Raw genomic sequence first — 56797 nt, forward strand, 5'->3', positions numbered from 1 at the left:
GAGCCGTCGCACGAGGTTCCCTCAGCCGGCCGACGGCAGCTCGTTGATCGCGCGGATCAGCGCGTACAGCGAGCCCACGGCGCGCTGCTCCAGGTTCAGGACGAGACGGGGCAGCTCGACGGCATCGCCGTCGCTGCGCTCCACATCCAGCGGCTCCGTGCGCTCGATGCGTCCCTCGGCGCAGAGCGAGCCGAATCTGTCGTTGAGTTCGTCGATCTCGGCATCCGTCGGCTCGTGCACCAGCCGCAGCACCAGCCGATCACCGACCCAGCGCAGTGAGTCGTAGTTGTGCCAGAAGCTGGTGATGTTCGCCACCGCGGCCTCGCCCGAGTCGGTGATGAGCACGCGATCCAGGTCGTGGGGCGAGATGACCCCGGCCGGCACCAGGTGATCGTCGACGAAGTTCTTCAGGCCCGCCCAGAACGACCCTCCGGGCTCGTCCAGCAGCACGATCGGCATGGGCTCCGCCTTGCCGGTCTGCTGCAGCGTGAGCAGCTCGAACATCTCGTCCATGGTGCCGAAGCCGCCCGGCAGGCAGACGAACCCGCGGGACTCCTTCATGAGCATCAGCTTGCGGGTGAAGAAGTACTTCATCGACACCACATGGGCATCCTGCTCGACGATCGAGTTCGCCCGCTCTTCGAAGGGCAGGCGGATCGACACGCCCAACGACATCTGCGATCCGGCGCCTTCGGCCGCGGCCCGCATGATTCCGGGTCCCGCGCCGGTGACCACCATCCAACCGTCCGACGCCAGCTGTGCTGCGACCTCGCGCGCCTGCACGTACAGCGGGTCCTGCTCCAGAGTGCGCGCCGACCCGAAGACGGTGACCTTCGGCACCCGATGGAACGGCTGGAAGAGCCGGAACGCGTCGTGCATCTCGCTCAGGGCGGCCGTCGCGATCTTCAGATCGAGCCGGTCGGTGTGCTCGGTGCCGAGCATCAGCGCAGTCTGCAGCATCCTCGCGATCAGTCCCCGCTCGGCGCGGATGCCGGCCTGATCCAGGAGGGCTGCGAGCTGGTGCCGCAGGTCGTCGTTCAGCGTGCCATCGGTCATGCTCTCAGCCTGTCACAGCCTGTCGCGGGTGCCGGGCATGCCGACCTCAGCGGCTGAGGCGTGCGACGGCATCCGCCGCAGAAAGGGTCTCCCGCTCTCCGGTCGCACGGTCCCACAGCTCCACCTGCCCGTCCGCTGCACCGCGCCCGACGATCACGATCTTCGGCACGCCGACGAGCTCGGCATCGCCGAACTTCACGCCGGGCGACACCTTCAGGCGGTCGTCGTAGAGCACGTCCAGGCGCGCGGACTCGAGCTGGTTCGCGATGTCCTCGGCCACGTCGAAGGCGACCTGGTCACGTCCGGCGGCGACCACGTGCACGTCGAAGGGGGCGACGGATGCCGGCCAGATGAGGCCCTTGTCGTCGTTGTTCAGCTCGGCGATGATCGCCAGGATGCGGGTGACGCCGATGCCGTAGGAGCCCATCGTGACCGTGACGAGCTTGCCGTTCTGGTCGAGCACCTTCAGCCCGAGTGCCTCGGCGTACTTGCGACCGAGCTGGAAGACGTGGCCGATCTCCATGCCGCGCGCGAGCGTCACCGGGCCTGAGCCATCGGGTGCGGGGTCTCCTCGCGCACGTTCGCGATCTCCACCGTGCCATCGGCGGTGAAGTCGCGGCCCGCGACGACGGTGTGGACGTGCTTCTGATCGATGTTCGCCCCGGTGATCCAGCGGGTGCCGTCCACGACGCGGGGATCGACCAGGTAGCGGATGCCGGTGGCGGACTCCTCTCCGAGGTATTGACCCTCCGGCGTCCAAGGCCCGATGTAACCTCGGACCAGTCTTCCCGCCCGGTCGCTGAGCTTGTCGAAGTGCTCGAAGTCCGCATCCGTGGCGGGCTCCACCTCTGCGGGCGCGAACGCGACCTCGGCGCGCTTCATGTCCACCTCCCGGTCGCCGGGGATGCCGACGACCACGAGTTCGCGGGTGCCATCAAGGTGCTTCAGCGCCAGCACCACATTCTTCAGCGTGTCGGCGGCGGTGTACTCACCGGCCAGCACGGCGTTGCTGTGCGCGACGAGCGTCTCGATCGTGGGCGTGTTCGGCGAGTCGAAGACGGTCGCCTCGCCGACGCCCTCCCAGCCGACGGGCTCGGGTGCCGTGGTGGTGTACGCCTCGACGTTGGCGGCGTAGCCGCCCTCGCTGCGCACGAAGGTGTCCTCGCCGACGGGGGTCGGGTGCAGGAACTCCTCACTGCGCGAGCCGCCCATCGCCCCGGCATCGGCCTGGACGATCGCGTATTCGAGTCCCAGACGCTGGAAGATGCGCTCGTAGGCATCGCGCTGCGCCATGTAGCTCGCGTCCAGGCCCTCATCGGAGGCGTCGAAGGAGTAGGCATCCTTCATGGTGAACTCGCGCCCGCGCAGCAGTCCGGCACGGGGACGCGCCTCGTCGCGGTACTTGTCCTGGATCTGGAAGATCGTCAGCGGCAGGTCCTTGTACGAGGAGTACAGATCCTTGACCAGCAGCGTGAATGCCTCTTCATGGGTGGGCGCGAGCAGGTAGTCGCCACCTTTGCGATCCTGCAGGCGGAACAGCAGATCACCGTACTCGTCCCAGCGACCGGTCGCCTCATATGCCTCACGAGGCATCAGGGCCGGAAAGTGCACCTCCTGCGCTCCGGCCGCCGCCATCTCCTCGCGGATCACGGTCTCGATCTTCGACTTCACCCGCAAACCCAGCGGCAGCCAGGCGAAGATGCCCGCGGCCTGCGGCCTGATGTACCCGGCGCGGATCAGCAGCCTGTGGCTGGCGACCTCGGCACCTGCCGGGTCTTCGCGGAGCGTGCGGAGGAAGAAGTTCGAAAGACGAGTGACCACTCCTCGATTGTACTGACCGTGGTCACTCGCCATCGTCGCGGCGTCAGTTCAGCGCACGGGTGCCCTCGGGGATGACCCCGTTCGCGTACAGGTCGCCGGCCACGTCCTGCAGAGCGGTGAGCGCCACGCGCTGCGTCGTGGGACCGTACGAGATGCGTGCCACGCCGAGTGCCTCGTACTCGGCCGCAGTCAGCGCGCCGGGCAGGCCGATGACGCTGACTTTGCCGGCGCCGATGCCGTCGACGAGGGTGCGCGTGGCATCCGCGTCGAGAACTCCGGGGACGAACACGGCGGTGGCGCCGGCATCCAGATAGGCTCGGCCGCGCTGCACGGCATCCGCCAGCTTGTCGGCCAGAGGCTTGTCACCGCCGCGCACGATGGCGTCGGTGCGGGCGTTGAGCGCGAAGGGCACGCCCTCGGCCTCTCCGGCCTTGACGATCGCCGCGACCTGCGCGACCGACTCGTCGAGCGGCTTGAGCCGATCCTCGATGTTCGCGCCGACGATGCCGACGCCGATCGCGAGCCGGGTGGTCTCGCCCGCGTCGCCATAGCCGTCATCCAGATCGGCAGACACGGGGAGATCGACGGATGCCGCGATGCGGCCGACCATGTCGAGCATGAGCTCGCGGGGGATCTGCCCGTCGGGATACCCGAACGTCGCGGCGATGGAATGCCCTGCGGTGGCGAGTGCCTTCGTCTCGGGGAGGGCGGCGATCGCCTTGGCTGAGACGACGTCCCAGATGTTGACGACGCGGAGGATCTCGGGGGCTTCGTACAGGCGGATGAGGGTCTGGGCCCTGTCAGCGGTGGTCATGGCTCTCACGCTACTGCCGATGACGGACACCGGCTCGGGGATGCCGGAGTATGACGCGCTGCACGCCTCCACGGTCGAGCGGATGCGCCGGGAATAGGCTGACAGCATGCCTCAGCGTCGTTCTCATGTCGCCCCGTCCGCCGAGCAGAGTGAGCTGGCCGCCGCGTTGGCGGCGCTGAGAGCCACCATCGAGTCGCCCACGGAGTTCTCTCCCGAAGCGGTGACCGAGGCCGCGTCGGTGACACCGGATGTTCCCGACCTCGACCTGCGCGAGGTGCCGTTCGTCACGCTCGACCCGGCCGGGTCGAAGGATCTCGACCAGGCGCTGCACCTCTCACGCGCCGGTTCAGGGTTCCAGGTGCGGTACGCCATCGCCGATGTGCCGGCTTTCGTCCGCGCCGGAGGCGCGCTGGATTCCGAGGCGCGGCAGCGTGGCCAGACGCTGTATCTGGCCGACGGGAACATTCCGCTGCATCCGGAGGTGCTCTCCGAGGGTCGCGCCTCGCTGCTCGCCGATCAGGAGCGTCCTGCGCTGGTGTGGACGTTCGCCCTCGACGGCGCCGGCGCGGTGACGGACTTCCGCTTGGAGCGCGCGCTGGTGCGTTCGCGCGCGCAGTTGGACTACGTCTCGGCGCAGAAGACCCTGGATGCCGGCGACGACGGCCCGCTGTTGCTGCTGGGTGAGATCGGCGGTCTGCGCCAGCAGCAGGAGCAGCAGCGCGGCGGAGCCAGCCTGAACCTGCCCGACGAGGAGGTCGTGCAGCGCGAGGACGGCACCTACGACATCGAACGGTGCCATCCGCTGCCGATCGAGGAGTGGAACGCCCAGCTGTCGCTGATGACGGGCATGGCCGCGGCCGAGCTGATGGTCGATGCGAAGGTGGGGGTGCTGCGCACCATGCCGCAGCCCGATGAGCAGGCGTTCACGCGGTTCCGGCGGCAGACCGAGGCCCTGGGGCGGCCCTGGACGAAGGGCGAGTACGGGCAGTACCTGCGCGAGCTGGACAAGGCCGATCCGATGACCCTGCCCGTGCTGGAGGCTGCGGCCTCGCTGTTCCGGGGTGCGGGATACGTGACCTTCGATGGTGCGGTGCCGACGGGGACCTCGAGCAGGCCGCCATCGGCGCGCCCTACGCCCATGCGACCGCTCCCCTGCGCCGGCTGGTGGATCGCTGGTCGCTGGCGATCTGCCTGGCGGTGTCGCAGGGCGAGCCGGCACCCGAGTGGGCGCGGGAATCGCTCGACGAGCTTCCTGATTTGATGCAGCAGTCCGGCCAGCGTGCCTCTCAGCTCAACGCCGACACGCTGAACACCGTGGAGGCCGCCCTGCTGCATCCGCTGGTCGGCACGCGCGTCGACGCGACCGTGATCGAATTGCGCGGCGAGGATCGCGCAGCCGTGCAGATCGCCGAGCCGGCCGTGACGGCATCCGCTCCCGTGCCCGTCGGCACTGCACCGGGCGAGACCGTGGCGCTCACCCTGGAACGCGTCGATGTCGCGAAGCACGAGATCGAATTCGCCGCGTGAGCTGATCACCGAGCAGCACCGCCTCGCGGCATATCTGCGGAGAGTTGCGCGTCTTCGGATGCGATCGGCTCGAAGCACCCGAAGTTGTGCAGAAGTCCGCAGATGCGCGAATGGTGGTGCGGGGACTACTTGATTCCGTATCAGTCTGTTGATACATTATGTGCCAGTTCGATGACACATTCGGAGGCTGATGGCATGGAGTATCTACTGCTGGTGACGCTCGGCCCGCCGGTGGCGGCCACCCTGGTGGCGATCGGCATCCGCTTCCTGGTACTGCGCTCGACGCCGCGGCCGGGTCTGCGCGTCGCGCTCCTGACCGTGACGGCCGGCGCGATCCCCGCGGTGGTCGTGTCGGCTCCGAGGCTGTCGTATTGGATCCCTTCGCTGCGAGGAAGCGTCGCTCTGTCGTTCCAGACGATCGCCCCGCTGGTGCTCGGGATCGTCGCCGTATTGCTCCTGATGATTCCCCCGCCGGCGCACCGAACGGGCGCGACAGCGGAGTTGACACGCCGTAGCGTTCGCGCGTTCGTCTCGGCGCGCTGGGTCTGGATGCTCCTCGCCTCGACCGCGGCGATCGCCGCGGTATCGATCGCCGCAGGCACGGTCTCGGGCCCTGATTCCGAGGGCCGGTACACCGAATACTCGTTCGCCGTGGGCACCGGTTTCAGGGTCGGCACGACGATCTATGGCTGGCACTACTCGATTCCGGCGCTCGGTGTGCTGGCCGCGCTGCTGGTGGTGACCGTCATCGCATGGCTGAACGTTCCCCGGCCAGGCTGGCAGGATGACGCGCGGCAGGATGCGGCGGTGCGGCGTCTGCGCGCAGGCAACATCGGCCGTGTGGCGACCGGAGCGCTGCTGGTGCATCTGGCAGTGGTGCTGCGGTCCCTCGCCGGAACCGCATCCCTACGCGGCGAGACGCCGACGACAGAGCTCGGCACGATATCCGCAGGGCCGCCGTTCGCCGCTCTGGGCCCCGTGCTGGAGTGCATCGGATGGATCGCTCTGGCCGCCGGCCTGATGCTGTGGATCCTCACCGCCCTCACCGCCATCCCCTCGCGGCACCCGGCGACGCCGACGCCATGATCATCACCCTCTCCTCCACCGGCGGGACACCAGCAGAGCAGATCCACAGCCAGCTCCGCGGTCTGATCACGGCCGGTCGTCTGGCAGCCGACGAGCGTCTGCCGTCGGTGCGGCAGTTGGCATCCGATCTGGGAATCGCACCCGGCACCGTCGCCAAGGCGTACCGGCAGCTGGAGGCCGAGGGCCTGGTCGCCTCCCGCGTCGGCGCCGGCACCCGGGTGAGCCGCTCGGCGGCATCCGTATCCCGATCCGTCGCCGAAGCGGCGCGCACGCTGGCCGACGCGGCCCGCCGGGAGGGTCTCACTCGTGAGGATGCCGAGCGCGTGCTGCGCGCAATGTGGTGAGAGCGCAGCGACCAGGCCGGCGGCGAGGGTTCAGGCTGGCCCCGCGGTCGTCGTCATCACCAGCAGCTGAGGGTCGCTGAGATCCAGTGCGACGGTGATCGAGGAGAACTCGGTCAGCGAGCGCACGTGCGTGCCGCCGCAGAGGAATCCGACCTCGCCCTCGGGCAGGGTGCAGCGCCAGGTTCGACGGTCGACGATGCTCGGACCGTCGACCTCGATGCGGCTCTCGCCACCGGATGCCACCCAGCCCGCCAGCACCTCGTTGATCCGCGCCTCGCGCTCGGCAAAGGAGTCCGCGAAGCCCGCCGAATCGAACCCGGCCTTGCGCAGGCTCTTGCCGAGTCGGTACTCGTCGACGCTGCCGTCCGGATGGATGCGGCTGGTCTGGTTCGCGCGGCCCTCGAAATCGGGGTTTCCCAGCGGATCGACGCCGATCTCCTTGCGCCAGAGATCGGCAACGGCTGCATCCAGTGCCAGCGACGCGAGGTGACACGCGGTGTGTCCCCTGCTGAGTCCAGCACGACGATCGGCATCCACGGACAGCGTCACGGAGCCTCCCGCCGCCACGGATGCCGGGATGCCGCCATCCACGCGATGTCCGACCAGCCAGGTCCACCCCTCGGCTCCGCGCTTGACCGGGATCTCATCGGCGACGGCGAACTCGCCCTCGTCGCTGAGCGCGGCCATGACCGCCTCGGAGACGTCCAGCCTCGTATCGCCGAGCGTGATCGTCCCGGAGTCTCCGGGCTGATCCGGCCAGGTGTGATCGACCGGATGGAAGGGCGTGGCGTCGACGACGATCACCGAGGAGTCCTGATCGGCGATGAGCACCCTCCTCGCCGAGCAGCGCGCCGTCGGGGAAGGAGACCAGTGTGGAGTGCATATCGACCAGGTCAGCCGGTGACGACCTGCGCCGTGCCCACCGGGGCCTCCACGCCCATCTCGGCGGCGATGCGGTTGGCCTCCTCGATGAGCGTCGCGACGATGTCGGCCTCCGGCACGGTCTTGATGACCTCGCCCTTGACGAAGATCTGCCCCTTGCCGTTCCCGGATGCCACGCCCAGGTCGGCCTCACGCGCCTCTCCGGGCCCGTTGACGACGCAGCCCATCACGGCTACACGCAACGGCACGGTCATGTCCTTCAGTCCCTCGGTGACGGCATCCGCCAGCGAGTACACGTCCACCTGCGCGCGGCCGCATGACGGGCAGGAGACGATCTCGAGCTTGCGCTCACGCAGGTTCAGCGACTGCAGGATCTGGTGCCCGACCTTGACCTCCTCGGCGGGCGGCGCCGACAGCGAGACGCGGATCGTGTCGCCGATGCCCTCGCCGAGCAGGATGCCGAAGGCCGTGGCGCTCTTGATGGTGCCCTGGAACGCGGGACCGGCTTCGGTGACTCCGAGGTGCAGCGGCCAGTCGCCGCGCTCGGCGAGCTGCCGGTACGCCTTGACCATCACGACCGGGTCGTTGTGCTTGACCGAGATCTTGAAGTCGTGGAAGTCGTGCTCCTCGAACAGCGACGCCTCCCACACCGCGCTCTCCACGAGCGCCTCGGGCGTGGCCTTGCCGTACTTCTCCAGCAGGCGACGATCCAGCGACCCGGCGTTCACGCCGATGCGCAGCGACACCCCGGCGGCCTGAGCCGCTTTGGCGATCGCGCCGACCTGGTCGTCGAACTTGCGGATGTTGCCCGGGTTGACGCGCACGGCAGCGCAGCCGGCGTCGATGGCCTGGAACACGTATTTGGGCTGGAAGTGGATGTCGGCGATCACCGGGATCTGGCTCTTGGCAGCGATGATGTGCAAAACATCCGCGTCGTCCTGCGACGGCACGGCGACGCGCACGATCTCGCAGCCGGATGCCGTCAGCTCGGCGATCTGCTGCAGAGTGCCGTTGATGTCGGTGGTCTTCGTGGTGGTCATCGACTGCACGCTGACGGGCGCGTTGCCCCCGACGAGCACCTTGCCGACGCGGATCTGGCGGGACTTGCGACGGGGCGCGAGGACTTCGGGGACGCGCGGCATCCCAAGGTTCACTGCTGGCACCCCTCCAGGCTACCGCCGCTGGATCGATGCAGGCTGGATGCGCACCGTCGTCATGCGTCAGTGCGCGCCGGTCGCACTGTGGTACTTTCACGGTATGTCCGCGACCCGCACCTGGTGGCCCGCCTTCTAGGCGGTGATTCGCGTACCCACGAGATCACGACCGCCTTCCGGGGCGGTCTTTTCCTTCTCCGCGCCGGATCCGGAGAACCAGGAGACCCCGATGACCGCTCAGTCCGATCGCATCCGCGAGCTCGCCGCCGACACCACCGCATCTTTCGTGCTCATCGCCCGCGACGGCGGTGTGGAGCTGCTCACCGGTGAGGTCGTCGACGTCGACCTGCTCGCCGATATCCCGCTGGTCGGACCGGAGGGCGCACGCGAGGTGTTCGCGATGGTGCCGTACCGGCAGGTGCGCGAGCGCGGCTTCGAGGCGCAGGACGACGGCACTCCCCTGCGCTGTCTGCTGGTTGCGGAGCACGAGAGGCTGGATGCCGCTGAGCTGACCGCCGCGCTTCCCACAGCTCCGATCCCGTTGAGCGAGGGCGGCTTCGACATCAGCGACGAGGCGTACGCCGAGATCGTCGAACGCGTCATCGCCGACGAGATCGGCCGGGGCGAGGGGGCGAACTTCGTCATCCGCCGTGACTACCGCGCGTCGTACGGGGCCGACGACCGCACGGCAGCGCTCACCTGGTTCCGGGCGCTGCTGGAGCACGAGCGCGGCGCGTACTGGACCTTCGCGGTGATCACTCCCGGGCAGATCGCGGTGGGCGCCAGCCCCGAGGCGCATGTCGTCGCCCGCGACGGGGTGGTGACCATGAACCCGATCTCGGGGACGTTCCGTCACCCTGCCGGTGGTGCGACCCGCCAGTCGCTGACCGAGTTCCTCTCCTCCACGAAGGAGACCGAGGAGCTGTTCATGGTCGTCGACGAAGAGCTGAAGATGATGAGCCAGGTGTGCTCGGACGGTGGCCGCATCACCGGTCCGCATCTGAAGGAGATGTCACGGCTCACGCACACCGAGTACATGCTCCGCGGCCGCAGTCGCCTCGATCCGCGGGACATCCTGCGTGAGACGATGTTCGCGCCGACCGTCACCGGCTCTCCGATGCAGAACGCCTGCGCGGTGATCGCCCGTCACGAGGTCGAGCCGCGCGGCTACTACTCGGGTGTGGCCGCACTGTTCACCCCGAACGCCGAGGGTGGGCACGATCTGGACGCGCCGATCCTGATCCGCACGGTCTATCTCGAGAACGGTCGTCTGCGTGTGCCCGTGGGCGCCACCCTGGTGCGCCACTCCGACCCGCACGGCGAGGTCAGCGAGACCCACGGCAAGGCGGCCGGTGTGCTCGGCGCCATCGGTGCGATCGAACGCGACCATGTTGCCGAGGCGCGCGACGACGACGCCCCCGCTCCCGCGCGACTCGCCGACGATCCCGAGATCGCGGCTCTGCTGGCCTCCCGCAACTCCCGCCTCGCAGACTTCTGGATGCAGCCGCAGGATGCCGTCCCGGCCGAGCGCTTCACCGGCCTGCACGCGCTGGTGGTGGATGCCGAGGACCGGTTCACCACCATGCTCGCGCACCAGCTGCGCCACCTCGGCCTCGAGGTCGAGATCGCGGCGTGGGATGCCGTGACCGACGATGCGGTGGATGCCGCCGACCTGGTCGTATCGGGCCCGGGCCCCGGCGACCCGCGCGATCCCGTATCTCCTCGCATCGCGCGGATGCAGCAGGTCGTCGCCCGACGCCGCGCAGCGGGCACCCCGCTGCTGGCGGTGTGCCTGAGCCATCAGATCCTCGCCGACGCCCTCGGCATCGAGCTGGTGCCGCTGGACTCGCCGTATCAGGGAGTGCAGAAGGTGATTCCGGTGTTCGGGCAGGACGCCTCCGTCGGCTTCTACAACACGTTCACCGCCCGGGTCTCGCCCGGAACCGCACGCGTCGGCGAGGCGGAGGTCGCGGCGGACGCCGCCTCCGGAGACGTGTACGCTCTCCGCGGCGAGCGCTTCGCCTCGATCCAGGGCCATCTGGAGTCGATCCTGTCCCGTGACGGCATCGCCACGCTCGAGCGACTCATCGCCCACGCGCTGCTCTGACGGCGATCAGCCCAGCAGGTTCATCGGCTTGACGAGGTCGGCGATGATCAGCAGGGCGCCCATTGCGATCAGCAGCACGGCCACCACGACGGTGACCGGGACGAGCCTGGTGGCATCCACCGGCTTCGGCTGCGCGCGCCCGGTGAGCTTCGCCCAGGTGCGCTTGATGCCCTCCCACAGTGCGACGGCGACGTGGCCTCCGTCCAGCGGCAGCAGCGGGATGAGGTTGAACACGAACAGGGCGATGTTCAGCGCCGCGAGCAGGTTCAGCAGCACGGCGAGCCGGTTCAGCACCGGAGCGTCTGCGGCTGCGACCTCGCCGGCGATCCGTCCCACGCCGACCACGCTGAGCGGGCCGTTCGGGTCACGCTCCGAGCCGGTGATCAGCGAGACGCCGACGTCCCACAGCTTGACGGGAAGGTTGACGACCAGTGAGGTCACGCCGCCGACCTGCTGCATGGTGAGTTCCGCACCGGTGCCGATCGGCTGACGGGCGTACTCGTACTGCGCGGTGATGCCCGCGTAGCCGACGCTGTGTGTGACGGGGATCCCCCTTTGTCGAGCACGGGTCTGCCGTTCGTGTCGACCTCGCCGCGCTCCGCCGCCACCGGAGTGAGCGTGAGCGGGATCTCCTGGCCGTCTCGCCTGACCACCACATCGAGGGTGCGGCCCGGTGAGTCCTGGATGATCTGCGATGCCTCGGCGAAGGTGGTGATCGCCTTCCCGCCGAGGCTGACCAGGGTGTCGCCGGGTTGGAAGCCGGCCTGTGCGGCGGGTGCCACCGGATCATCGGCCGTACACGCGTCCTGGGTGACCTCTGCGGGCACCACGCACTCGCTGACCGCTGAGACCGTCGTGCTGGCCTGCTGGATGCCGATGCCCGACGCCATCAGTGTGAACAGCAGGATCGCGAGGATGAGGTTCATCACCGGTCCGCCGAGCATCACGATGATGCGCTTGTAGACCGGCAGGCGGTAGAAGACGCGATCCTCGGCACCTTCGGCGATGGTCTCGTCGTTCGCCACCCTGGCGTCCTGTACGAGCGTCGCGAACATCCCCGTCGCGGGGCCGGTGTGCGCCGACGGCGGGTACATGCCCGACATCGAGATGAATCCGCCCACCGGCAGTGCTTTGAAGCCGTACTCGGTCTCGCCGAAGCGCTTGGACCAGAGCCGCGGGCCGAAGCCGATCATGTACTGTCCGACGCGCACGCCGAACAGCTTGGCCGGCACCAGGTGCCCCACTTCGTGCAACCCGATCGACACGCCGAGTCCGACGAGCATGAACAGGATGCCGCCCAGATACAGCAGGATCTCCACCGGCTCACGCTATCGCGTCCGGTTAGGAATCCTCCGTGACCGGCGTGGGGCGTGGTCGCCATATGATGTCGGTGTGACTCCGAGACAGCTGCGCATCGTCCGCGGCTCCTCGGCATCCGTCACCGCCACGCTGATCGCGGCGCTGTCGCACACTCTCGGCGGCGGGCAGCTGCCGCATCCGCTGCTCATCCTCGCCGTGTCCGTGCTGCTGACGCCGATCGCGTCGCTGCTGGTCGGGCGCGCTACCCGGTTGCCGAGCATCGCGGCGGCCGTCGGCGTGACCCAGGCCGTGTTCCATCTTCTCTTCGACCTGACCGGGGCGACAGTCGGCTCCAGCCCGCACGTCAGCGGGCATCAGCACGGCGCGCTCGATCTCACCGCCCTCGCGCAGACGTCCTCGGCGTCCCCGGCCCACACCTCGCACGGCGACGCGGCCATGATCTTCGCGCACGCGTGCGCGGCGGCGGTGACGGCGGTGCTGCTGTGGCGCGGCGAGCTGATGCTGAGCATGATCGCCCGCTGGGTCCGTGCGGTGCTGCGCCGCCCGGAGCCGCTGCCCGAACCGCAGCTGCCTGCGGTCAGGCCGTTGCTCCGCGCTCGCCTCGCACCGACGATCGCACGAGTCTCCCTCGGCGATGTCTGCCGTCGCGGGCCTCCCGCGTTCTCCTGCGGCTGATCCTCGGATCGGCCATTGCACGCCGTCTCACCGAGCCGGCGATCTTCGCTGCGGTTCCGGCACGTGCCGACCGCTCACACGAACATCAGGAGAACCATCATGTCCCGTACCATCCGTCGCGGCGCTCTCGTCGCCGCCCTCGCCGCCGGCATCGTCGTCGCGACCCCGGCCGTCGCCAGCGCCCACGTCGGCGTCTCACCCGACAGCATCCCGCGTGGCGCCTCCACGCTGCTCACCTTCTCGTTCGGGCACGGCTGTGCCGGCTCGCCGACGAAGGCACTGCGGATCACGATCCCAGACGAGGCGCCGGTGGTCTCGCCGACCTTCGACGCCGCGTGGAGCACCGAGATCGAGAAGGGCGCCGACGGCTACGCGTCGGCCGTCACCTTCACCGCGATCCGACCCGTGCCCAACGAGCTGCGCGGCGCGGTGAGCTTCTCGTTCCGCCCCGCCGAGGACGCGCCCGACCAGCTGGCCTTCCCCGTGGAGCAGATCTGCGAAGAGGGCGCGAACGAGTGGGTTCAGATCGCCGACGCGGGACAGACCCACGACGATCTCGACTCACCCGCCCCCGTCGTCTCGCTCACCGCGGCACAGGCCGAAGGCGAACACGGCGACCAGAGCGGCGACCAGATGCACGGTGACGCCGAGGGCGCGGAATCGGCGGATGCCGAGCAGCCGGCCACCTCGCCCGTGCCGGTCGTGCTCGGCTCGGCGGGCCTGGCGGCGGGAATCGCCGCACTGATCGTGTCGATCGCCGCGTACCGGCGCCGGCGCGCCTGACCCCTGGGCGGGTGCGGCCGGCTCATCACCGCCGCACCCGTCCCACCCCGATGAGACCCGCCGGCACTCACGCACCGCCGGGGTCCCGGCTGCAGGGTCGGCGGCGTGCTGCGTGAGATCATGGAAGGGCTATGACGAACCAGTCCTCACTGCCTCCTGTGCTGCGCCCCGCCGCCCCACCACGTCGCGCTCTGGCGGAGCTCGCAGACCGTTTCGGGAGGGAGATGCGCGGTGATCTCGCGGACGTCCAGCTCAGCGGCATCACCCTCGCCACTGCCGACCTCCGCCCGGGTGAGGCCTTCGTCGCCATCCGCGGGGTGAACCGGCATGGCGCGGAGTTCTCGAAGACCGCCGCCGAGCAGGGCGCGGTCGCGATCATCACGGATGCCGAAGGCGCCGGCATCGCGGCATCCGCCGGTCTTCCCATCGTCATCGTCGACGACCCGCGTGCGGTGCTGGGCGAGCTGAGCGCCTGGGTGTACGGCACGGGAGCGTCCGACCCGCTTCCGCTGCTGCTGGGCACGACCGGCACCAACGGCAAGACCAGCGTCTCGCACCTGCTGCAGGGCATGCTCGACCAGCTCGGCGCCGTGTCGGGACTGTCGTCCACAGCAGAGCGTCACATCGCCGGTGAGGTGATCGTCTCGCGGCTGACCACGCCCGAGGCATCCGAGATGCACGCGCTGCTCGCCCTGATGCGCGAGCGGGGCGTCGAAGCCGTCGCCGTCGAGGTGAGCGCACAGGCGCTCTCCCGGCATCGCGTGGACGGCATCGTGTTCGACGTCGCCGGATTCACGAACCTCTCCCACGACCACCTCGACGACTACGCCGACATGGAGGAGTACTTCCAGGCGAAACTGCCGCTGTTCACCCCCGAGCGGGCACGCCGGGGCGTGGTGAGCCTGGACTCGGCATCCGGCGCTCGCGTGGTCGCGCTCAGCGGCATCCCGGTGGTCACCGTGGGCACGCCGTCCATCGCCGCCGATCCGGATGCTGCGGCCGCTGCCGACTGGGTCGTGACCATCGATGACGAGCGCCAGAGCGGCACCCTGTTCACCCTCACCGGTCCCGACGGACGGGCACTGACGACGCTGGTGCCCGTGATCGGCCAGCACATGGCGGCCAACGCGGGCCTCGCGATCGTGATGCTGCTCGAGGCCGGCTACGAGTGGGACCGCATCACCGCGGCCTTCGAGCGCGATGGGCAGATCCTCGCCTATCTGCCCGGCCGCACCCAGTTCATCTCCGGGGAGACCGGACCGGCTGTGTACGTGGACTTCGGGCACTCACCGGATGCGTTCGAGAAGACCCTCGCCGCCGTGCGGCGTGTGACGCCCGGGAAGGTGCTCATGCTGTTCGGCGCCGACGGCGACCGCGACGCCACCAAACGGTACGACATGGCGCGCACGGCCGTGAACGGCAGCGACATCCTGGTGATCACCGACCACCATCCGCGGTTCGAGGATCCCGCCTCCATCCGCGCGACGCTCATCGACGGGGCCCGCAGGGCGCGCCCGGATGCCGAGATCCACGAGTTCTCCCCGCCGGAGACGGCGATCGTCGCGGCCATCGGGATGGTGGGCGACGGGGATGCGATCCTGTGGGCCGGCCCCGGCCACCAGGACTATCGCGACATCCGCGGGCAGCGCACGCCCTATTCGGCGCGCGAACTCGCCCGTCGGGCGCTCATCGCCGCCGGCTGGCCGGCCCCCGACCCGCATTGGCCGGTCCCCTACGACGACCGCGCCTGACCAGAGCCCGTCTCTTTGTGCCGAATGCGGCGATTCTCGCCATGGTCCGGCGCATCTCGCACAAATAGACGGGCGGTGCAGAGGGGGATCAGCGCGCCGCGATCAGCGCATCGGCCTTCGTGCGCGCCCAGGCCTCGGCCTCGGCGAGTGCCTCGAGGGTGAGCTCCTCGGGGGCCTCGTGAACGTCGATCACGCGCTGAATCGTGTCGACGATTCCCAGGAACGGCAGCCGCCCGTCGTGGAAGGCGTTGACGGCCTGCTCGTTCGCGGCGTTGTATACGGCGGGGAACGTCTTTCCGGCGCGGCCGACGGTCTTCGCCAGCGTCACCGCGGGGAAGGCCTCATCGTCGAGGGGCTCGAAGGTCCAGCTCGTCGCCTGCCGCCAGTCCAGTGGGCGCCCCACTCCCCCGACCCGGTGCGGCCAGTCCAGCCCGAGTGAGATCGGCAGCCGCATGTCCGGCGGGGAGGCCTGGGCGATGGTCGACCCGTCGACGAACTCCACCATGGAGTGCACGATCGATTGCGGGTGCACCACCACCTCGATGTCGTCGAAGGGCACGTCGAAGAGCAGCTGCGCCTCGATGACCTCCAGCCCCTTGTTCACCAGGGTGGCGGAGTTGGTGGTCACCATCCGCCCCATGTCCCACGTCGGATGCGCGAGGGCCTGCGCGGGTGTCACCTCGGCGAGCTCGGCGCGAGAGCGACCGCGGAACGGTCCGCCGGATGCCGTGACCACGAGCCGCCGCACCTCGGCATCCGTTCCTGCGCGCAGCGCCTGCGCGATCGCGGAATGCTCCGAGTCGACGGGCACGATCTGATCCTCCGCCGCCGCAGCGCGCACGAGCGCGCCGCCGACGATCAGCGACTCCTTGTTGGCGAGGGCGAGGGTACGACCGGCCTGCAGCGCCGCCATGGTCGATCCGAGCCCGATGGACCCGGTGATCGCGTTGAGGACGACATCGGCCTCGACGTCGCGCACCAGCTGCTCGGATTCGGATGCTCCGATCGCCGTGTGCTCGAGGTGGAACTCCTGCGCCTGCTGCGCGACGAGTTCAGCATTGGAGCCCGCCGAGATCCCCACCAGTTCGAAACGCCGCGGATGGGAGCGGATCACATCCAGAGCCTGCGTGCCGATGGAACCTGTGGAGCCGAGGACAATGATCCGACGCATGCCGCCAGCCTAGCGAGCGTGCGACGGCCCTGCTCTCGCACGGGCCGCCGCACCAGGATGCCTACTGCTGGGCCGGTGCGTGCATGGTCGCGAGGATGTCGACGACGAAGACCAAGGTCTTCCCGCCCAGCTCGTGGGCATCCGGATCCTCGCCGTATCCGAGCGCCGGCGGGATGACGACCAGCACCTGCGAGCCGACCTTCTGCCCGGCCAGCGCCTGCACGAATCCGGGCACGTAGGTGTTCCCGGGCAGGGCGAGCGGCTCACCCTTGGACCAGGAGGAATCGAAGCTCTCACCGTCGGCCCAGTCCGCCCCGTAGTACTGCAACAGGGTGGTGTCGCCGTCGGCGACCTCGACGCCGTCGCCCTGCTTGAGCACGGAGATCTTCAGCCCCGTCGGCGCGTCGCCCTTCGGCATCGTGATGCTGGGCTCGCCGTCCTTGGCGAGCTCGACCGCCGGCATGCCGTCCACGGGTGCCTGAGGTTCGCCCCAGGCCGCTGTCGGAACCGCACGGAGCACATCGATGATGTAGACCTGCGCACCCTGCGCACCCTCCTGCGCCGGGAATGCTGCGGCGATGCGCGACCCGATCGGCACGCAGCCGATCACCTGTGCGAGAGTCTGGTTGGCCAGCACGTTCTGGGGCAGGACCTCGGCATCCGCGTAGCCGAGGTCGCCGAGGCGCTCTCCCGTTGCGGCGTCGAATGCGCTCATCGCGTAGGCGACGTACTCACCCTGCTCGATGTCGGCACCATCGCCCTCGGAGACGACGGTGCGCTGCAGATCCGACACCTCCTGCGTCTGGTCGAAGGTCGCCGTGGACGGTGTGCCGAACTCACCCTCGATCTTCACGCTGTCGGTGAGTGCACCGGACGCGACGGCCTGCGTGCAGGGATCGGCGTTCGCGGCGGCGTCGCTCGTCGACGGAGACGGCTCTGGCGACGAGTCGCCGGCACATCCGGTCAGCAGCAGGGCGGACACCGCGATGGTGGAAAGAAGGGCGAGGGGACGCGCGCGCAAGATGGAACCTCGGAATCGCTGAAGGGAAGAGTCCATCATCGCGCATCCGGCTTTGCCGAGGCTGAGCGTCGTTGCCGCCACGACATTCCACGACGGGAATGAATCGCTGGATAGGCTTCTCTGATGACCTCTGAGCAGTCGGACGAGTCCGAGCACGAACCGGAACCGCATACTCCCCGACACGCCGGCTTCAAGTATGCGGTGGGGCGCATGGTCGCCGGGCCACTGGCCCGGCTCGTGTACCGCCCTCGCATCGAGGGGCGTGAGAACGTGCCGAAGACCGGTGCGGTGATCCTCGCGAGCAATCATCTGTCGTTCATCGATTCGATGGCCATCCCGGTGGCAGCTCCGCGTCCGGTGCACTTCCTGGCGAAGGCGAGCTATTTCGAGGGCACCGGTCTGAGGGGCGCGCTCTCCCGCGAGTTCTTCACCTCGGTCGGTGCGATCCCGGTACGCCGGGGCGGCGGACAGGCGGCGCTGGACGCGCTGGACCAGCAACGGCAGCTGCTGGAGGAGGGGCTCGCCGTCGCCCTGTATCCCGAGGGCACCCGCTCCACCGATGGACGGCTGTACAAGGGCCGCACCGGCGTCGCTTTCCTCGCCCTGCAGACCGGGGCTCCCGTTGTGCCGGTCGGACTCATCGGCACGGATCGTGTGATGCCTGTTGGCGCGAAGACGCCTTCACTGAAGGAGCGCGTCACCGTGCGTTTCGGTGAGCCGATCGACGTCTCCACGCACGGCCCGGCGAGCAGCGGCAAAGCGCGCCGCCTGGCCACCGATGAGATCATGGCCGCGATCCACGAGCTGAGCGGGCAGGAGCTCGCCGGCGTCTACAACGAGCCGCCGGCGCAGAACCCGATCGACAAGATCAAGCGGGTGCTGCCGCACGAACGCCGCTGAGGTCTCGGTCCAGGCTCAGCGGCCCTGCACGGCGATGGTCGCCTCGTGCCGCACCGGGAAGTTCACCGAGTTGGCGATGAAGCACCATTCGTGCGCCTGATCGTGCGCGCTGCGCGCCGTCTCCACCATCGACTCCTCTGCCACCGTGACCTGCGGGTGCAGCACGACTTCGGCGAAGGCGCCGCCGCCGCGGCCGTCCTCCCGCATGATCCCGGTCGCCTGGTCCCGGTAGGAGGTGACCTGCACGCCGGCGGTGACGCAGGCGTGCAGGTAGGACAGCAGGTGGCATTCCGACAGCGCGGCGAGGAGCATGTCCTCGGGGTTCCAGCGGGCGGGGTCCCCGCGGAAGGGCCGGTCGGCGGATGCGAGCAGATCGGGCTTGCCGTCGATCGACACCGTCACATCGCGCGCGTAGTCTCGGTATCCGCTGGTGCCCGTTCCGCGGTTGCCGGTCCAGGTCGCGGTGAGCGTGTAGTGGTGTTCGCCGAGCGGATGCTGTGCCATGGCGACAGTCTTGCACCTCCTCGGACGATCGTGGCGAGCGCAGTAGGCTGGTCTGGTGCTGGAGACTCTGACCTTCCGTGATGCCGTCGAACTCGCCGTCGTGGAGCGCAGCGGCTTCGTGGAATCCCGCCACGCGGGCGCGGCGGTCGTTCTGTCTGCTGAGGGCGAGATCATCGCCCAACACGGCAACGCGGATGCGGTGATACTGCCGCGCTCCAGTCTCAAACCGCTTCAGGCGGTCGCGAGCCTGACCGCCGGCGCCGCGCTGGACGGCGAGCAGCTGGCTCTGGGCACGGCGAGCCACAGCGGCACCGACCGCCATGTCGAGGTGGTGCGGGAGATCCTCACCGCCGGTGGTCTGACCGAAGACGATCTGGCCTGCCCGCCGGCCTGGCCCACCGACGCGGACGCACGCCGCGAGATGATCGGCGATCACGCCGGTCAGGCCCGGATCCGGATGAACTGCTCCGGCAAGCACGCGCTCATGCTTCGAGCCTGCGTGGCGACCGGCTGGCCGACCGACGGCTATCTGGATCCGTCCCACCCGCTGCAGGTGCACATCCGCGAGGTCGTGGAGCGACTCACCGGAGAGAAGATCGCGCACACCTCCGTCGATGGCTGCGGCGCCCCGGTGCACGCGATCACGCTGACAGGATTGGCGCGCGGCATCCACCGGATCGGCACGGCATCGGAGCGCTCGCCCTTCGCACTGCATCGAGTGGCAGGCACGCTGGTGCGCGCAGTGCGGGAGAACCCGTGGACGATCGCGGGCCCGGGCGAGCCCGACACCATCGCCATCGAGACGCTCGGCGTGTTCGCGAAGGGCGGCGCCGAGGGGATCATGGTGATGGTCGCGCCGAACGGCACGACCGTGGCGCTGAAGATCCTCGACGGCAGCGGCCGTGCGGCCACCATTGTCGCGGCCACGCTGCTGGCTCGTGCCGGAGCCCTGAGCGATGCCGACGTGGCGACGCTGGCCGCCGCACTGCCTCTGGCCGTGCTCGGCGGCGGAGAGCCGGTCGGTGTCGTGCGCGCTGTGCCCGGCATCTGAGCAGTTCCCATCAGCTGAGCAGCACACGACGCGGCTTCCTCCAGCCTGCACGCTCCATGCGCGGTCGGCATGCAGCTGCGCGTAGGGCGGCAGCTCCCGCACGCCGGCGAGCTGACGAAGCTCGCTCGCGCACTCTGCTGCGACCACCAGCTCCCCCGCCGTGCGGATGCCCTGCAGCGCCGCCCACTGCGCGCGCCACTCCTCCGGGTCGCCGACGATGATGATCCTGTCTCCGGCATCTGCCACGTTCGACGCTGTGCTCGCCTCGGCGAGCGAGACGACCCTGTGGTCAGGATGCGCGCCGGCGAGCACCGCCCGCGTGGCCTGCACCGCCGGGGTGATGATGCCGGCTCTCGGGCGAGAGGGAGACCACACCGCTCCGCTCACGCTCGATGGCGCGCTGCCGGATGCTTCCGGCAGGCACAGCTGCACCTCGCGCCCGTCCAGCCAGGCTCGGCCTGCCGGACGGTTCCGGTCGAATGCGGCGGGCTCCCCGCCCGCTGCGATGTGCTCGACCTTGCTGGTCAGCCGGAGCAGAGCCCGTCTGGGCAGCGCGTCGATCAGCCTGCCCAGGGGGCCGGAGACGCGAGACAGCGTGATCGCGGTGATCGCAGGTGAGCGCACGATGCTCTCCCACCTGCTCAGGAACAGCTGCGCGTATTCGGGCGGGAATCGTGCGGTGAGCACGTCCAGGTCGTCGCACAGCACGGGACCGTGTGATCCGGTGGAGAGCTCGGCGACGGCGTCCCATGCCTGCTCCGGATCGGCAGGGATCATGACCGCATCGTCGAGTTGACCACGCAGCAGCTGCAGCGCCGAGGTCTTGCCGGCCCCCGGTCCGCCGATGATCGCGAGCCCCTCCCCATCTCCGAGCCGCACCCAGGGCTGTCGCTGCTGCTCCGGCTCATCCGCACGGCCGAGCAGCACTGAGGCATCCGTGCCGACGCGTTCCACCGACGCCACGTCGGGCAACGCAAGGCGTGTGGGCAGGGGTGGAAGCCACGGGCTGGGCTGGGAGCCGCTTCCGACCCACCTGCTCTGCACCTCGGCGAGGTCCGTCTCGGCGGTGAGCGCGACGCGCACCGCCGAGGCCGCGCCGTCCCGCGGCCGCCGCACGTAGGCGAGCCCACGAGACTCCGCCCCTCCCGGCAGCTCGGCCGCCGCATCCGAGCCGATCACGAAGCGGCTCTCGGCGGTCTCGGCCACACGCAGGCTGAGGCGCAGCGGGCAGTTGGCCGCAAGGGCGTCGCGGATGATGCCGCTCGCCCGCTGAGTGCCCAGCACGAGGTGCATGCCCAATGCCCGTCCCCGGGCTGCGACGTCGGTGAAGATCGCCCCCAGGTCAGGATGCTCCTGCAGCAGCGCGGCGAACTCGTCCACGACGATCACCAGCCTGGCCAGCGATGGGCACTCGCTGACATCGCGCACGCCGGTGCGGGCCAGCTCGGCCTCGCGACGGCGCAGCTCCGCGGTGAGGCTGCCGACTCCCCGACGTGCCCCATCGGCATCCAGGTCCGTGATCACCGCGACGACGTGCGGCAGCCGCCGGAGGGGTCGAAGGCCGTGCCGCCCTTGAAGTCGACCAGCACGAAGGCCAGCTCCTGCGGGGAGTGCACCGCTGCCAGACCGGCGACCCAGCTGGTGAGCAGCTCGCTCTTGCCCGTCCCCGTCATCCCGGTCACGATCGCGTGCGGCCCATCCTCCACCAGGTCCACGGTCATGTCGCCGCGTTCCCCGCGCCCCAGCGAAGCCGCCAGTCCGTCGGCACTCACGGGGCTCAGGTCATCGAACCCGATCCGGTCTGGGATGCTCGTCTCCGCATCCGATCGTCCGGAGAGGTCTGCGCCGACGATCCGCGCCTGCTGCGCGGAGAGCGCCTCCGCAACGATCTCCCGCTCTCCTTCCGGCGTGCGCACCCGTGCCCTGCCGGGATCGACACAGTCCACGACGGTCGTGATGCCGTCCGGCGGCTCCGTCCCCGGCCTGCGGACGCAGATGATCGCATCCGTGCGCAGCTCGCTCTCACCGATGCCGAGCCGGAAGGCCGCACGGCGACGTCCGGCATGCGGGAGCGCATCGAGCGCCCACTCCCCGATGCCGTCTCCGGCGAGGCCGAGCTGTGCCGGCGCGAAGCGCAGGCACAGCTGCACGACGATCGCCCGCGCCACCGCCCGGGCGACCGGGCTCGTCGCCCGGATGCAGATCCCCCGCCGATCGGCACCGCGACTGGCGCATCCTCCAACTGCTGAGCACGGGCCCTGAATGCTCGCGAGCGTTCGTCCTCACCCCCGCGCGCTTGAACCCGGCTGCCCCGCACACCCCGGCCGAGCACGACGGTCGTGTGCCGATCCGGCGCATCGCTCCCCCGCAGCGGCGGCTCGAGCAGGCACTCCGCGGCTCCGGGCTCTCGCCGCCACATCGCAGCGTGCTCCTCGGCGTGCAGCTGCTCCAGCTCGGCCTCGGCACGCTGCCAGGCGGCATCCGTCTCGGCCTCCGCCCTGCGGCGCTCCCGCCCCCGCGTGCGCAGTCCGTCCAGGTACGACGCCACCAGCATCAGCGGCCCGAGGGCCGCGAAGCACAGGGCGAACAGCGACCCGGTGACCAGCCACAGTACGACACCGGCGATGATGGGGACGACGGCGGCCAGCAGCGGCAGCGGGGGCCGCCTGGCCTCAGCGGGTGCGGAGGGGAGGACGATGGTGGTGGCATCCATGCGCACCATTCGATCGCATCGTCACACCGCAGAACGCCCTGTCCACAGGCGGATCGCGTTATTTGCGGGAATCGGCTTCTGTGGAGGGAGAGTCGCCGAGGATCACGCGCAGCACGATCAGGGTGACGTTGTCGCGTCCGCCGTTCTCGAGAGCGGCGTCGAGCATGGCGTCCGCCGCCGCACCCGGATCCTCGTTCTCGCGCAGGAAGTGCAGGATGCCGTAGTCGGTGAGCTCCTTGGTGAGCCCGTCGGAGCAGATCACCAGGCGGTCCTCGTCACGCAGATCGACCGTGACGTAGTCGGGCGCCACCAGTTCGCTCGCGCCGACCGCGCGCGTGATCACATTGCTGTACGGGTGCGCGTCGGCCTCTTCCGGGCTGATCTTTCCCGAGGCGATCAGCTCCTGGACCACGGAATGATCGGTGGTGACCTGCAGAAGACGGTCGTCGCGTGCCAGATACACGCGTGAGTCTCCGATGTTCAGCACGGTCCACTGCCAGGATCCGTCCTCGGCACGATCGAGGAAGGCGCCGGTGAGCGTGGTCCCGGTGCCCTCATCCGTGGCCTCGGGATGCTGATGGATGTCCTCCACGGCGCGCCGCAGCGCGGCCTGGATGGCCTCGTCGGTGATCGAGCCGTCGTCGACCATCTCGTCGAGACGCTCGATCGTGCTCTGACTGGCTATCTCGCCGCCGGCGTGACCGCCCATGCCGTCGGCGACGACGAACAGGGGGAAGCGCGCCAGGAACGCGTCCTGATTGTTCTCGCGGCGTCGCCCCTGATCGGTCACGCCCGCCCAGGCGAGCTGCAGCTCGTCGCCGACACGATGCGTCTGCGTTGTGGTCTCAGGCACGGGCCATCTCCGTCGAAGGGGCGGACGAGGAGGCGTCCGCAGGATACTGATCCATCGTAATGGAGCGGATGCTCACATCACCGACGCAGGATCGTCGGGGAGCGGGAACAGCCGGTCGATCTCGGCGAGGTCCCCGGCCGTCGGCGTCCAAGCCTCGGATGCAGCGGCATTCGCCTCGATCTGCGCGGGTGAGGTCGCACCGGCGATCACACTGGAGACCCCCGGCTGCGCGAGCAGCCAGCCAAAGGTGGCCTGCAGCATCGTGATGCCGCGCTCATCGCAGAACGACTGGTATGCCTCCAGCGCGTCCCACGGTGCGTCCGACCAGATGTGCCGGCGGGTGTCCATGATGCGGCTGCCCTGCGGGCCGCCTTCGCGGGTGAACTTGCCGGTGAGCAGTCCGTTCTTCAGCGGGAAGTAGGGGAAGAAACCGAGGCCGTAACGGTTGACGGCGGGGAGCACCTCACGCTCAGAACCGCGGGCCAGCAGCGAGTAGTGGTTCTGTGCTGACACGAACCGTCCGGTCGAACGTGCCCGGGCGGTGAACTCGGCCTCGGCGATCTGCCAGCCGTCGAAGTTCGAGTGGCCGTAGTAGCGGATCTTCCCCTCGTCGACGAGTTCGTCCAGTGCGTCGATCGTCTCGGCGATCGGCGTCTGCGGGTCGGGCAGATGCAGCTGGTACAGGTCGATCCAGTCGGTGCGCAGACGACGCAGCGAGTGCTCCACGGCCAGGCGCACGTAGCGTCGTGAACCGCGGCCGCCTGGGAAGTCGTATCCCATGTCGCGGTCGTGCCCGAACTTGGTCGCCAGCACCACCCGGTCGCGGCGTCCTTCGAGCACCTCGCCCATCAGCTCCTCGCTGCGGCCTGCGTCGGCACCGTACATGTCTGCGGTGTCGAAGAAGAACACCCCGTTCGCCAGCGCCGCATCGATCACGGCCCTGGTCCCGTCCAGCGTCTCGGTCACCGTTCCGGCACGACCGAAGTTATTGCTTCCCAGGCCCGTGGCCGAGACCACGAGACCGGATGCGCCGACGCGGCGCTGCGAAGTTCCCATGCCTCCACCGTATCGAACCCGCAGACAGCAGGATGCCCCCGACCGAAGTCGGGGGCATCCTGGAGATGTCACGCAGGCGGCTGCGTGGGATCGGCCGGCGGCTCGGCATCCGGAGCGGCCGGTGGTGCCGGCGGCGTGGCGGGCGGCGGAACCGGGGCACCAGGCTGCGCGGGAGGAGCCGCAGGAGGCGGGACAGGCGCGCCGGGCTGCGCGGGAGGCGGAACCGGAGCACCGGGAGCAGCGTAGCCGGGCTGCTGCGGCTGGCCGTATCCGGGCTGGGGCTGGCCGGGAGCGCCGTAACCCTGCGGCGGGTAGCCACCCGGAGCGGGCGGCTGATATCCCTGCGGAGCGCCGTAACCGGGTGCGGGGGCCGCATTGTTGGGCTGCACGGGGATGCCGTCCCAGACCGTGCGGTCGGCGAGGAAGCTGTTGCCCGCCCAAGCGGCCGCCGGGATGCTGACGTTCCAGCGCGACGAGTCGAAGGCGAGGATGCCGAGCCAGACCGGCGCGACGAGGATGTACAGCACGATCCAGGCACCGTCCTTCTGCAGCTTCTGACCGATGCGGTAGGCGGCGAGGATGCCCATCACGCCGACTCCGATGCTGACGAGCCACCCGAGGACCGGGATCCAGGTCAGCAGAACGCCGAAGACCAGCCAGGGGCTGACATCGCCGAGTTTGAAGAAGATCATGATGTTGTAGAAAGGCACCCAGGCCCGCCACTTGCCCTGCACGCCGGCCTTCTCGAAGATCTTCATCAAGAACCAGGCGGTGACGGCGTAGAGGATGGGACCGAGCAGGAGCAGGGGCAGCATCATAGCGAGGAGCCAGCCCGCGCCATACATGCCGTAGCCGTAGTCGTCGTACATAAGACCCACGTTTCTCCGGTATCGGGGACGTATCTCGTCCTCCGTCGCGAAGCCGTAGCTGTCGCACACGTCATGCTATCGGCGTCCTTCCTGCCACGGCAATGGCAACGCCGCACCCCACCTCACTCGGCGACGACGAGTTCGAGCTCCCCGCAGTCGCTGGAGCGATCACCGGAGCGCAGCCGCACCCCGCTGTCCTGCGCCCAGCGCAGCAGGCTCGCACGGCTTCCGATCCGCGGACGCGTTTCGGCCAGAGCTCGCACCAGCTCGCCCTTGGCCTTCTTGTTGAAGTGGTTCAGCGCACGCCCGGTCGCGGTGACGATGCGCACGTACGCCGAAGGCACGGATGCCGGGATCGGCCCCAGCGCCACATAGGCCTCGCTACGCAGATCCAGCAGAAAACCGCTCTGCGCCAGTGCGCCGCCGGTCGCCTCGGCCCAGTGCCGACGCAGCGACGGGAAGCCCGGCAGCGAGGTCCCTGCGGCCAGCCGATAGGCGGGGATGCGATCCAGCGCGCCGATCGGCCCGAAGGGCGCGGAGTGGATGAGTGCGTGAGCACCAAGCCACCGCCGAGCCGCCCGATCCAGGTTCAGGGCGTCGAGGGCGTCGTAGAGCACCCCGGTGTAGCGGTCGACGGCAGCCATCGTGGGCGCCGTCCTCAGCATCCGATTGTGCTCCACGTCCTGCGCCTGACGCTCGCTGAGCTTCAGGACCCGCCGCGCGAGAGCCCGATCCTCGGACAGCGCCACGAGCGCATCGACGAGAGCCTCACGCTGCGGTGCGAGTGAGGGCAGCGCCAGGGCCGCGATCTCCAGTGGACGATCGAGCCCGCCGGGGCGCTTGGTCTCGGAGGGAGGCAGCAGGATCTTCATGGGCTCCACATCGGCTTCATGCACAGACGAAAGCGCCCGCCCGGCCGGTGCTCGCGCACACGGCCGAAGCGGACGCCTCGATGAAACGGTGTCAGGCGACCAGTGCGGCGTTTCCGGCGACGATGGTCAGGTTGTCGCCCTCCATCGAGAGAAAGCCGTCCTGCGCGTTGGCCAGCACCTTGGTGCCGTCGGTCTGGGTGATCCGGACCTGTCCCTCGGCGAGGATGGCCAGCACCGGCTCGTGACCGGCCATGAAGCCGATCTCGCCCTCGACGGTCTTGGCGATGACGAGCGTCGCTTCTCCCGTCCAGACCTCCGCATCCGCGGAGACGAGGCTGACGTGCAGAGCCATGGTCAGCCGTTCTCCTTCTGGATCTTCGCCCACTGCTCCTCGACGTCGGAGATGCCGCCGACGTTGAAGAAGGCCTGCTCGGCGACGTGGTCGAAGTCGCCGCGGCAGATCGCATCGAAGGACTCGATGGTCTCCTTCAGCGGGACGGTCGAACCCTCGACACCGGTGAACTTCTTCGCCATGTAGGTGTTCTGCGAGAGGAACTGCTGGATGCGGCGTGCGCGCGACACGACGATCTTGTCCTCTTCCGAGAGCTCGTCGACACCGAGGATCGCGATGATCTCCTGCAGCTCCTTGTTCTTCTGCAGGATCTGCTTGACCGTGGTGGCCACGCGGTAGTGGTCCTCACCCAGGTAGCGGGGGTCCATGATGCGCGACGTCGAGGTCAGCGGGTCGATGGCCGGGTACAGACCCTTCGACGCGATCTCACGGCTGAGCTCGGTCGTCGCATCGAGGTGCGCGAACGTGGTGGCCGGAGCCGGGTCGGTGTAGTCGTCAGCCGGCACGTAGATCGCCTGCAGCGAGGTGATCGAGTGACCGCGCGTGGACGTGATGCGCTCCTGCAGCAGGCCCATCTCATCGGCGAGGTTCGGCTGGTAGCCCACCGCCGAGGGCATGCGGCCCAGTAGGGTCGACACCTCGGAACCGGCCTGCGTGAACCGGAAGATGTTGTCGATGAAGAGCAGCACGTCCTGCTTCTGCACATCGCGGAAGTACTCCGCCATGGTCAGCGCCGACAGTGCCACGCGCAGACGCGTCCCCGGGGGCTCGTCCATCTGGCCGAAGACGAGGGCGGTCTTGTCGAAGACGCCCGCCTCCTCCATCTCGTGGATCAGGTCGTTGCCCTCACGGGTGCGCTCACCGACACCGGCGAACACCGACACACCGCCGTGGTCCTGCGCGACGCGCTGGATCATCTCCTGGATGAGGACGGTCTTGCCGACGCCCGCGCCGCCGAACAGACCGATCTTCCCGCCCAGCACGTACGGCGTGAGCAGGTCGATCGACTTGATGCCGGTCTCGAACATCTGGGTCTTGGACTCGAGCTGGTCGAAGCTCGGCGCCTTGCGGTGGATCGGCCAGCGCTCGGTGATCTCGATCTGCTCGCCGGGCTCGGCGTTGAGGACCTCGCCGATCACGTTGAAGACCTTGCCCTTGGTGACGTCGCCGACGGGGACGGAGATCGCCTCGCCGGTGTTGCGCACCTCCTGACCGCGGACGATGCCGTCGGTGGGCTTCAGGGCGATGGCCCGGACCAGATCGTCGCCGAGGTGCTGAGCGACCTCGAGGGTGATCTCGGTGGAGTCCTCGCCGATGACGATCGTGGTCTTCAGCGCGTTGTAGATGTCGGGGATCGAGTCGTGCGGGAACTCGATGTCGACAACCGGACCGTTGACGCGTGCGACGCGCCCGACGACCGCGGTCGCGGGCTTGTCAGCCGTAGCGGTGGGGGTCATTTCTTCGTCTCTTTCCTGAGGGTCTGTCAGCTGGATGCGAGAGCGTCGGCGCCACCGACGATCTCGGCGATCTGCTGGGTGATCTCGGCCTGTCGCGCGTTGTTGCGCAGGCGGGTGTAGTCGGTGATCAGCTTGTCGGCGTTGTCGCTGGCCGACTTCATCGCCTTCTGCGTCGCGGCCTGCTTGGCGGCCGACGACTGCAGCAGGGCGTTGAACACACGGCTCTGGATGTACACCGGCAGGATCGCGTCCAGCACGGTCTCGGCGTCGGGCTCGAACTCGTACAGCGGGTAGACGGTGCTGCCCGCCTCTGAGTCGTCGGCCTCCGCGATCTCCAGCGGCAGCAGTCGCACGTTCTCCGGCGACTGCGTCATCATGCTGACGAAGCGGTTGTACACCAGGGTGATCTCATCGACGCCCCCGGCCTCCCCGCCGCGCGAGAAGGCATCCAGCAGCGTGTGCGAGATCTCCTCAGCGGTGTGGAACGCCGGCGTGTCGGTGTCGCCGGTCCACTCCGCGGCCGAGGCGATGCCCCGGAACTGGAAGTAGCCGACGGCCTTGCGGCCCACCAGGTAGAACACCGGCTCCTTGCCCTGCTCGCGCAGCAGTTCCGCCACCTCGAGACCCTCGCGGAGGATCTGCGAGTTGAAGGCGCCTGCCAGCCCCGGTCGGACGAGAAGATGACGACCGCGGAGCGGGTGATCTTCTCGGGCTCGCGGGTGAGCGGGTGGTCGACATTGGAGTGCGTCGCGACGGCGGACACAGCCCTCGTCACGGCCCGCGCGAAGGGAGTGGACGCCTTGACGCGTGCCATCGCCTTCTGGATGCGCGAAGCCGCGATGAGTTCCATCGCCTTCGTGATCTTCTTGGTCGTCTGAGCAGAAGAGATCTTCTGCTTGTAGACCCTGAGTTGAGCGCCCATGAATCAGTACCTCACGCGGTTACGCGCGACGACCCTTGACGATCTTCTCCTGGTTGACGTCTTCCGCCTCGGCGGCAGCGTGCTCCTCGTGACCCGGGGCGCCGATGCCGTGCCCCTTGCCACCCTGGAACTCCAGAAGGAAGGCATCCGTCTGCTTGTCGAGCTCGGCGACGGTGTCGTCGTCGAGAACGTTGGTCTCGCGCAGAGTGTCGAGAATGCTGGTGTTGCGACGCAGGTAGTCGAGCAGGTCGCGCTCGAACCGCAGCACGTCCTCGACCTCGATGGTGTCGAGCTTGCCGTTGGTGCCGGCCCAGATCGAGACGACCTGCTCCTCCACCGGGTACGGCGAGTACTGCGGCTGCTTGAGCAGCTCGGTCAGACGCGCGCCGCGGGCCAGCTGACGACGCGAGGCCGCGTCGAGGTCGGATGCGAACATCGCGAACGCCTCGAGCGAGCGGTACTGCGCAAGCTCGAGCTTCAGCGTTCCGGAGACCTTCTTGATCGACTTGACCTGCGCGTCACCACCCACGCGGGACACCGAGATGCCGACGTCGACAGCGGGACGCTGGTTGGCGTTGAACAGGTCGGACTGCAGGAAGATCTGGCCGTCGGTGATCGAGATCACGTTGGTCGGGATGTACGCCGAGACGTCGTTCGCCTTGGTCTCGATGATCGGCAGACCGGTCATCGATCCCGCACCGAGCTCGTCGGACAGCTTCGCGCAGCGCTCGAGCAGACGCGAGTGCAGGTAGAAGACGTCACCCGGGTAGGCCTCGCGCCCCGGCGGGCGACGCAGCAGCAGCGACACGGCGCGGTACGCCTCGGCCTGCTTGGACAGGTCGTCGAAGACGATCAGCACGTGCTTGCCGTCGTACATCCAGTGCTGGCCGATGGCCGAGCCGGTGTACGGGGCGAGGTACTTGAAGCCCGCGGGGTCGGAGGCGGGAGCGGCCACGATCGTGGTGTACTCCAGCGCACCGGCGTCCTCCAGCGCACCCTTCACCGAGGCGATGGTCGAGCCCTTCTGGCCGATCGCGACGTAGATGCAGCGCACCTGCTTGTTCACGTCGCCGGATTCCCAGTTGGCCTTCTGGTTGATGATCGTGTCGATCGCCAGCGCCGTCTTGCCGGTCTGACGGTCGCCGATGATCAGCTGACGCTGACCGCGGCCGACGGGGATCATCGCGTCGATCGCCTTGACACCGGTCTGCATCGGCTCGTGCACGCTCTTGCGCTGCATCACGCCGGGCGCCTGCAGCTCGAGGGCGCGCACGCCGTCGGTGGCGATGTTGCCGAGGCCGTCGATCGGGTTGCCGAGCGGGTCGACCACGCGGCCCAGGTAGCCGTCGCCGACCGGAACCGAGAGCACCTCACCGGTGCGGGTGACTTCCTGCCCGGCCTCGATGCCGGTGAAGTCGCCCAGGACGACGACGCCGATCTGGTGCTCGTCGAGGTTCAGCGCGAGGCCCTTGGTGCCGTCACCGAAGGTGACGAGCTCGTTGGCCATCACCCCAGGCAGCCCCTCGACGTGCGCGATGCCGTCGGCTGCGTCGATGACCGTGCCGACCTCGGTCGCGGCCGCGCCAGTGGGCTCGTAGGCGGCTGCGAAGTCCTTCAGCGCGTCACGGATGACGTCGGGGCTGATCGATAGTTCTGCCATTGTCTTCCCTTTGTGTGTCTGGGTGTGCGCGGTTCCCCGCGTCAGTCTGTGTCAGCTCGCGAGCTTCTGTCGAAGCTCGGCGAGACGGGCGGAGATGCTGCCGTCGATGACGTCGTCGGCGATCTGCACGCGCAGTCCACCGACGACCTCGGGGTCGATCACCTGGTTCACGGAGATCTCTCCCCCATAGCGGCGCGCCAGAGCATCACGAAGGCGTGCCTCCTGTGCAGCGGCGATCGGCGCGGCCGTGAACACGGTCGCGACCGTGCGCCCGTCCTGCGACGAGACGATGTCGATCGCACGGCCGAGCAGCTGGCGAACCCGGCGCTCACGCGGCAGGCTCACCAGGGAGGCGGCGATCAGCACGGTGGCGGGAGCCGCCGACGAGCCGAGCACCTTCTCGACCAGCTCAGCCTTTGCCGAGTCGCCGCCGAGGCGTCCGCCCAGGGCGAGCTCGAACTCGGGGTTGGCCGCGACGATACGGGAGAAGCCGAACAGCTCGCCTGCCACATCGTCCTTCGCTGAGGCGACGGCCGCCGCACGGATCGCGAGCTCTTCGACGCCGTCGACGAGATCGGACGCACGGGACCAGCGCTGTGCGGACACCGTGGTCAGCAGCGCGCGCACCGGGGCGGATGCTCCGGAGAACACGCTGGCGACCAGCGCTGCGCGTGCCTGAGCAGGCGCCGTGGGATCGGCGAGCGCGCCGCTCAGCTGGGCCGACTCCCCGAGCGTGCGGACGGCCGCGAACAGCTCGGCCGCACTGTCGAGGGTGAGGCCCGACGTCGCAGCCAGTGCCTCCGTCGATGCCGCGAGTGCCTGAGTGGTCGCGCTGCCCATTACTTGGCCTTCTCGAGGTCGGCCAGGAAGCGGTCCACGACGGCCGTCGCCCGCGCGTCATCGCTGAGGGTCTCCCCCACCACTCCGCCGGCGAGGTCGATCGCCAGCGTGCCGACCTCACTGCGCAGGGAGACGAGCGCGGCCTGGCGCTCGGCTTCGATCTGCGTGTGCGCCGCGCTGGTGATGCGGTTCGCCTCGGTGGTCGCAGCGGTCTTGGCCTCTGCGACGATCTTCTTGCCGTCCTCACGGGCGGCCTCGCGGATCTCACCGGCCTCGGTGCGTGCCTCGGCGAGCTGGCGGGTGTACTCCTCCAGCGCGGCCTCAGCCTGCTTCTGTGCTTCGTCGGCCTTGGCGATGTTGCCCTCGATGGCCGCAGCGCGCTCGTCGAGCATGGCTGTCAGCTTCGGGATGGCGACCTTCCACAGCACCACGAGGATGATGACGAAGCAGATCGCCGACCAGAAGATGTCGTACGGCTGCGGGATGAGCGGACTCTGAGCCTCTTCCGCAGCAGTGACAAGAGCGTTCAGCATCCTGTCTCCTTACCTGTCGGAAGACGGATCAGTTGTAACCGAAGATGAAGCCGGTGGCGATGCCGATGAAGGCGAGTGCCTCGGTGAAGGCGATACCGATCCACATCAGAACCTGCAGGCGGCCGGCGAGCTCGGGCTGGCGTGCCACGCCCTCGATCGTCTTTCCGACGACGATGCCGATGCCGATGGCCGGGCCGATGGCTGCGAGGCCGTAGCCGACGGTTGCGATCGAGCCGGTGACATCAGCGAGAACCGTAGTTGCGTCCACGGGATTTTTCCTTTCGATTGGTGGGCAGGCGGAGGCCTGTCCCCTTAGTGCTCATCAGCGACTGCGAGCTGGATGTAGACCGCAGTCAGGACGGCGAAGATGTAGGCCTGCAGGACGGCCACGAGGACCTCGAACAGGGTGAAGGCCAGACCGAAGGCGCCGGTGAAGACGCCGAGCGCCGACCACCAGCCGCTCAGGCCGAACACGAAGAACTGGGTGGCCGAGAAGAACAGCACCAGCATGAGGTGGCCGACGATCATGTTCATCAGCAGACGCAGGGTCAGCGTGACCGGACGGATGATGAACGTCGACAGGAACTCCAGGATGGCGACGAACCACTGCAGGAACACCGGGATGCCCGACGGGAACAGCGAGTTCTTCACGAAGCCCTTGGGGCTCTTCTTCACGCCGGCGTAGATGAACGTGCCGTAGGAGATGATCGCCAGCAGCAGCGGCACGGCGATGATCGAGGTGCCCGCGATGTTCACGCCGGGGATGATGCCGGTGAGGTTCATGAACAGGATCATGAAGAAGATCGTCATCAGGATCGGCAGGAAGCGTTCGCCGTCCTTCCGGCCGAGCAGATCGTGCGCGACGTTGCCTCGGACGAAGCCGAAGCCCATCTCGACGAGGCTCTGGAAGCGGCCGGGAACCAGACGCATCCGGCGGCTGCCCAGCCAGAACACCAGGATCAGGATCACCGTCGCGAGGATCTGTGCGAGGTGAATGCGCGTCAGCGCGAAGGGCGTGCCCTCGAAGGCGATGACAGGCGGGAAGAAGTCCCAGATCGTCGGCGGATGGAACGTCGGACCCTCAGTCGCGGCGGCAAGGAGAGACACGGCTTGAGTCAACGTTGCGGCTCCAGCTTCGTAGCGCCGGAGATCGACCGACGCGAAAGGGACAGATGACCGTCAACCGCGGCGACACCGTGACCTGCGAAGATCACCACACAACCGGCGGGGACGGAACCAGCTTAGCAAACCCTGAGCGTCGCTCAGGACGGATCCTCGTCCTCCACCTGGGTCGGCAGCTCGATGTCGCTGACGTTCGGCAGCCGCATCCGCATGATCACCAGCGCGTCCACGATGAGCGAGACGACCACGCCGGCGATGATCGAGACGAACAGCACCTTCGGCGCCACCCACGACTGGCCGCCGAGGATGAACATCAGCACGAAGAACACGCCGATCTTGACCAGCCAGCCGCCGAGCACGATCGCGAAGAAGAACTGCACGTACAGCGGATCGCCGAACCAGCGGTTGGCGAACAGGATGCTTCCCGCGGTGATGCCGAGGAAGACGAAGGACAGCAGCACGCCGATCAGGCCGCTCCACAGTCCCTCGACGCCGGCGACCGCGAAGCCGATGCCGGCCGCGATCAGGGCGAGGACGCCGGCGGCCACGGCCGACCAGATCAGCGTGCGTCGCAGGATGGGCGTGCTGGAGACGGGGCTCGGGGTCATCGGTGCTCCATGGTGCTCGAGTCTGCGGTCTTCGCAGGGGTGGTGGTCTCTACGGGGGTGGTGGTCGGTCCGGGAGCCGTGGTCGGGGCGGTTTCAACGGGAGGTCCGGGGCGGCGGTGCGAGGGCATCAGCGTGACCACCAGGCAGGCGGCGCTGCCGACCACGCCGAACACGACGCCCACCATGTAGCCGCCCGGCCAATCCTGACGCGTCGCGATGTACATCAACAGCACGGCCAGCGAGATCACGGCGGTCCAGGCGTAGAACACCAGCACGGCGTCACGGTCGCGATGGCCGAGATCCAGCATCCGATGATGCAGATGCTTGCGGTCCGGGGCGAACGGCGACTTGCCCGCCCGCATGCGGCGGAACACCGCCAGACCGAAGTCCAGCAGCGGCAGCATGACGATCACCAGCGGCAGCACGATCGGGATGAAGGCGCCCAGCAGCTGCGAGCGGCCGAACCGCTCAGGGTCGAAGGCGTTGACGTCGCCCTGCGTGGTCACCGCGATGGCCGAGGTGGCCATCAGCAGCCCGAGCACAAGCGCGCCGGAGTCGCCCATGAACAGCTTCGCGGGACTCCAGTTGAACGGCAGGAAGCCCACGCAGGCGCCGATCAGGACCGCGGCGAGGAAGGTCGCCAGATTGAAGTAGCTGGTGGCGCCGGAGTCGCGCGTGAGGATGTAGGAGTACACGAAGAAGATGCCGTTGGCGATCAGGCACACCCCGGCGACCAGCCCGTCGAGGCCGTCGATGAAGTTCACCGCGTTCATGACCACGACGATCGCGAGCATCGTGATCGAGATGCTCACCCAGGGCGAGACGAGGATCATGTCGCCGACCGGAAGGAGAGCACCTGCAGTCCCCCGCCGGCTGTGATGATCCCGGCGGCGAGGAACTGCGCAGCCAGCTTGATCATCCAGTCCAGATCGAACAGGTCGTCGATCATGCCGACGACGGCGATCAGCGCGGCGGCGGCCAGCAGCGACCACAGCGTCTGCGGGGGCGACCACATCCGCTCGAAGAACGGGTTCGCCGCCGAGACGAGGATGGCGCACGCGATCCCGATGAACATCGCCACGCCGCCCAGGCGCGGCTTCGGGGTCTTGTGCACGTCCCGTTCACGGATGCCCGGATAGAGCTTGAACCTCAGGCTCAGCTGCCAGACCGCCCACGTCAGCGCGAAGGTGATCGACGCGGTGAGGATGATCGTGAACAGATACTGCTTCACTCTTCGTCTACCGGACTTCCGCCGTCGGCGTCGGACGCGGCACCCTCCAGCACCGCACCCTCGAGGCTCTCGTCCGGCTCCAGCAGTTCTCCGAGCACGCCCTCGAGCTGCTCGCGGGTGATCGCGCCCTCCCGGAGGATGCGCACGGTCGGCGCCTGATCATCACCGGTGGTCACCAGCGAGGTCGCGTCGATGATGGTCGAGGGCACCCCGCTCTCGCAGTATCCCTCTTCCAGGTAGACCTCGACCGCGTCTCCGAGCATCTCCTGTGCGTCGGATGCGATGATCGCCGCCGAGCGACCGGTGAGGTTGGCGCTGGAGACCGCCAGCGGGCCGGTCTCTGCCAACAGCTCCAGCGTCACCCGGCGATCGGGCATGCGCACGGCGACCGTGCCCTTGGTCTCGCCGAGGTCCCAGGTCAGCGACGGCTGCGCGGGCAGCACGATGGTCAGCCCGCCCGGCCAGAAGGCATCGATGAGTTTCTGCACGGCATCCGGCACCGACTCCACCAGCGCCGCCATCATGTCCTGCCCGGCGACCAGCACCGGAGGCGGCATCTCGCGACCGCGCCCCTTCGCGTCGAGCAGGCGCTGCACGGCCGCCGGAGAGAACGCGTCTGCGGCGACGCCGTACACGGTGTCGGTGGGGAGGACGACGAGTTCGCCGCGGGCGATGGCCTGACGGGCGTGGCGCATGCCGGCGAGGATCTGTGCCTCGTCGCGGCAATCGAAGACAGTTGACATGGCCTGCTCATTCTACGGGTGCGCGATCACGGTGCACCGTGGAAGCATCCGGGCCTGGTCAGGATCCGACCGTGCCGGCGCAGGTCAGCGGCTGAGGGCGGTGGTCGCGCGGTCGCGCCGGGTGAGGTCCTCGTGGGTGGCGGTGGAGCGCCAGCCGTCCGCCTCGAGCAGCGCGCGGATCGACGCCCCCTGCAGCTCACCGTGCTCGAGCACCAGCAGACCCCCTGGATGCAGCAGCTCCTGCGCACGCCGGCTGATCACCCGCACCACGTCCAGCCCGTCCGGGCCGCCGTACAGGGCCTGGGCGGGATCGTGCAGCCGTACCTCGGGATCGCGCGGAATCGCATCGTCCGGTACGTACGGCGGGTTCGAGATGACCACGGATGCCGTACCCCGCAGCTCGTCGAAAGCCGTGGCGAGGTCGCCGAGCACGAGGGTGAGGTTCCCGGCATCCGCCGTGTTGCGTGCCGCCCACGCGTGCGCCTCGGGCGAGCGCTCGACGGCGAAGACGCGCGACTGCGGAACCTCGGTCGCCATCGCCAGTGCGATCGCACCGCTTCCGGTGCCCAGATCGATCGCGATCGGCGCCGGGGACGCACTCTCCTGCAGGGCGTCGATGGCGATCTGCACGACGGTCTCGGTCTCGGGCCTCGGCACGAACACGCCAGGCCCGACCGCCAGCTCCAGCTGCCGGAACGCAGCCGTGCCGGTCAGGTGCTGCAGCGGTTCACGCGCCGCACGCCGGGCGGCCAGAGTAGTGAGCCGTTCGGCATCCGCGTCGTCGATGTCCTCGCCGCGGATGAGCGCGGCCTGCACCTCTCCACGGCTCAGGCCGAGCACGTGGCCGATCAGCAGCTCGGCATCCACCACCGGATCAGGGACTTCGGCGTCGGTGAGCTGCTGCACCACCGAACGCAGGCGCACGGAGAGGGATTCGGGCATCCTCCCAGCGTAGGCGTCCGGACATATTCGCCTGGACACATTCGCCTGGACACATTCAGTCAGCGCCTCGCGCGCACGCCGTAGGCTGATCACGCTGATCCCCTCGACGAAAGGTGCGCCATGGCCGGCATCCACTCCGATATCACCACCGCGTTCGGCAACACCCCGCTGGTGCGGCTGAACCGTGTGACCGAGGGCCTGTCCGCGACTGTGCTCGCGAAGCTGGAGTTCTACAACCCGGCCTCGAGCGTGAAGGACCGCATCGGCATCGCGATGGTCGACGCGGCCGAGGCATCCGGGCAGCTCAAGCCCGGCGGCACGATCGTCGAGGCCACCAGCGGGAACACCGGCATCGCTCTGGCGATGGTCGGCGCGGCACGTGGCTACCGGGTGATCCTCACGATGCCCGGGTCGATGTCCAAGGAGCGGCGCGTGCTGCTGCGCGCGTTCGGCGCCGAGATCGTGCTCACCGACCCGCACAAGGGCATGACCGGCTCCATCGACGTGCTCAAGGAGATCATCGCCGAGAACCCGGATGCCGTGTGGGTGCGTCAGTTCGAGAACGAGGCCAACCCGAAGATCCACCGGGAGACCACCGGCCAGGAGATCCTGCGCGACACCGACGGTCAGGTCGACATCGTCGTCGCCGGGGTCGGCACAGGCGGCACCGTCACCGGCGTAGGCCAGGCGCTGAAGGCGGCCAAGCCCGAGGTGCAGGTGATCGCCGTCGAGCCGAAGGACTCCCCGTGCTCAGCGAGGGGCACCCCGGGCCGCATCGCATTCAGGGCATCGGACCGAACTTCGTGCCCGATGTGCTCGACCGTGAGCTGCTCGATGAGGTGTTCCCCGTCGAGTACGACGACTCGCTGCGCACCGCCCGCGATCTCGCCGCCAAGGAGGGCCTGCTCGTGGGCATGTCCGCCGGGGCGGCCGTGTGGGCGGCGCTGAAGGTTGCCGAGCGTCCTGAGAACGCAGGCAAGACCATCGTCGCGATCATCCCCGACACGGGTGAGCGCTACATCTCCACCGCGCTCTTCGAGGATCTGCGCGACAAGCCGAAGGCCTGACGGAACACGACATGAGCATCGTCTCCCGGGTGCGCGAAGATGTCGCTGCGGCTCGTCGGGGGACCCCGCGGCACGCCGTGGATTCGAGGTGGCCGCGCTGTACCCCGGCCTGCACGCGATCTGGGCGCACCGCCTGTGGCACGCACTGTGGCAGCGGGGTATCCGGTTCCCGGCGCGGATGGGATCGCAGATCACCCGGTGGCTGACCGGCATCGAGATCCATCCGGGTGCCGTCATCGGCCGGCGCTTCTTCATCGACCACGGCATGGGCGTCGTGATCGGCGAGACCGCCGAGATCGGCGACGACGTCATGCTGTACCACGGCGTCACGCTGGGCGGGCGCACCAGGAACTCCGGCAAACGGCATCCGACGCTCGAGGACGGCGTGGCCGTGGGTGCCGGGGCGAAGATCCTCGGGCCGGTGCGGATCGGCGCGCGCTCGGTCGTGGGAGCCAACGCCGTCGTGACGCGCGACGCGCCCGCCGACAGCGTGCTGGTGGGCGTGCCCGCCAAGGCGCGCCCCCGCGATGGCGCAACTGCCGCCCTGCTCGCCGCCCCCGACTACTCGATCTGACCCCGCCCCGCTGCCCCGCCTCCCAAGCCCGTCTATATGGCGCGCGTGCACGGGTTGCTCGGCGTGTCGCGGGCATCAGTGCCAAATAGACGGGAAGTCGGGACGGAAACCGTGTCGGCTGGCCATGGCCCGCGCCCGACGGACGCGGCGGACGGTCTCGGACGGATGCCGATACACATGCTCCGAGGTGAGCCGCACCGGATACCAGCCTGCCTCGGTGTAGGACTGGTATTTGTCGATATCGCGCTGCAGCTGCTTCCGGGTCAGATGCCCATCGCTCTCATACTCGATGGCCAGCTTCAGCTCTGGATACGCCAGCTCACTGCACCCCAGGAACCGACCGTGGTCATCGTATACGTCGTAGTCCAGCATCGGCTCCGGCATTCCGGCTCCGCGGATGATCAGACGGATCTGCGTCTCGGGTGCGGATGCCGCTCCCGTCCGCGCGAGCTCCAGCGCCTGCCGCAGTCGTGGAGCACCCGGACGCCCTCTCCGGCGCGTCAGGATCTCGAGCTCCTCGCGGGTCGCCAGTGCCGTCTCAGTCACGGGTGCGAAGCCGCCCGGATGCCTGGGCACGCGCAACACGTGATCGGCGGCCGCGACCAGGGCGTCGAGGCCGAGAATACCGCCGAGCGTGGCCCAGGTGCTCGCGGCATCGGTCACTGGAAGCCCGTCGGTTTCGCCGACCTTTACGAAGCCGCGGGTGTGCTGGTGCCCGATGATGCCGGGGCGGCGCGGCGCCCGACGCGGACGATGGACGCCGACGTGCAGGGCATCCTTCTGCCACACCCACGGCGGCATCGGGATGCGCCAGGCGATCGCCGCACTCGGCCCGCAGAAATAGCCGTCCGGCGGCAGCAGAGGCGCGTATGCTCGCATCCGCCCGACGTGCTCCCGCCGCATTCTGTCCCAGATATCCGGCTCGGTCTGGTCCGCGTCGCCGGATGTGATCATGACGCGGCCTCCCCGGAACGGCCTGCTCAGGTCTTCGGAGTCCAACCGACGGCGCGTGACACCGAGCGCGCGGGCTTCGGCGAAGGTGAAGGCATCCGGGAGTTCCGAGGGAGCGGCTGCAGCATCCCGCCACTGTGCCCGATCCGAGACCGACTGCGCTCGAGTTATCCACAACCCTCGCGATCACCCCCGTCTATATGGCGCTCGTGCACGCGACATGCCGTAAAAGCCGTGCACGCGCGCCAAATAGACGGGCTTGTGGGCGCGAAGCGCCCGGGTCAGGAGGCGTCGGAGCCGAGGGCTGCGAGGCGCTCAGCCTCATCGGCCTCGATGCAGGACTCGATGAGGGGGTCGAGAGCGCCGTCCATCACCTGGTCGAGGTTGTACGCCTTGTAGCCGGTGCGGTGATCCGCGATGCGGTTCTCGGGGAAGTTGTAGGTGCGGATGCGCTCGGAGCGGTCCATCCCGCGGATCTGCGAGCGACGGGCATCGGATGCCGCGGCCTGCTGCTCCTCCTGCTGCCTGGCCAGCAGCCGGGCGCGCAGCACCCGCATGCCGGCCTCGCGGTTCTGCAGCTGTGACTTCTCGTTCTGCATCGACACCACGATGCCGGTGGGCAGGTGCGTGATGCGCACCGCCGAATCGGTCGTGTTCACCGACTGGCCGCCAGGGCCCGAGGACCGGTACACGTCGATCTTCAGATCGTTCTGATCGATCTGGATCTCCTCCGGCTCATCGACCTCGGGGAAGACCAGCACGCCGGTGGTGGAGGTGTGGATGCGCCCCTGCGACTCGGTCGCCGGCACGCGCTGCACACGATGCACGCCGCCCTCGTACTTCAGGTGCGCCCAGACGCCCTGCGACGGGTCGGCGGCGGAGCCCTTGATCGCGAGCTGCACGTCCTTGTACCCGCCGAGATCGGATTCGTTGCGCTCGAGCAGCTCGGTCTTCCAGCCTCGATGCGCGGCGTACTGCACGTACATCCGCAACAGGTCGGCGGCGAACAGTGCCGATTCGGCGCCGCCCTCCCCCGCCTTGATCTCCATGATCACATCGCGGGCGTCGTCCGGGTCGCGCGGGATGAGCAGCCGGCGCAGCTTCTCCTGCGCGGCGGCCAGCCCCGCCTCGAGCGCCGGGATCTCGTCTGCGAACGCCTCGTCCTCGCGGGCGAGCTCGCGAGCCGCGTCCAGATCGTCGCCCGCAGTCAGCCAGGCTTCGTGCGCCGCGACGATCCGGCTCAGTTCGGCATAGCGCCGGTTCACGCGCTTGGCGCGCGCGGCATCGGCGTGCACCGCCGGGTCGGAGAGCTCCTCCTGCACCCGGCGATGCTCGTCGATCAGCGTCTGAACGGACTCGAACACGACTCAGCGGCGATCAGCGGATGTTGTTCTCGTGCGCGTGCGAGGAGCCGGTCGATGCGGGTGCCGGGATCGACTTCTGCATCTGGAACAGGAACTCGACATTCGAGCTGGTCTCCTTCAGCTTGCCGAGAACGACTTCCAGCCCCTGCTGCGGGTCCAGGCCCGCGAGGGCACGGCGCAGCTTCCAGGTGATCTTGACCTCGTCGGCCGAGAGCAGCATCTCCTCGCGGCGGGTGCTGGACGCGTTGACGTCGACCGCCGGGAAGATCCGCTTGTCGGCCAGTGCGCGCGACAGGCGCAGCTCACTGTTGCCGGTGCCCTTGAACTCCTCGAAGATGACCTCGTCCATCTTGGATCCGGTCTCCACGAGCGCGGTGGCGAGGATGGTCAGCGAGCCGCCGTTCTCGATGTTGCGCGCGGCGCCGAAGAAGCGCTTGGGCGGGTACAGCGCGGCGGCGTCGACACCACCGGTGAGCACGCGGCCCGAGGTGGGCGTCGCGATGTTGTACGCCCGGCCCAGACGGGTGATGGAGTCGAGCAGCACGACCACGTCGCGGCCCAGCTCGACCAGGCGCTTGGCGCGCTCGATGGCCAGCTCGGCGACCGTGGTGTGATCCTCGGCGGGGCGGTCGAAGGTCGATGCGATGACCTCACCCTTGACCGTGCGCTGCATGTCGGTGACCTCTTCAGGGCGCTCGTCGACGAGCACGACCATGAGGTGCACCTCGGGGTTGTTCTGCGCGATGGCGTTCGCGATCTGCTGCAGCACGATCGTCTTGCCTGCCTTGGGCGGCGCGACGATCAGACCACGCTGACCCTTGCCGATCGGTGCGACCAGGTCGATGATGCGCTGGGTGAGCTTCTCGGGCGCGGTCTCCAGGCGCAGGCGCTCCTGCGGGTACAGCGGAGTGAGCTTGCCGAACTCCACGCGGTTGCCTGCGTCGTCGGGAGAAAGCCCGTTGATCGAGTCGACCTTGACCAGCGCGTTGTACTTCTGGCGGCCCTGCTGCTCGCCCTCGCGGGGCTGCTTGATGGCGCCGACGATGGCGTCGCCCTTGCGCAGGTTGTACTTCTTCACCTGGCCGAGCGAGACGTACACGTCACTGGCGCCCGCGAGGTAGCCGGTGGTGCGCACGAAGGCGTAGTTGTCGAGCACGTCGAGGATGCCGGCGACCGGAATCAGGACGTCGTCCTCACCGATCTCGGTCTCGAACTCGTCGGCGTTCTGGTTGCCGCCACCACGGCGCTTGTTGCGCTGGCGCGAGCGTCCGGAACCCTGGTCGTCATCACTGTGCGAAGTGTCCTGCTGGCCGCCGTGACCGCCGCCGTTCTGTCCGTTGCCGTTCTCGCCCTTGCCGCCCCGGCCGCGACTGCGGCTGCGGCTGCGGCTCCGGCCACGACCCGAGCCATCACTGTCGGAAGACCCGTCGCCATCGGATGCCGAGTTCCGCTCGCCACGCGAGGAGCCCTGCTCGGATGAGGATGACTCGGCCGCGGCACCGTCGGCATCGCCGGAGGTCTCGGCGCCCGCGTCCGCAGCGTCGGCCGCATCCGTGTTCTTGGCACCACGGCGACCGCGGGCCGGACGCTTCGCCGGCGCGGAGGAGCCGTCGCCGGCGCCGTCGGCATCCTTCGCGGCGCCCTTCGCATCGGCATCCTTCGCGTCCACCGCCGTGGTGTCGGACGTCTTCGCGTCGGGGGTCTTCGCGTCAGCGGCCTCCGCCCCTTTGCGGCGCCCGTCGCCTTCGCGTCGGCGCCCTTCGCTCCGGAATCCTTCGCGTCCGGCGTCTCTCCGCCGGCATCGGCGGCCGGAGCGGCCTCCCCGGCGGCCCGAGAGGCGCGCTTTCGCACCGGCTTGGCCGGCGCCTCGGCGGCATCTGAGGCGCCCGCAGCGTCGGTTGCTGCCGGGGCGGCATCGGAGGCCGGAGCCTCGGCCGGCGCCTCCGCCTTCTTGGCGCGAGTGCGCCGCGGAGCCTTCGGCTTCTCCTCGGCGGGCGCCGAGGAATCAGCAGCCGCGGAATCAGCAGCCGGGGCATCAGCAGCAGCGGCGGCGGATGCCGGAGCCTCCGGCGCCTGAGTCGCAGCAGCGGACGCCGACGTGGCGCGCCGCGGCGCACGCTTGCGCACCGGAGCAGTCTCGGTCGCGGCCGCTTCAGCGGCCTGGTTGTCGTTGTGGGTCTCGGAGAAGTTCTCCACGAGTACTCCCTCATATGTCGTGGGAAATGAGCAATCCAGAGAATGCACAGCAGAAGCTGCGCGTCACACGCGCCGACGCCATGCGCCTGCCTGCCAGTACCTGGGTGGTGCTGGGGATCGCGTGCGGATTTCGCAGAAGTGCGACGGGGCCAGATTCACGAAGTTACGTGGAGCCCTCCGCTCGATCCCTAACTGTACCACCACGCACGTCCACCGCGAGCATGTGCGCATCCCAGGGAGTGTCGGTGACGGCATCCGCGAGATCGATCGCCCGCTGACGGGATCCCGGGCCGTCTGCGAGCACCAGCACGCTGGGACCTGCTCCCGAGACCACCGCGGCAAAGCCCTCCGAGCGCAGCGCCTGCACCAGTCGCAGGGTCTCCGGCATCGCCGTTCCGCGGTATTCCTGGTGCAGCCGGTCGGCGGTGGCATCCAGCAGCAGCTCGGGGCTCTGCGTCAGCGCGGCCACGAGAAGTGCCGATCGGGAGACGTTGAACACGGCGTCCTCACGCGACACCTGCGGCGGCTGCAGCGACCGGGCCAGCGAGGTCGACATCGTGAAGCCGGGCACGAACACCAGCGGCGCCACGCCGCGGTGCACCAGAAGCTTCTTGTGCTGCGGGCCGCTCTCGCCTGTCCAGGCGATCGTGAGTCCGCCGAACAGCGCGGGGGCGACGTTGTCGGGGTGTCCTCGAGCTCGGTCGCCAGGCGCAGCAGCTCCCGGTCGTCAAGCTCCACGTCGTCGGCCAGCAGGCCCTTGGCGATCAGGATGCCGGCCGCCACCGCAGCCCCCGATGACCCGAGCCCGCGTCCATGCGGCACGCCGTTGGTCGCGTGGATCCGCAGGCCGGGAAGCGGACGGCCGACGTCTGCATAGGCATGGGCGATCGATCGGACGACGAGGTTTCCAGCATCCGTGGGGATGTGCTCCGCCCCCGACCCGTCGACCTCGATCTCGAGCCGGTCGTCGGCGAACGACGATACGGTGAGAGTGTCGTAGATGCTCAGCGCAAGCCCGAGCGTGTCGAATCCGGGCCCGAGGTTCGCGCTCGTGGCGGGCACGGTGACCGTGATGGTACGAAGGGCGCCGTCGACGACGGGGGTGTCCGAGACGACGGGCTCCATGTCCGCCGGAACGACGGTGACGCCCACGCTCATTCCCCTCGACGCGCAGCACCGAGACCACGTTCTCGACGACATCGCTGGCGGTGAGCCGGTCGACGGCTGCGCTGAGAGCGCTGTCAGCCGCGCGATGGGTTCCGATGATCAGCCGGGCCGTGCCGCGCGCATCCGACGCGGTGACCTGATCGGCGTCCTGATCCGCCGACGCGGCGACCGCAGTCTGCACGAGCGTCGCCACCGACACCCCGCCCTCACTGAACAGCCCCGCGATCGTAGCCAGCACACCGGGCTGGTCGGCGACCTCGAGAGTGATCTGATAGCGGGTGGTCACATGGCCGATCGACACGATCGGCAGGTTCGCCCTGGTCGATTCGCCGACACCCGTGCCACCCGCCATGTGCCGGCGGGCCGCAGAGACCACATCGCCGAGCACAGCGGATGCCGTCTGCACACCGCCGGCGCCGGCGCCGTAGAACATCAGCGAGCCGGCCGCCTCGGCCTCGACGAACACCGCGTTGTTCGCGCCGTGCACCGCGGCGAGCGGATGCGACCGCGGGACGAGCGCCGGGTATACCCGCACCGAGATCGACTCGCCGGTGGACTCCTGCAGCCGCTCGCAGACGGCGAGCAGCTTGATGACGAAGCCGGCGCTGCGGGCCTCCTCGATCATGTCGGCGGTGATGGAGGTGATGCCCTCGCGGTGCACGGCCTCCAGCGGCACGGTGGTGTGGAATGCCAGCGAGGCCAGGATCGCGGCCTTCTGCGCGGCATCGTAGGCTTCGACATCCGCGGTGGGGTCGGCCTCGGCATAGCCGAGCCGCTGGGCATCGGCGAGCACGTCGGCGAAGTCGGCGCCCTCGCTGTCCATCCGGTCGAGGATGTAGTTGGTGGTGCCGTTCACGATGCCGCTGATGCGCACCACACGGTCGCCGGCGAGCGAGTCCCTCAGCGGCCGGATGATGGGGATGGCTCCGGCCGCAGCGGCCTCGTAGTACACCGAGGCGCCCACCCGGTCGGCGGCCTCGAAGACCTCCGGGCCATGCGTGGCGAGCAGCGCTTTGTTCGCCGTCACGACGTCGGCGCCGGATCCGAGTCCGAGCAGGATGTGCGACCGGGCGGGCTCGATGCCGCCCATCAGCTCGATGACGATGTCGGCGCCGGTGATCAGCGACTCGGCATCCGTGGTGAACAGCTCACGGGGAAGATCCACGTCTCGTGGCGCATCGACGTCACGCACCGCGATGCCGGCCAGCTCGAGTCGCGCACCGGCACGGTCGGCGAGCTCGTCGCCGTGACGCAGCAGCAGGTCGGCGACCTGTGATCCCACGGCACCGGCTCCCAGCAGCGCCACACGAAGTCGTCGGTAGTCAGTCATCTGCGCTCCTCAGCACGTCGGGGTCGGTTCTGGTCTGGTCTGTTGCGGTCGACATCGGCGACGGCGGCCGCTCCGGCGAAGCCGGTCACCGCGCGATGCCGGCGTCCCGTGCCAGCAGATCGTGCAGGCTCTCGCCGCGCACGATGACGCGGGACTCACCGGCGTTCACGGCGACGATCGGCGGCCGCGGAATGTGGTTGTAGTTGCTCGACAGCGGCGCGCAGTACGCACCCGTGGCGGGAACGGCGAGCAGATCGCCCGGCACGATGTCGGCGGGCAGGTATTCGTGGTCGACGACGACGTCGCCGGATTCGCAGTGCTTTCCGACCACGCGCACCAGCACGGGGTCGCCCTGGCCGGCTCGCGATGCGAGACGGGCCGAGTACTGAGCGCCGTACAGCGCCGGGCGGGCGTTGTCGCTCATGCCGCCGTCCACGCTGACATAGCGACGACTGCCGGTCTCGAGCGCGACGTCCTTGAGGGTGCCGACCTCGTACAGCGTCACCCCGGCGTTGCCGACGATCGCGCGACCGGGTTCGAACGACAGCGCCGGGATGCGGATGCCGCGGGCGGCGCATCCCTCGGCCACAGCCGAGACGATCCCCTCGGCGAGACGCTCGATGGGCTCGGGGGTGTCGGCCCGGGTGTAGGCGATCCCGAACCCGCCGCCGAGGTTCAGCTGCGGGATCTCGCCTCCGGAGAGCAGCTCCTGATGCAGATCCAGCACACGCGCTGCGGATTCGCGGAAACCGGCCACACCGAAGATCTGCGAGCCGATGTGACAGTGCAGCCCGGCGAACTCCAGGCCTGCGATCTCGCGGATCCGCGCGACCAGGGCCGGTGCGGCGCTCAACGGTGTGCCGAACTTCTGATCCTCGTGGGCGGTGGCCAGGAAGTCGTGCGTCTCGGCGTGCACGCCGCTGTTCACCCGCAGCATCACCCGCTGCGAGGATCCGCCGCGTGCGACGATCGCGGCGAGCCGCTCGATCTCGATCTCGCTGTCGATGACGATCGTGCCCACACCCGCCTCGACGGCGCGCTCCAGCTCTGCCACGGATTTGTTGTTGCCGTGGAAGCCGAGCCGTCCGGCATCCGCTCCTGCTGCCAGGGCGACCTCCAGCTCGCCGCCGGTGCAGACGTCGACGTTCAGGCCCTCGTCCATCACCCAGCGCACCAGCGTGGTGTTCAGCAGCGCCTTGCCTGCGTAGTACACGCGGGCGGTGGTGCCATGCGCTTCGGCGGCAGCGTCGAAAGCCGCTCGCGTCGCAGATGCGCGACGGCGCACCTCGGCCTCGTCGAGCACCTGCAGCGGGGTCCCGTAGGTGCGGACGAGGTCGCCGGCGGAGACGCCGCCGATGACCAGCTCGCCTTCACCGTCGCGCTCGGCCGAGGCGGGCCAGACCGCTGGCGCGAGGTCGTTGGCGTCGTCGGGCACGACCAGCCATTCTGGGGCGGGCGAGGAGACAGCTGAATGCACAGAGCACCAATCGTGGGGCGGGTCCGAGGGCGAGGAGCGCACGGCGAGGTTGCCCACGATTCTAGGGCAAACCGACTGCCTGCTTCCGCAAGGTCTCGCCCCGTGACGATGTCCGCACGGCTCGCTAGGGTGATCGGATGGAGGGCTCATCCGATTCCGAACGCCCGGGCCTGTTCGCACGGGTGTCGGCGACGCTGATCAGACGGCTGCTGCGTTGGCGACTGGTGCGCGCTGCGCTGCTGTACACAGGCCGACGCGGACCCGTGCTGGCGGATGCCGTGACCTATCGCGCATTGTTCAGCGTGTTCGCGGCTGTGCTGCTGGGGTTCTCGGCGGCCGCACTGTGGCTTTCGGGCAACGAGCAGGCGTGGGATGCCGTGGTCTCGGCGGTGGACTCGGCACTACCGGGCCTGATCGCCACGTCGGACGGCGAGGGGATCGTCGATCTCGACGTCATCTCGGCACCCGGCGGACTGTCGATCGCGGGCATCGTCTCGCTGATCGGGCTGGTCGGTTCCGCGCTCGGTGCGATCGGCACCCTGCGCACGGCCATGCGCACCATCGCGGGAACGATCGCCGCGGATTCCGCCTGGTACCTGGTGATGCTGCGCAACCTCGCACTCGCGCTGCTGATCGCGGTCGCCTTCGCCGGCGCCGCCGCCCTGACCTTCGCCGGTGATGTGATCGTCCATGCGATCGGCAGCGGCTGGGGGTCGCCGACCGCCGTGTCGTGGGGCGTGCGCATCGTCTCGCTCCTGGTGGTGTTCGCCTTGAACGCGGTGCTGATCGGGTCGGCGTTCCGCATCCTGTCGGGCGTGCGGGCGTCGGGTCGCGCGCTCTGGTCCGGGGCGGCGCTGGGGGCGCTGGCCCTGCTGGTGCTCCAGGAGCTCTCCGGGCTGTTCGTCGGCGGCGCGAAATCGAATCCGCTGCTGGTCTCCTTCGCGTCGCTGCTGGCACTGCTGCTGTGGCTGAACCTGTCGACGCAGGTGATCCTGCTCTCCAGCGCCTTCATCGTGGTCTCGGTGCAGGAGGAACGCGATCGCGTGGCGGCGAAGTACGGCGCCGACACCCTCGCCGACGCTGCGGTGAGATTGGCGGAGGATGACGTGCGAGCGGCGACCGCGGCGCTGCGGTCGGCTCGATCCGCGGCCGACAGGGAGCACTGACGGTCCGACCGGCGCTCAGTGCCCGCGTCCCTGCATTCGACTCTTGGCGGCGGCGATCCTATTGCGTTGCGATCCACCAGATGGTGCCCGACGAATCCTGCACACCGCCACGCAGGTCATCGTCCTCGCTCTTGCGCACGGGCTCTTGGATGACGCTCGCGCCGGCCTCGACAGCCCGAGCGAAGGTCGCAGCAGCATCTTCGACATACAGATGGATGTGCGCCGGTGCGCGTGCGGTCTCGGTCGCCCCGCCGCCGATCATCACGACGCTGTCATCGATCTTGATCTCGGCGTGCATCAGCGATCCGTCCGGATGGTCGAATCTGCGCTGCAGAACCCCGCCGAATGCCGCGCCGAGAAATTCGATGAGCGCCTCTGCGTCCTGACAGACCAGGTAGGGACTGATCGACGGGTAGGAGGCCGGTTTCCAGCGTTCCATCCCGCAATTCTACGGCGGCTGGGCAGAAGAGCGGCTCTGCGCCCGCAGGGACTCAACCTGGGCAGCTGCCGTTCTCGAGCAGCGCGGGGTCGACGGTGATGCGGCCGTCGGCGCTGATGTCGGCGACCGCCCGGATGCCCTGGATACGCAGTCCGGTGAGCGTGATGCCGGCCGGGAGCCGATCGGCGATGCAGATGCGCTGCGGGCCGGCGAGCTTCTCCCCGGCGGAGCCGAGCAGGTCCGCGAGCCCCTGGAGGTCGATCTGGCTCCCGCCCAGGGTCACCGAGATCGGCGTGAGCAGCAGGTTACCGTCGTCGGCCGCGGGGAGTACGGTCAGTCCGACCGGGATGTCGCGTCCGAGCAGGGATATCTCGCCCTGCACAGTTGCGTTCGGGGCGTCCAGGGAGATCTCGGCATCCGGCAGCTGCGAGTCCCGCAGCAGCGCCGCGAACTGCGTCTGATCTATCGATACCGTGCCCTTCGCCGTGCCGAGCGCTCCGCCGCGAATGTGCACATCGGTCGCGGTGACGTGCGCGGAGCCGGTGATGCCGCCGATCGTCACCTCGTCCGACGACAGCCGCAGCTCGTGCAGCGTTCCCCAGACCAGCTGCGGCAGCAGGATGCCGGCCGTCTGCACCTCGAGCTGCTGATCGGTGGGCAGCTCCAGCTGCTCGACGACCACGGAGCGCACGATTCCCGGCACCACGGTGCGGGCCAGCAGCTCAGCGGCCACGACCAGCGCGGCGAGCACGCCCAGGGCGACGAGCAGGATCCACGGCCACCGCGCCCGCCGATGCCGGACGTTCCCCACGATCGGCGGCGCGGTCATGTCACATCCGCTCGGGAGCGGTGACGCCCAGCAGCTGCAGGCCGTTGCGCAGCACCTGACCGGTGGCGTCGTTCAGCCACAGTCGCGTGCGGTGCACGGTCTCGAGGGGGTCGTCTCCCTTGGGGATGACGCGGCAGGTGTCGTACCAGCGGTGGTAGAGGCCGGCAAGCTCTTCGAGGTAGCGCGCGATGCGGTGCGGCTCGCGCACCTGTGCGGCGAAGGCCACCAGTCGCGGGAACTCCTGCAGGGCGCCCAGCAGGGCGCTCTCGGTCTCGTGCGTGAGCAGCTCGGGCGCGAACTCCGAGCGGTCGACGCCGGATGCCGCCGCGTTGCGGGCGACGTTGTGCGTGCGGGCGTGCGCGTACTGCACGTAGAACACCGGGTTGTCGTTGGTCCGCTTCTGCAGCAGCTCGGGATCGAGGTCGAGCGGCGAGTCGGCGGGCGAGCGCTCCAGCGAGTAGCGCAGCGCATCCGGCCCCAGCCAGTTCAGCAGGTCGTCCATCTCGATGATGTTGCCGGCGCGCTTGGACAGTCGCGCGCCGTTGATCGACACCATCTGCCCGATCAGCACCTGGATGTTCTTCTCGGGATCCTCGCCCGCGGCGCCGGCGACGGCCTTGAGCCGGTTGACATAGCCGTGGTGGTCGGCGCCGAGCAGGTAGATCTTGTTCTGGAAGCCGCGGTCGCCCTTGTTCAGGTAGTAGGCGGCATCTGCGGCGAAGTAGGTGTACTCGCCGTTGGAGCGGCGGATGACCCTGTCCTTGTCGTCGCCGAAGTCGGTGGTGCGCACCCAGACGGCGCCCTCCTCGTCGAACACATGCCCCTGGGCACGCAGACGGTCGACGGCCCGGTCGACCAGGCTCGGACCGCCGTCATCGGATGCGGCGTGCAGTGTGCGCTCGGAGAACCAGACGTCGAAGGGCACGTTGAACCGCTCGAGCGAGCTCTTGATCTCGGCGAGCTGATATTCGTAGGCCTGGTCGCGTGCGACCACCAGCTGTTCGTCCTCGGGCAGCTCCAGCAGGGCCGGATGCGCCTCGAGCACGCGCCGTGCCAGATCGGCGATGTACTCGCCCGGGTAGCCGTCCTCGGGGGTCGGGTCGCCCTTGGCCGCGGCCAGCACCGAGCGTGCGAAGCGCTCCATCTGCGCACCCGCATCGTTGATGTAGTACTCGCGCACGGCATGCGCGCCGCTGGCCAGCAGCAGTCGCACGATCGAGTCGCCCAGCGCCGCCCAGCGGGTGTGGGCGATGTGCAGGGGGCCGGTGGGGTTGGCCGAGACGAACTCGACGTTCACCGAGACACCGGCCTGCGAATCATTGGTGCCGTAGGCGGAGCCGGCATCGACGATGGTCTTGGCGAGGGCACCCGCCGCGGCCGCTTCCAGGCGGATGTTGATGAACCCCGGTCCCGCGACGTCGACGGCGGCGATCCCGTCGACAGCTGCCAGACCGTCGGCGATCCGCTGCGCCAGCTCGCGGGGGTTCGTGCCGAGCCGTTTGGCCAGACGCATCGCGATGTTCGTCGCCCAGTCGCCGTGATCGCGGTTGCGCGGGCGATCCAGGACGACGTCGGATGCCGTCAGCCCGAGCTCCTCGTCGGGTCGCAGCGAGTCCGCGACCGGGGTGAGAACGGCGAGGATGGCTGCGGCGAGGGCTTCAGGGTTCATAGACCCTCAAGTCTACGGCCCGCGGTGCCCGACTCCCGCTCGGCGACGGCACGCTGTCGGTCACGAGCGGAACGCGTCCACCGTCTCGGTGAGACGCGCGAGGATCGCGTCGTCCGGCCGCCCTCCTGCCGCGCGCACCGCGAGCACCGCCGCCCCGACCGCCCCATCGCCGACCGGGCGCAGGTCCAGCGACTGCCCGGCACCCCCAGCCGTGCCAGGAAGGCGTCCCGCACGGGCCCGGTGCGAGAGAGTACGCTGCCGCCGACCACGAGCGGTCCAGGTCCCGTCAGCACTGCGCAGAGCGTGTCGGCAAGATGCTCGCCAGCCGCGGTGAGGATGCCGTGGGCCACGGCATCCGTCTCCTCGAACGCGTAGGGTGCGAGGCCTGCCAGCTCGATCGGAGGGAGGGAATAGAGCGCGCCCACCAGCTGCTCGAGCTCGCGCGGGCGTCCATCCACTCGAGCGTCCGTCCTGACGATGTCGCAATGCGCCAGGACGCGATCGGTCAGCGCGGTTCGCGGCCCCGTGCCGTCGAGATCCTGCACGGCCGCCCTGGCGATCTCCTGACCGATCCAGAAACCGCTCCCCCGGTCGCCGAGCAGCCAGCCCAGGCCATCCCCGGTCCTCTCGATGCGCCCGTCCTGCACGCGGATCACGCATGCGCCCGTCCCCGACACCAGCGCGTATCCGAACGTCGACGCCGCGCCACTGAAGTAGGTCGCGAGCAGATCCGACTCGAACACCAGACGCCCCACGAAACCGTGCTCCACCAGCCGATCCAGCAGCCAGTCGACACCGCCGGAGGCTCGCATCCCCGCCATCGCCGGGACGATCACCGAGACCTCGGCGAGAGTGCGGCCGGTCGCGGACAGGGCTGCGCGAACGGCATCCAGCACACCTTCCGCCGCCCGCTCCGGGCCCGCCGAGATCGGATTGCCGCGCCCGCCGACGCCGTAGCCGAGGCACTGCCCGTGCATGTCGGTCAGCACCGCTCTGGTCGAGGTTCCGCCGGCGTCGATGCCCAGCAGCAGCGCTTCGTGACTCATTTGTGATGTTGTCCTATTTGACGTTTTCGTCGCGTGAGAATAGTTTTCATCTCAACGGGAAAAACCCCCGACGGGGATTCAGGAGGCAATGGTGCCACGGACCAAGGACTTCGGCAACGGAATGACGATCGCGCGCCGCATCGCGGCCGGTCGTCACACCATGCCGACGGCGATGAGCAAGATCGCCGACGTCGTCACCGGGCATCCGGCGGCTCCCGTAGAGCTGACCATCACCGAGCTCGCCGAGCGTGCGGGCACCTCCCCGCCACCGTCACCCGCTTCTGCCGGGCGATCGGCTTCGACGGGTACACGCAGTTCCGTGTCGGCGTCGCCAGCGAGATCGGGCGTGGGGACGCGGACGAGAGCTGGCACGCCGACATCGGCGAGGAGTTCGGCGTGACCGATGCGCCGGGCAAGGTGCTGCAGACGCTCGTCGCACTGCACGTGGACAGCCTGGAGAGCACTGCCGCCCGCCTCGACCTGGACAGCGTCATGCAGGTGGCCAACTCCATCGCGGCCGCTCGTCACGTCGACATCTACGGCGTCGGCGGCAGCGGTGTCATCGCCCGGGAGTTCCAGGGGCGCCTCTACCGCATCGGGGTCAACGCGCACGCGTGGTCGGATGTGCACGAGGGGCTCACCAGCGCCGTGATGCAGAACTCCAGTTCCGTCGCGGTGGGCATCTCCAGCACGGGTCGCACCGAGGAGACCGTGCAGATGGTGTCGCAGGCGGGTGCCTCCGGCGCCTTCACCGTGGCGATCACGCACGACGCGGACTCGTGGCTCGCCGGGCTCGCCGACGTCTCTCTGGCCACCGCCGAACCTTCGCACTACCTGCGCCCGGACGATCTGTCGGTGAAGCACTCTCAGCTGCTCGTGCTCGATCTGCTGTACCTGCTGGTCGCCCAGCAGATGTTCGGCGAGGCTTCCACACGCCTGGCGGCCAGCGCGATGGCGGTCTCGGCGCACCGCCGGTCGCCGCGCGCCCCCAAGCCCGCCTCCATCGCCGCCGAGGAGACCCGATGACTGCGACAGCATCCGCACTGCTCCACGAGGCGACTGCCCGGCTCGACCGGCTCGCCGCCGGCGCCGAGGCCGGAGCACTCGATCCCGCCATCGCGCACATGGTCGACGCACTGGACCGCGGCGGCGTCATCCAGGCCTTCGGCACCGGACACTCCGAGGCGTTCGCGATGGAGATCGCCGGACGCGCCGGCGGGCTCATCCCCACCAACCGATTCGCCCTGCGCGACATCGTCCTGCACGGCGACCGGGCGGTCGACGTGCTCACCGGCTCACTGGAGCGCGAGCCGTGGGTCGTCGACGAGCTGATGGCCACCGTCCCCGTGGGCGAGGCCGACGTGTTCCTGATCGCGTCGAACTCGGGCGTCAACGGCTCGATCGTCGGCACGGCGCTGTGGGCGCAGCAGCATGGTCACGCGGTGATCGCGGTCACCAGCCTGGAGCACACCACGCGCGTGCAGCCGAAGCACCCAAGTGGAAAGCGGCTCAGCGAGATCGCCGACGTCGTCATCGACAACCTCGCCCCCTACGGCGACGCGACCCTGGAGGTCGCGGACGGCATCGCCGCCGGCGCGATCTCCTCGATCACCGCAGCGTTCATCGCGCAGCTGCTGACGCTCGGCGTCGCGCGCACGATCAGCGATCGCGGTGACACGCCCCCGATGTACATCTCCGCCAACATCCCCGGCGGCGATGAGCACAACTCCGTCCTTGAGGACCGCTACGCGGGCCGCATCCGACGGGGAGCTTGACTTCCGAGCTCATCCTGGGTCCCTGAGTTCGTCGAAGGGCCCGCAACCCAAACACCGATCACATCACAACGGAAGGTATGAAGATGGAACTCAATGAAGCATCCATCAGCCGTCGCAACCTGCTGCGAGGTGCGGCGACGGCTGCACTGCTGCTGCCGTTCGGCGCCACCCTCGCCTCGTGCGCTGCACCCGGAGGCGGCAGCGGCGACGGCGACAAGAAGCCGGCCGGCGACAAGACGACGGCCGACAACCCGTTCGGCGTCGCGGCGAACTCGAAGGTCGACGCCGTCATCTTCGACGGCGGCTACGGCATCGACTACGTCGAGAACTCGGCGAAGATCATGGAGGGCAACAAGAACCTCGACGGCGTGACCGTCAAGGTCGCATCGTCCACCAAGATCGCCCAGGAGCTGCAGCCCCGGTTCGTCGGCGGCAACCCGCCGGACCTGATCGACAACTCGGGCGCCAACTCGATCGGGTGGAACACCATCCTCGACCAGCTCGAGGAGCTCGACGACGTGCTCGACTCGGACAGCCTGGAGGGCACCAAGATCAGCGACACGCTGTTCGGCGGGGTCAAGGCCCCGGGCACCTTCGACGGCAGGTTCGTGGCACTGAACTACGTCATGACGGTGTACGGCATCTGGTACTCCTCCAGCCTGTTCGAGGAGAACGGCTGGACCGTCCCGACCTCGTGGCAGGATCTGAAGGCTCTCGGCGCCGCCGCAAAGGAGAAGGGCAAGTACCTCTTCCTCTGGGGCAAGGAGGCGGCGACCTATTACAACACCATGGTCGTGGACTCCGCCGTCATCCAGGCCGGCGACGACTTCCGCATCCCGTTCGAGAATCTCGACCCGAAGGCCTGGTCGCACCCCGCGATCCAGAGCATCCTCGAGATCCTGCACGATCTGATCGCCTCGGGCTATGTCAAGCCCGGCGGTGGCGGCACGCAGTTCACCCAGGCTCAGGCGCAGTGGAGCCTGGACCAGGATGCGCTGCTGTACCCCTCGGGCTCGTGGATCGAGAACGAGATGAAGAAGACCACCGCCGACAACTTCAAGATGAAGGGCTTCGCGGAGCTTCCCTCGACGGCAACCAGACCACACCGAAGGGCACCATGCGCGCCGAGGCCGGCGAGCCGTTCATCGTCCCCAAGAAGGCGAAGAACCCGGCCGGCGGCAAGGAGCTGCTGCGCACGATGCTCTCGCAGGAGTCGGCAACCGCGTTCGCCAAGAACAAGCTGGCGCCGACGATCGTCAAGGGCACGGTTCCCGCCGACGGCTTCGGCTCCACGGCGCTGGTTTCGCAGTCCGAGATGCTGGAGGCCGCTGGTGAGAACGTCTTCACCATCAAGTCGACCAACCTGTACGGAATGAACTCCGATCAGCTGCCGATCTGGAACTCGTTCCTGGACGGCAAGATGACGGTCGCTGAGATCACCAAGCAGCTCCAGGCCATCGTCGACAAGGTCCGCGAGGACAGCTCCATCAAGAAGATCGAGATCAAGTGAGCTACTCCACCGTCAGCGGTGGACCGGGGTTGGAGACGGCCGCGGTCACCGCAGCTGGGGCGGGTCGGCGCAAGCCGGCCCGCTTCGGGCGGCGCCAGCTGACTTTCGACTACGTCTCGTTCCTGCTGGTGTTCCTGGGCCTGCCTCTGGCGATCTTCCTGATCTTCGTGATCTCGCCGTTCCTGCAGGCCCTGTACTACGGCATGACCAACTGGACCGGCTTCTCGGACACGATGGACTTCGTCGGCATCGCCAACTTCGTCCATCTGTTCAATGACCCGACCTTCTTGCGCGCGATGCTCAACAACGTCGTGCTGGCCATCTTCGTCCCGCTGATCACGATCGTGATCGCGATGATCTTCGCCAGCATGATCACCGTCGGCGGACCGAGCCAGGGCCAGGTGCGCGGGCTGAAGGGCTCGAGCTTCTACCGCGTCATCTCATTCTTCCCGTACGTGATCCCCGCGATCGTGATCGCGATCCTGTGGAACATGATCTACACACCCAACGGCCTGCTCAACGGCATCCTGGGCGTGTTCGGCATCGACACGAACCAGTTCGCCTGGCTGGGAGACGAGCGCACCGCCATGGGCGCGACGATCTTCGTGATCGTGTGGAGCATGGTCGGCTTCTACATGATCCTGTTCATCGCCGCCATCAAGGGGATCCCCGCCGAGACCCTCGAGGCCGCCCGCATCGACGGAGCCGGCCGCTTCCGCACCGTCATATCGATCCTGCTGCCGCAGATCCGTGACAACGTGCAGACCGCCTACATCTACCTCGGCATCATGGCATTGGACGCGTTCGTCTACATGATCGGCCTGAACTCCACCGGCGGCCCGGGCAACAGCACGCTGGTGATGAGCCAGTACCTGTTCCGCACGGCCTTCGAGAAGGGCCAGTTCGGGCTGGCCACCGCGATGGGCGTGGTCCTCGCCGTCGTCACACTGCTGTTCGCCGCGCTGGTCATCGGCGTGTTCCGCCTGATCGGCGGCAAGGATGAAGGAGGACGCGCATGAGCACCGAGACGCGCGCCGCGATCACCATCGATCGCGGGCAGAAGCCCCAGCGTCCGACACGCGCCGTCAAGTCCACCACGGGCGACAAGGCGGTCAGCGGCGTCTCCCATGCGGTGATGGGGATCTGGTCGCTGGTCGTGATCCTGCCGATGCTGTGGACACTGATCGGCTCGTTCAAGACGACCAGGAGATCTTCGCCTCGCCGTTCGGCCTGCCCGCGGAGTGGAACTTCGACAACTACATCAGCGCCTGGGTGGACAACGCCTTCGGCCGGATGTTCCTGAACACCGTGATCGTCGTGGGCGTATCGCTCGTGCTGGTGATGGTGCTCGGGGCGATGTGCGCCTATGTGCTGGCCCGATTCTCCGTTCCCGGCGGCAAGGTGATCTACTACCTGATGCTCGCAGGACTCACCTTCCCGGTGTTCCTCGCCATCGTGCCCCTGTTCTTCATCCTGCAGAACATGGGGCTGCTGAAC

General features: G+C 68.8%; 54 protein-coding genes and 6 pseudogenes (1 of these 60 only partly in view). 21 read left to right on the top strand and 39 right to left on the bottom strand.

Going from position 1 to position 56797, the window contains the following annotated elements; genetic code table 11:
* Positions 1-21: 21 nt before the first annotated feature.
* The 3 genes and pseudogenes from QUE33_RS05845 to QUE33_RS05855 form a co-directional block, all read right to left on the bottom strand.
* Complete coding sequence (locus tag QUE33_RS05845; RefSeq protein ID WP_286302457.1) at positions 22-1056, bottom strand: LOG family protein; 1035 nt, start codon at positions 1054-1056, stop codon at positions 22-24.
* Between the two features lie 46 nt (positions 1057-1102).
* Positions 1103-2877 (bottom strand): annotated as a pseudogene (locus tag QUE33_RS05850) (proline--tRNA ligase).
* A 43-nt stretch (positions 2878-2920) separates the two neighbouring features.
* Positions 2921-3691 (bottom strand): isocitrate lyase/PEP mutase family protein, encoded by a 771-nt coding sequence (locus tag QUE33_RS05855; RefSeq protein WP_286302458.1) that lies wholly within the window; start codon positions 3689-3691, stop codon positions 2921-2923.
* A 106-nt stretch (positions 3692-3797) separates the two neighbouring features.
* Here QUE33_RS05855 and QUE33_RS05860 point away from each other — a divergent pair, with 106 nt between their 5' ends.
* The 4 genes from QUE33_RS05860 to QUE33_RS05870 all read left to right on the top strand — a co-directional run bounded on the left by QUE33_RS05860 (position 3798) and on the right by QUE33_RS05870 (position 6648).
* Positions 3798-4952, top strand: a complete 1155-nt coding sequence (locus QUE33_RS05860) for an RNB domain-containing ribonuclease (RefSeq protein WP_350226516.1) — start codon at positions 3798-3800, stop codon at positions 4950-4952.
* Positions 4952-5218 (top strand): hypothetical protein, encoded by a 267-nt coding sequence (locus QUE33_RS16070; protein ID WP_350226517.1) that lies wholly within the window; start codon positions 4952-4954, stop codon positions 5216-5218. The genes QUE33_RS05860 and QUE33_RS16070 overlap by 1 nt, the downstream gene beginning before the upstream one ends.
* Before the next feature lie 195 nt (positions 5219-5413).
* Positions 5414-6304: a hypothetical protein gene (locus tag QUE33_RS05865; RefSeq protein ID WP_286302459.1), complete on the top strand. Its 891-nt coding sequence runs from the start codon at positions 5414-5416 to the stop codon at positions 6302-6304.
* Positions 6301-6648: a GntR family transcriptional regulator gene (locus QUE33_RS05870; RefSeq protein WP_286302460.1), complete on the top strand. Its 348-nt coding sequence runs from the start codon at positions 6301-6303 to the stop codon at positions 6646-6648. The genes QUE33_RS05865 and QUE33_RS05870 overlap by 4 nt, the downstream gene beginning before the upstream one ends.
* A 30-nt stretch (positions 6649-6678) precedes the next feature.
* On the opposite strand, the gene QUE33_RS05875 is transcribed toward QUE33_RS05870, so the two are convergent.
* Both QUE33_RS05875 and ispG read right to left on the bottom strand, forming a co-directional pair.
* Complete coding sequence (locus QUE33_RS05875; RefSeq protein ID WP_286302461.1) at positions 6679-7479, bottom strand: alanyl-tRNA editing protein; 801 nt, start codon at positions 7477-7479, stop codon at positions 6679-6681.
* A gap of 62 nt (positions 7480-7541) precedes the next feature.
* Positions 7542-8693 carry a flavodoxin-dependent (E)-4-hydroxy-3-methylbut-2-enyl-diphosphate synthase gene (gene ispG / locus QUE33_RS05880; protein WP_286302462.1) on the bottom strand — a complete coding sequence of 384 codons (1152 nt, stop codon included), beginning with the start codon at positions 8691-8693 and terminating at the stop codon, positions 7542-7544.
* A 220-nt stretch (positions 8694-8913) separates the two neighbouring features.
* On the opposite strand from ispG, the gene QUE33_RS05885 reads away from it, so the two are divergent.
* Entirely contained in the window at positions 8914-10791 is a 1878-nt protein-coding gene (locus tag QUE33_RS05885) for an anthranilate synthase family protein (protein WP_286302463.1), read from the top strand.
* Between the two features lie 6 nt (positions 10792-10797).
* Here the strand turns inward: QUE33_RS05885 and QUE33_RS16075 are convergent, their stop codons facing one another.
* Complete coding sequence (locus tag QUE33_RS16075; protein ID WP_350226518.1) at positions 10798-11250, bottom strand: site-2 protease family protein; 453 nt, start codon at positions 11248-11250, stop codon at positions 10798-10800.
* Positions 11229-12110 carry a M50 family metallopeptidase gene (locus QUE33_RS16080; RefSeq protein WP_350226519.1) on the bottom strand — a complete coding sequence of 294 codons (882 nt, stop codon included), beginning with the start codon at positions 12108-12110 and terminating at the stop codon, positions 11229-11231. The genes QUE33_RS16075 and QUE33_RS16080 overlap by 22 nt, the downstream gene beginning before the upstream one ends.
* 73 nt (positions 12111-12183) lie before the next feature.
* On the opposite strand from QUE33_RS16080, the gene QUE33_RS05895 reads away from it, so the two are divergent.
* The 3 genes from QUE33_RS05895 (at position 12184) to QUE33_RS05905 (ending at position 15320) form a co-directional block, all read left to right on the top strand.
* Positions 12184-12786, top strand: coding sequence for a hypothetical protein (locus QUE33_RS05895; protein WP_286302465.1), 603 nt, complete (start codon positions 12184-12186; stop codon positions 12784-12786).
* 99 nt (positions 12787-12885) lie between these two features.
* On the top strand, positions 12886-13569 hold the full coding sequence (locus tag QUE33_RS05900) for a YcnI family copper-binding membrane protein (protein ID WP_286302467.1): 684 nt from the start codon (positions 12886-12888) through the stop codon (positions 13567-13569).
* Positions 13570-13700: 131 nt separating this feature from the next.
* A complete protein-coding gene (locus QUE33_RS05905) occupies positions 13701-15320 on the top strand; it encodes a Mur ligase family protein (RefSeq protein WP_286302469.1) in 1620 nt (539 codons plus the stop codon).
* Between the two features lie 88 nt (positions 15321-15408).
* Here QUE33_RS05905 and dxr read toward each other — a convergent pair whose 3' ends face one another.
* Entirely contained in the window at positions 15409-16491 is a 1083-nt protein-coding gene (gene dxr / locus QUE33_RS05910) for a 1-deoxy-D-xylulose-5-phosphate reductoisomerase (RefSeq protein WP_286302470.1), read from the bottom strand.
* Positions 16492-16552: 61 nt separating this feature from the next.
* On the bottom strand, positions 16553-17512 hold the full coding sequence (locus QUE33_RS05915) for an FKBP-type peptidyl-prolyl cis-trans isomerase (RefSeq protein ID WP_286302472.1): 960 nt from the start codon (positions 17510-17512) through the stop codon (positions 16553-16555).
* 123 nt (positions 17513-17635) lie between these two features.
* On the opposite strand from QUE33_RS05915, the gene QUE33_RS05920 reads away from it, so the two are divergent.
* The gene (locus QUE33_RS05920) at positions 17636-18412 is read left to right on the top strand and encodes a lysophospholipid acyltransferase family protein (protein WP_286302474.1); all 777 of its coding nucleotides are present in this window, start codon (positions 17636-17638) and stop codon (positions 18410-18412) included.
* 15 nt (positions 18413-18427) lie between these two features.
* On the opposite strand, the gene QUE33_RS05925 is transcribed toward QUE33_RS05920, so the two are convergent.
* Positions 18428-18916: an OsmC family protein gene (locus QUE33_RS05925; RefSeq protein ID WP_286302475.1), complete on the bottom strand. Its 489-nt coding sequence runs from the start codon at positions 18914-18916 to the stop codon at positions 18428-18430.
* Positions 18917-18971: 55 nt separating this feature from the next.
* Here QUE33_RS05925 and QUE33_RS05930 point away from each other — a divergent pair, with 55 nt between their 5' ends.
* The gene (locus tag QUE33_RS05930) at positions 18972-19967 is read left to right on the top strand and encodes an asparaginase (protein WP_286302476.1); all 996 of its coding nucleotides are present in this window, start codon (positions 18972-18974) and stop codon (positions 19965-19967) included.
* Between the two features lie 792 nt (positions 19968-20759).
* Positions 20760-20897: a hypothetical protein gene (locus tag QUE33_RS05935; RefSeq protein WP_286302478.1), complete on the top strand. Its 138-nt coding sequence runs from the start codon at positions 20760-20762 to the stop codon at positions 20895-20897.
* Between the two features lie 590 nt (positions 20898-21487).
* Here the strand turns inward: QUE33_RS05935 and QUE33_RS05940 are convergent.
* The 18 genes and pseudogenes from QUE33_RS05940 to prmC all read right to left on the bottom strand — a co-directional run bounded on the left by QUE33_RS05940 (position 21488) and on the right by prmC (position 36740).
* Positions 21488-22135 carry an FtsK/SpoIIIE domain-containing protein gene (locus tag QUE33_RS05940; protein WP_286302480.1) on the bottom strand — a complete coding sequence of 216 codons (648 nt, stop codon included), beginning with the start codon at positions 22133-22135 and terminating at the stop codon, positions 21488-21490.
* A 603-nt stretch (positions 22136-22738) separates the two neighbouring features.
* Positions 22739-23533 carry a PP2C family protein-serine/threonine phosphatase gene (locus QUE33_RS05945; RefSeq protein WP_286302482.1) on the bottom strand — a complete coding sequence of 265 codons (795 nt, stop codon included), beginning with the start codon at positions 23531-23533 and terminating at the stop codon, positions 22739-22741.
* Positions 23534-23605: 72 nt separating this feature from the next.
* On the bottom strand, positions 23606-24589 hold the full coding sequence (locus QUE33_RS05950) for an aldo/keto reductase (protein ID WP_286302483.1): 984 nt from the start codon (positions 24587-24589) through the stop codon (positions 23606-23608).
* Positions 24590-24657: 68 nt separating this feature from the next.
* Positions 24658-25458, bottom strand: a complete 801-nt coding sequence (locus QUE33_RS05955) for a DUF5684 domain-containing protein (RefSeq protein ID WP_286302484.1) — start codon at positions 25456-25458, stop codon at positions 24658-24660.
* A 122-nt stretch (positions 25459-25580) separates the two neighbouring features.
* A complete protein-coding gene (locus tag QUE33_RS05960) occupies positions 25581-26330 on the bottom strand; it encodes a YaaA family protein (protein WP_286302485.1) in 750 nt (249 codons plus the stop codon).
* A 91-nt stretch (positions 26331-26421) separates the two neighbouring features.
* The gene (locus tag QUE33_RS05965; protein WP_286302486.1) at positions 26422-26682 is read right to left on the bottom strand and encodes a F0F1 ATP synthase subunit epsilon; all 261 of its coding nucleotides are present in this window, start codon (positions 26680-26682) and stop codon (positions 26422-26424) included.
* A gap of 2 nt (positions 26683-26684) precedes the next feature.
* Positions 26685-28139, bottom strand: a complete 1455-nt coding sequence (gene atpD / locus QUE33_RS05970; RefSeq protein ID WP_286302487.1) for a F0F1 ATP synthase subunit beta — start codon at positions 28137-28139, stop codon at positions 26685-26687.
* Between the two features lie 26 nt (positions 28140-28165).
* Positions 28166-29061 (bottom strand): annotated as a pseudogene (locus tag QUE33_RS05975) (F0F1 ATP synthase subunit gamma).
* Positions 29062-29080: 19 nt separating this feature from the next.
* Positions 29081-30721 carry a F0F1 ATP synthase subunit alpha gene (gene atpA, locus QUE33_RS05980; protein ID WP_286302489.1) on the bottom strand — a complete coding sequence of 547 codons (1641 nt, stop codon included), beginning with the start codon at positions 30719-30721 and terminating at the stop codon, positions 29081-29083.
* A 51-nt stretch (positions 30722-30772) separates the two neighbouring features.
* The gene (locus tag QUE33_RS05985; protein ID WP_286302491.1) at positions 30773-31561 is read right to left on the bottom strand and encodes a F0F1 ATP synthase subunit delta; all 789 of its coding nucleotides are present in this window, start codon (positions 31559-31561) and stop codon (positions 30773-30775) included.
* The gene (locus tag QUE33_RS05990; protein ID WP_286302492.1) at positions 31561-32094 is read right to left on the bottom strand and encodes a F0F1 ATP synthase subunit B; all 534 of its coding nucleotides are present in this window, start codon (positions 32092-32094) and stop codon (positions 31561-31563) included. Before QUE33_RS05990 ends, QUE33_RS05985 begins: the two co-directional genes overlap by 1 nt.
* Positions 32095-32122: 28 nt before the next feature.
* Positions 32123-32362, bottom strand: coding sequence for a F0F1 ATP synthase subunit C (gene atpE, locus QUE33_RS05995; RefSeq protein ID WP_286302494.1), 240 nt, complete (start codon positions 32360-32362; stop codon positions 32123-32125).
* Between the two features lie 44 nt (positions 32363-32406).
* A complete protein-coding gene (gene atpB / locus QUE33_RS06000; RefSeq protein WP_286302495.1) occupies positions 32407-33201 on the bottom strand; it encodes a F0F1 ATP synthase subunit A in 795 nt (264 codons plus the stop codon).
* A gap of 155 nt (positions 33202-33356) precedes the next feature.
* A complete protein-coding gene (locus QUE33_RS06005) occupies positions 33357-33824 on the bottom strand; it encodes a Cg1360 family ATP-synthase-associated protein (RefSeq protein ID WP_286302497.1) in 468 nt (155 codons plus the stop codon).
* Entirely contained in the window at positions 33821-34636 is an 816-nt protein-coding gene (locus QUE33_RS06010) for an MraY family glycosyltransferase (RefSeq protein ID WP_434019616.1), read from the bottom strand. Before QUE33_RS06010 ends, QUE33_RS06005 begins: the two co-directional genes overlap by 4 nt.
* A gap of 17 nt (positions 34637-34653) precedes the next feature.
* Complete coding sequence (locus QUE33_RS16385) at positions 34654-35055, bottom strand: MraY family glycosyltransferase (protein ID WP_434019617.1); 402 nt, start codon at positions 35053-35055, stop codon at positions 34654-34656.
* A complete protein-coding gene (locus QUE33_RS06015) occupies positions 35052-35798 on the bottom strand; it encodes an L-threonylcarbamoyladenylate synthase (protein WP_286302498.1) in 747 nt (248 codons plus the stop codon). The genes QUE33_RS16385 and QUE33_RS06015 overlap by 4 nt, the downstream gene beginning before the upstream one ends.
* Positions 35799-35882: 84 nt before the next feature.
* Positions 35883-36740: a peptide chain release factor N(5)-glutamine methyltransferase gene (prmC, locus tag QUE33_RS06020; protein WP_286302499.1), complete on the bottom strand. Its 858-nt coding sequence runs from the start codon at positions 36738-36740 to the stop codon at positions 35883-35885.
* A 120-nt stretch (positions 36741-36860) separates the two neighbouring features.
* Between prmC and QUE33_RS06025 the strand changes: the two genes are divergently transcribed.
* The 3 genes and pseudogenes from QUE33_RS06025 (at position 36861) to epsC (ending at position 38381) form a co-directional block, all read left to right on the top strand.
* Positions 36861-37688: a PLP-dependent cysteine synthase family protein gene (locus QUE33_RS06025; RefSeq protein WP_286302500.1), complete on the top strand. Its 828-nt coding sequence runs from the start codon at positions 36861-36863 to the stop codon at positions 37686-37688.
* Positions 37649-37807, top strand: coding sequence for a hypothetical protein (locus tag QUE33_RS06030; protein WP_286302502.1), 159 nt, complete (start codon positions 37649-37651; stop codon positions 37805-37807). The genes QUE33_RS06025 and QUE33_RS06030 overlap by 40 nt, the downstream gene beginning before the upstream one ends.
* An 11-nt stretch (positions 37808-37818) precedes the next feature.
* A pseudogene (gene epsC / locus QUE33_RS06035) lies at positions 37819-38381 on the top strand (serine O-acetyltransferase EpsC).
* Between the two features lie 75 nt (positions 38382-38456).
* Here epsC and QUE33_RS06040 read toward each other — a convergent pair.
* The 6 genes and pseudogenes from QUE33_RS06040 to lysA all read right to left on the bottom strand — a co-directional run bounded on the left by QUE33_RS06040 (position 38457) and on the right by lysA (position 46866).
* The gene (locus QUE33_RS06040; protein WP_286302503.1) at positions 38457-39335 is read right to left on the bottom strand and encodes a hypothetical protein; all 879 of its coding nucleotides are present in this window, start codon (positions 39333-39335) and stop codon (positions 38457-38459) included.
* A gap of 278 nt (positions 39336-39613) precedes the next feature.
* Positions 39614-40696: a peptide chain release factor 1 gene (prfA, locus tag QUE33_RS06045; RefSeq protein WP_286302504.1), complete on the bottom strand. Its 1083-nt coding sequence runs from the start codon at positions 40694-40696 to the stop codon at positions 39614-39616.
* 13 nt (positions 40697-40709) lie between these two features.
* Positions 40710-42365 (bottom strand): transcription termination factor Rho, encoded by a 1656-nt coding sequence (rho, locus tag QUE33_RS06050; protein WP_286302505.1) that lies wholly within the window; start codon positions 42363-42365, stop codon positions 40710-40712.
* A 690-nt stretch (positions 42366-43055) separates the two neighbouring features.
* Positions 43056-44017, bottom strand: a pseudogene (thrB, locus tag QUE33_RS06055) (homoserine kinase).
* 34 nt (positions 44018-44051) lie between these two features.
* Positions 44052-45389: pseudogene (locus QUE33_RS06060) on the bottom strand (homoserine dehydrogenase); the annotation flags it as partial.
* An 85-nt stretch (positions 45390-45474) separates the two neighbouring features.
* Positions 45475-46866, bottom strand: coding sequence for a diaminopimelate decarboxylase (gene lysA / locus QUE33_RS06065; protein ID WP_378760456.1), 1392 nt, complete (start codon positions 46864-46866; stop codon positions 45475-45477).
* Between the two features lie 137 nt (positions 46867-47003).
* On the opposite strand from lysA, the gene QUE33_RS06070 reads away from it, so the two are divergent.
* Positions 47004-48032, top strand: coding sequence for a YhjD/YihY/BrkB family envelope integrity protein (locus tag QUE33_RS06070; RefSeq protein ID WP_286302509.1), 1029 nt, complete (start codon positions 47004-47006; stop codon positions 48030-48032).
* Between the two features lie 58 nt (positions 48033-48090).
* Here QUE33_RS06070 and QUE33_RS06075 read toward each other — a convergent pair whose 3' ends face one another.
* The 5 genes from QUE33_RS06075 to QUE33_RS06095 all read right to left on the bottom strand — a co-directional run bounded on the left by QUE33_RS06075 (position 48091) and on the right by QUE33_RS06095 (position 52387).
* Positions 48091-48471, bottom strand: coding sequence for a VOC family protein (locus QUE33_RS06075; protein ID WP_286302511.1), 381 nt, complete (start codon positions 48469-48471; stop codon positions 48091-48093).
* Between the two features lie 52 nt (positions 48472-48523).
* Positions 48524-49300, bottom strand: a complete 777-nt coding sequence (locus QUE33_RS06080) for an LmeA family phospholipid-binding protein (protein WP_286302513.1) — start codon at positions 49298-49300, stop codon at positions 48524-48526.
* 1 nt (position 49301) lies between these two features.
* A complete protein-coding gene (gene argS / locus QUE33_RS06085; RefSeq protein WP_286302515.1) occupies positions 49302-50969 on the bottom strand; it encodes an arginine--tRNA ligase in 1668 nt (555 codons plus the stop codon).
* Positions 50966-52015, bottom strand: a complete 1050-nt coding sequence (locus QUE33_RS06090) for an N-acetylglucosamine kinase (protein ID WP_286302517.1) — start codon at positions 52013-52015, stop codon at positions 50966-50968. The genes argS and QUE33_RS06090 overlap by 4 nt, the downstream gene beginning before the upstream one ends.
* A 153-nt stretch (positions 52016-52168) precedes the next feature.
* A complete protein-coding gene (locus tag QUE33_RS06095; protein ID WP_286302519.1) occupies positions 52169-52387 on the bottom strand; it encodes a hypothetical protein in 219 nt (72 codons plus the stop codon).
* 24 nt (positions 52388-52411) lie between these two features.
* Between QUE33_RS06095 and QUE33_RS06100 the strand changes: the two genes are divergently transcribed.
* The 6 genes and pseudogenes from QUE33_RS06100 to QUE33_RS06125 all read left to right on the top strand — a co-directional run.
* Positions 52412-53041: a MurR/RpiR family transcriptional regulator gene (locus QUE33_RS06100; protein ID WP_286302521.1), complete on the top strand. Its 630-nt coding sequence runs from the start codon at positions 52412-52414 to the stop codon at positions 53039-53041.
* The gene (locus QUE33_RS06105; protein ID WP_286302522.1) at positions 53038-53790 is read left to right on the top strand and encodes an SIS domain-containing protein; all 753 of its coding nucleotides are present in this window, start codon (positions 53038-53040) and stop codon (positions 53788-53790) included. The genes QUE33_RS06100 and QUE33_RS06105 overlap by 4 nt, the downstream gene beginning before the upstream one ends.
* Positions 53791-53873: 83 nt before the next feature.
* The gene (locus tag QUE33_RS06110; RefSeq protein ID WP_286302524.1) at positions 53874-55166 is read left to right on the top strand and encodes an extracellular solute-binding protein; all 1293 of its coding nucleotides are present in this window, start codon (positions 53874-53876) and stop codon (positions 55164-55166) included.
* Complete coding sequence (locus tag QUE33_RS06115) at positions 55163-55300, top strand: hypothetical protein (protein ID WP_286302527.1); 138 nt, start codon at positions 55163-55165, stop codon at positions 55298-55300. Before QUE33_RS06110 ends, QUE33_RS06115 begins: the two co-directional genes overlap by 4 nt.
* Positions 55301-55329: 29 nt before the next feature.
* The gene (locus QUE33_RS06120; protein ID WP_378760838.1) at positions 55330-56319 is read left to right on the top strand and encodes a carbohydrate ABC transporter permease; all 990 of its coding nucleotides are present in this window, start codon (positions 55330-55332) and stop codon (positions 56317-56319) included.
* Positions 56320-56435: 116 nt separating this feature from the next.
* A pseudogene (locus QUE33_RS06125) lies at positions 56436-56797 on the top strand (carbohydrate ABC transporter permease); it runs 426 nt beyond the window's last position.

This window comes from Microbacterium suwonense (genome assembly GCF_030296555.1).
Classification (GTDB): domain Bacteria; phylum Actinomycetota; class Actinomycetes; order Actinomycetales; family Microbacteriaceae; genus Microbacterium; species Microbacterium suwonense.

Bases quoted from the DNA above. Each gene is read 5' to 3' on its own strand.
- dxr (WP_286302470.1), bottom strand. From the start codon at position 16,491: ATGCGTCGGATCATTGTCCTCGGCTCCACAGGTTCCATCGGCACGCAG.
- QUE33_RS05870 (WP_286302460.1), top strand. From the start codon at position 6,301: ATGATCATCACCCTCTCCTCCACCGGCGGGACACCAGCAGAGCAGATC.
- QUE33_RS06080 (WP_286302513.1), bottom strand. From the start codon at position 49,300: ATGACCGCGCCGCCGATCGTGGGGAACGTCCGGCATCGGCGGGCGCGG.
- QUE33_RS06005 (WP_286302497.1), bottom strand. From the start codon at position 33,824: ATGACCCCGAGCCCCGTCTCCAGCACGCCCATCCTGCGACGCACGCTG.
- QUE33_RS05950 (WP_286302483.1), bottom strand. From the start codon at position 24,589: ATGGGAACTTCGCAGCGCCGCGTCGGCGCATCCGGTCTCGTGGTCTCG.
- argS (WP_286302515.1), bottom strand. From the start codon at position 50,969: ATGAACCCTGAAGCCCTCGCCGCAGCCATCCTCGCCGTTCTCACCCCG.
- QUE33_RS06110 (WP_286302524.1), top strand. From the start codon at position 53,874: ATGGAACTCAATGAAGCATCCATCAGCCGTCGCAACCTGCTGCGAGGT.
- QUE33_RS05900 (WP_286302467.1), top strand. From the start codon at position 12,886: ATGTCCCGTACCATCCGTCGCGGCGCTCTCGTCGCCGCCCTCGCCGCC.
- QUE33_RS05905 (WP_286302469.1), top strand. From the start codon at position 13,701: ATGACGAACCAGTCCTCACTGCCTCCTGTGCTGCGCCCCGCCGCCCCA.
- QUE33_RS05955 (WP_286302484.1), bottom strand. From the start codon at position 25,458: ATGTACGACGACTACGGCTACGGCATGTATGGCGCGGGCTGGCTCCTC.
- QUE33_RS05860 (WP_350226516.1), top strand. From the start codon at position 3,798: ATGCCTCAGCGTCGTTCTCATGTCGCCCCGTCCGCCGAGCAGAGTGAG.
- QUE33_RS06105 (WP_286302522.1), top strand. From the start codon at position 53,038: ATGACTGCGACAGCATCCGCACTGCTCCACGAGGCGACTGCCCGGCTC.
- QUE33_RS05985 (WP_286302491.1), bottom strand. From the start codon at position 31,561: ATGGGCAGCGCGACCACTCAGGCACTCGCGGCATCGACGGAGGCACTG.
- QUE33_RS06070 (WP_286302509.1), top strand. From the start codon at position 47,004: ATGGAGGGCTCATCCGATTCCGAACGCCCGGGCCTGTTCGCACGGGTG.
- QUE33_RS16070 (WP_350226517.1), top strand. From the start codon at position 4,952: ATGCAGCAGTCCGGCCAGCGTGCCTCTCAGCTCAACGCCGACACGCTG.
- QUE33_RS06115 (WP_286302527.1), top strand. From the start codon at position 55,163: ATGAACTCCGATCAGCTGCCGATCTGGAACTCGTTCCTGGACGGCAAG.
- QUE33_RS05855 (WP_286302458.1), bottom strand. From the start codon at position 3,691: ATGACCACCGCTGACAGGGCCCAGACCCTCATCCGCCTGTACGAAGCC.
- QUE33_RS05925 (WP_286302475.1), bottom strand. From the start codon at position 18,916: ATGGCACAGCATCCGCTCGGCGAACACCACTACACGCTCACCGCGACC.
- QUE33_RS05965 (WP_286302486.1), bottom strand. From the start codon at position 26,682: ATGGCTCTGCACGTCAGCCTCGTCTCCGCGGATGCGGAGGTCTGGACG.
- atpD (WP_286302487.1), bottom strand. From the start codon at position 28,139: ATGACCCCCACCGCTACGGCTGACAAGCCCGCGACCGCGGTCGTCGGG.
- QUE33_RS05990 (WP_286302492.1), bottom strand. From the start codon at position 32,094: ATGCTGAACGCTCTTGTCACTGCTGCGGAAGAGGCTCAGAGTCCGCTC.
- atpA (WP_286302489.1), bottom strand. From the start codon at position 30,721: ATGGCAGAACTATCGATCAGCCCCGACGTCATCCGTGACGCGCTGAAG.
- QUE33_RS05845 (WP_286302457.1), bottom strand. From the start codon at position 1,056: ATGACCGATGGCACGCTGAACGACGACCTGCGGCACCAGCTCGCAGCC.
- QUE33_RS06040 (WP_286302503.1), bottom strand. From the start codon at position 39,335: ATGATCACATCCGGCGACGCGGACCAGACCGAGCCGGATATCTGGGAC.
- QUE33_RS06025 (WP_286302500.1), top strand. From the start codon at position 36,861: ATGGCCGGCATCCACTCCGATATCACCACCGCGTTCGGCAACACCCCG.
- QUE33_RS16075 (WP_350226518.1), bottom strand. From the start codon at position 11,250: ATGCAGCAGGTCGGCGGCGTGACCTCACTGGTCGTCAACCTTCCCGTC.
- QUE33_RS05865 (WP_286302459.1), top strand. From the start codon at position 5,414: ATGGAGTATCTACTGCTGGTGACGCTCGGCCCGCCGGTGGCGGCCACC.
- QUE33_RS06090 (WP_286302517.1), bottom strand. From the start codon at position 52,015: ATGAGTCACGAAGCGCTGCTGCTGGGCATCGACGCCGGCGGAACCTCG.
- QUE33_RS06015 (WP_286302498.1), bottom strand. From the start codon at position 35,798: ATGTCAACTGTCTTCGATTGCCGCGACGAGGCACAGATCCTCGCCGGC.
- QUE33_RS06075 (WP_286302511.1), bottom strand. From the start codon at position 48,471: ATGGAACGCTGGAAACCGGCCTCCTACCCGTCGATCAGTCCCTACCTG.
- QUE33_RS05960 (WP_286302485.1), bottom strand. From the start codon at position 26,330: ATGAAGATCCTGCTGCCTCCCTCCGAGACCAAGCGCCCCGGCGGGCTC.
- QUE33_RS05920 (WP_286302474.1), top strand. From the start codon at position 17,636: ATGACCTCTGAGCAGTCGGACGAGTCCGAGCACGAACCGGAACCGCAT.
- prmC (WP_286302499.1), bottom strand. From the start codon at position 36,740: ATGCCCGAATCCCTCTCCGTGCGCCTGCGTTCGGTGGTGCAGCAGCTC.
- QUE33_RS05885 (WP_286302463.1), top strand. From the start codon at position 8,914: ATGACCGCTCAGTCCGATCGCATCCGCGAGCTCGCCGCCGACACCACC.